This is a genomic window from Flavobacterium sp. C3NV, from assembly GCF_046825355.2.
Classification (GTDB): Bacteria; Bacteroidota; Bacteroidia; order Flavobacteriales; family Flavobacteriaceae; genus Flavobacterium.
In genome coordinates, this window is the sequence record NZ_JBKQBJ020000015.1 from 57672 (window position 1) to 115342 (window position 57671).

Genomic DNA, 57671 nt, shown 5'->3' on the forward strand with positions numbered 1-57671 from the left:
CCAAATTTTACTTATGCTACAAATAAACGGAATTTCATTATTAAAAACCGATATCATTCGATTATCACGTGCGATAAGATTTATAATATCTAAAGGTTGAATCGAGATACTTTCCCAAACTTCTGGATTCAAAGTTTCGGTGCCTGCTTTTAAGTAGAACTCTACAAATTCATCAATATTTATTTTATTATCTTTTAGGGCTTTTACAAGTCTTTCACCTATATCCTGACTTGCTGCCACATCAGAATTTGAAATAAGATAATTCAATATTTCTCTTTCCGCAAAACTAAACAATGTTCCAACATTGTATATCTCTTTTTTAATTAAAGCTCCTTCATCTTTATCAAAAACATTTGATAGTAAAGTACTAACTAAAGAGAATGATAAATTTTCAATACCAGAAAACTTAAATAACTCAAGTAACGGCTGATAGTTTTTTCTCAAACCTTTTACATCTGATCCATAGAACCACAGAAACTTACGAAGACTATTCTTTGATGATTCAGGAAATAGCTTACTCCAATTATTACTCTGTTCGAATTCGTCACTATAAATATAGCTATTAATACTTTGTTTTTCAATTGAACCGATATTGCGGACAGGCACTACTTGAAAATCAAATTCCTGCCCATCTATAACTTTTAAATTCAATGCTCCTGTGCAAAATGAGAAATTTCTTCGGAGTCTTGGCCATTGATTACTCCATATTTGAACAACTATTTTTTCATATTCCAATGTATTAAAAGCAGGCAAAATGATAGTTTTGTCATAATTGCTATAAATTGCGTTTAATAACGGCAAAGCTTTTGTTAAGTCATCAAAATAGTAATTTGAATTTCTTAAATTTTCCTTATCAATCAATATCGGAAAAGAATAGTCCGCATATTCATCCTTTACAGGTCTTTTGAAATATTGCAATAATTGATCTAAATCCGGTATTTTTCCTAAATCTGAAAATTGAATTAATAAAGTCTGCGTCCAAACGCAACCCGGTCTTTTCATCTCGTCGGCATACCATGTTTTACTGAATGCAAAATGAGTTGCCAAAGGATAACCTGTAATATAAATTTTAAATCCTTCGTCAATATTTGATCCAGATAAATCAGATTGCACAAGTAGTGTCTTCTTCGCATCGTTAGAGAGTGAAGAAGATGACATTAATAGTTGATGGCCATTTTGGTAGCCATGTAGTGTTTGCTCAATCTGTATTTTCATCGGTTATCCAAAGTATTGGACTTAAAATATTATTAGAATTTTTGATACCATCATTAACTTTTATCCTTTGTAGTGGCTCCGAGGAAATAAGAGCATTTCTAATATCGTGGATTTCGTAGTCACCGCCTTGTGAACTCACTCCAAAATACCTAACATTAAAAATTTCATCATTAGCAGTTAAATATTGATGAAGCAAAGGTAGTTCATTTTTACACCAAATTTCGGGTTTCAAATCAACTTTTATCAAGTCCCAACAAGAAACAACAACTGAGATTTTCCTCAAAACTTGAGGTTTTTTAAAGTCGATCATCTGCAAAAAGTCAACTAATTTTACTTGGCTTGGTACTAAATCTTCCGTCCAAGGTCTCTCTTCTACTGTTTTAATCATCGCCTGACCAAAATATCTATAATTTTGAAATTCGTGATAAATTAATCGTGGCTTATTTTTAACATCCCGTGGATCAATGAAAAGAATTATTCCATCTACAGTATCTAAAATACTTTCAAATTCCTCGTCCCATTCCCTATCGGCAAATTGCGTCTTGAAAGTTTCACCGGAAATATCGGGGATATTTAACACTATTGATTTTCCAGTAATTTTGTGGATAAGTTTAATCTTAACATTCTCAATCTTATTTTGATTTGTTCGTATAACTTCATTACATCCAGCCCAATTACGGCTAATTAAATTAAGATATTCAAGCTCACCATTTTCCAAACTTCCATATTCAAATTCTCCTTCTTCAACATTATTAAACACATAATACCATAGAGCCGCAAGATATGTTGTCTTACCTGATTCGGGAAGTCCAGAAAACAATATTCCTTTATTTTCCATTTTCATTTACCTTATAATTATTAATAAATCGATCCGATGGCTGTACACGTATAGGAATTTTTTTTTGCGATTTATTTTCTGTCATAAAATCAGTAATTAAATCTTGTAATCCAAATCCAAGATCTACAGCTGTAGAATTTTCTTCCTCAGGTCGAGAAGCTATCCTTCTATACTTTATTTCTTTTAGTTTAGTTAAAAAACGACCATTTATTTTACTCTCAACAATATCATACAAATTAAAGTTAGTCAACTCCTGAAGTAAATCCCATTTAGATACGAGTACATTTAAAACTGTTTTATCATCAAATATTTTATTGTCAATTGCAACTTGTATGAAAACAAGAGCATCTTGTATGGCAGCTGCCCTTTCTGATCCTGCTAATTTCTCACCATCAATAATGTAAATAAGGTGATTTGCCAATTTAACAACTCCCAATTGTTCTTTCATGGCAGCACCTGAACCTCGTGCGAGCTGTATTGTTTCACCTGAAATGTCCGACAAAAGAAAATGCTTTTTTAAAGATGTCTCTAAATCTTTTATTGAAATATGCAAAATCCTAAAATCCAAAGCCTTAGTCCTTTCAGTATCTGCTTTTGTAACACCTGAAGCCGAACGGGATAGATGACTCCTAATTTCAAATCCTTTTTGAGTTAAAGAACCCGCAAATAGATATTTTTTAAATTGTCCAATTTGAAACAAATCAAAAATTGTGGCTAGTAAAGTCGTTTTGCCACAATCTAAATCTCCTAATATAATAACTGAATCACATTCATATCTTTGCGTTACAGAGGAAATTTCGTCTAGTCCTAATTCAGAGCCCTTGAATACATTGATTTTATTAGTAACCTTATTTATTATGGAAGCTTCTTCACTTTTTACTGAAATATCCTCTTCATCTTCATTATCGTCGTCCCAGTAAAAATGTGGACACTCAGAATCTAATCCTTCTAAGCATTTTCCATCCTTCCTAATTTCACATCCCTCTTGCGAACAAGCTTTTACTTCGCTCATAAATACAAATGTTTAAAATGATTTTATAAAACTAATCTCCGTATAAAACTGAAATGCTAGTTCTTCTGCATTATAACTTTTATCAATGAGTCCTTTACCAAGCTTTTTATTAAATGCACCCTTCCATAAGTCAACATCTCCCAAAGTTTGTTCTAGATGAAGCGAATACAAGAAAGGCGTCAGTTCTTCTTGATGTCCCAACTTAATAACTTTTTCCTTAATGTCGTTCGACATAGCTGAAATTGAATCAAAAAGCGAATAATTTTTAAGTTTTGGTTTATTACCATTACAAATAATTAAGACTTTATGCAAAAGATGCTTTGCAGAAGCTACGTATGCAGAATGTTCGCTAATTTGCAGCAATTCGTACGCGCAAGCAAATATCATCTTTGGCAATGCAACTTCGCTAAAGTATGCCTTATTTGAAGTGCTGTACTGACCAAACAACCACCACAAAATATTAGTTTCTTCTTTTAATTTTTTATTTTCAGAATTTAAATAGTTTACTATTTTTATTAAATTGACATTGTCTTCATATTCCAAAACTTCTTCTTCCTCCTCATCATCTTCGAATGAATTTTCTTTTTCTTTCAGACTATTTGCGACTTCATCCAAATCGGCAAAATTAGAAAAATGTTCCTTTTCAATGTGTTTGCGAGCCATTATGTAAAATGGAACGGAAGTTGAAGGATGTTGTTCAAAAAAATTGGTATTTATTACTGCTAAGCCTATTTTATAACCTACAGAGCTTTCAGATTCAAACAAAAAACATAAGCTAATTTGGGCTAGTACTTTTACAATATTGTCATTTGATTGAATGGGAAATGTTAGATCTTTTTCTTTAAATATATCAACAAAGTCACTTCTGTTTGATACACTTTTAATGTCCATACCATACGCTAATCTAACCACATCAAGCCAAAATTCTATATCCTCAAATTCAATTAAATCTTCAATAGAACTTAATCTTTTTTCTAAAATGTCTTTTGTTAGTGCTAACTCAATTGATTTATACCAGGTTGGAAAGTGGTCTTTACTCGTGTAATTTTGACTCATAAAAATGGATTTATATTGTTACTAAAGGGTTTAATTTCATTTATAGAATCCCATAAATTAGGCAAAAGATTTCTTTCGCGAACTATTCGAAAAACTTCCTTATCCATTTCATGACCACTTAGATTTATAAAATTTGAAAGTGGAAGACCAAGTAAACCAATTACATTAGCCTTTTGGTAAGAACTTAACTCTAGAAATGCTGCTACTGTTAACTGAATTGCGGAGTGCATAACTTCCTTTTTACTGTTTATTTCAACTATTGACACGACCTCACTTTCAAAAAGTTCCGATATTAAAACACCTTCATTATTTTTTGGCAATACATCCCTACCTATAGGCTTTAAACCAATATCCAAAAAACCTTTTTTTGAATTAAAAACCTCCAAAGATATGCTAGTAGCGCTTTGAGCTGCTAAATGTTGCCTTTTTTCCTTATCTACATTTTTATTTCCATCTCCATAGTCGCAGATTCCTTTAACCAAAACCCACTCATTTATATTTTTTGTTTTACATGCAGCATAAATACCAGCTCCCTCCATCTCTGCTCCAGAAGCTTGGGGAAAGGCCTTTAATATTTTATTTCTTTCTTTTAAATTATCAATAAGTTTTTCTCCTGAGAGAATTTGTCCTGCAAGTAAGCGGGCGTATTTATCTTCTCCAAGTGAGCAATTCCAGCTTGTCGCATTTTTAAATCTATTTAATAAAATCATTCCAGCGTCAACTATTGGACCACGCTGTACAATTTTTTGCTTACTTAATCTTTGACTCTCATAGGAAATAATTGTCTCCGAAAGTAAAACATCTCCAATTCTTTGTTTTTCATCATCTACTCCCATAGCAACACCGATCATTACTACTGCTTTTGGATTCCATGCGTCAATGGCTTGAGCTGCAGTTAATATAGCACCACCGTAGCTTATTGACCCCATTTTATCTAATTGTACATGGACAGCAAGATATTGACCAAAGACACCTATAAAATATGTGTGATGAAGATATGGCACTTTAAAAACATCACTCTCATTATTCATCGGAAATAAAGCCTGCCTTACATGAAATGTTTCAATTTCATTTGCAGTAATTAGTAGTAAATTGATATCAGGAATTAAGCTCTTGATTTCATCATAAGATTTTTCTATTTCCAAATTAAATATTTTATTAATTATAAATTTCACCAAAATGTACTTACAAATATAACATAAATACATTAACTCTTTTAGAGCATTTTATTAAGATTATTTACGTATTTGTTTAATCGTAAAGAATATTTCTTTCTATGAAAGTACTTAATTGACAGAAATCAATTTATTTTATGTTGAAATTATTGAAACTCCCAACTAGAAATATGCCAATCTCAACTTTGCCGTAAATTCTTATGTTTTTATATAATGTTTAAGTCTTTCGACTTATAACATTTGTAGAATTAATTGCTTCAGAGTGTACCATCTTTTTAATTCTTTATATTTTAAATAATGCGAAATTTTATAACACTGAAAACAGATCAAAGAAATACAGATTGAAAGGGACATTAATACAACAGTTTTTCGTATCAGAATTGAACGTTATTTTAAATGGCTTTAAAATCTGCAGTAGTTACCTCCCACTCGTCACTCGACTCGAAATATACGTTATGCTGGTCAGTAAAACGATCCTTATGAACCGCCAGACATACAAAATGTGTTGCTCGTGACATTGCTACATATGCAAGGGGAAGCCTGCTTTTAAATGCCGCATTTTTCCTGTATTTTGTCTGCTGTTTTTCCTCAGCAATAATAAATTCCAATACTTTGCTTCCTATATCAAAAATTCGATTATATGTCTCTAGATAAAGTGTTGCTGTATGTGTTTCACCTTTCACACCATGTATGGTATCAAAATGCAGATTGAGCTCCTCGCCATTGGAACTGAACTTATAAACCTTATTCTCTGTCCTTTCAGTTAAGGATTCAATTTCGGGCTTGGTAAAAAATTCATTGAGCTCCTCGTTTAAGGTGCCTCCAAAGAAATTTATCAAATCTAAAATACACTGCTGCATTTCGGCTTGGAAACTTTCAGTCTTATAAAGGGCAGAAATCCACGTCAGCAAATCCTCATTTAACTTTTTGGAATGGCTTTGATCATCTAAAGAATTTAGAAACTGGCACAAAGTGAACGGAGTAAAATAAAAATTGGTAGCCGGACTTTTCACTTTGCAGATTCGAAGACCTTTGCAGAGCACCGATAAAAGTGTTTTACGCACCTCTTTCACATTGCTGCTTTTCACAGCCAAATGGCTGGCATTTGCCAAAAAGGAAGCAATGTTGGAAAAATCCTTTTTATTGTATCCGCGGTTGAAATCCGACCAGTAGGAATTGATATTGAGCCTGGACTCACTTAATCGCGCACCGATAACTTTGCACGGTCTTCCTTTATAAAGATTATGGCCTATAACCAGCTCCGCAAATCTGTCTTTTACCATTGGAATTGAGGCATCATCAAAAAGAATTATTGTAGGCTTGAGAGGTGACGTGTTTGTCCATCCTGTCATCTCCTGCGGCGATACGCAGATATTTTTTACTGCCTGCACAATATTGTCGGAAATCCTGGTGGTCTCAGTCAATTGCAGCTCAAGATTGAGTTTCGGCTCCCATTCAATATTGTCCTCCGAGGAGGAATAATTGTAGATGGACTGGTTTTTATCTCCAATCTTCTGCACAATTGCAGGGGTTCCATTGCACAACATGCTGATAAGCTCTGTCTGATGCGTTTCCATGTCCTGCATTTCATCAATAAATACCAAAGGAAACCTTTTGCTAAATAACCCCCCCACAGAAGTATTATCTCTTAGATACTTGAATGCGATTGAATAGGCTTCATCATACTTTATATATCCGTCCCTAAGGAGCAGGTCTTTGACCGTTTTTATTTTCTGATAATGCACGTCCATCTTTAAAGTGTTAATTCCATTAACGCTGTACCGTTCGCTGTGGTTGATAGTTTTCGAAATTTCAAAATTGCGTTTATTGTACGAAAGATAGCCGACTTCGTCAAGTCCTTTCACACTTAGAAAAGTGGAGGTCCCGTTTAAAAGGCTGAACTTATTTACTTCTTTGCAGTAGGAATCTGTATCAACAATTGACGGGGAAAACTTATGCTCGTTTTTAAAAGCGGGTATGGTAAAAAATTTATCTACAACCGATTGGATTGTTCCCAGATGGTTGGGGTAATTCTCATAAAAACTGGAATAGCTTCCCAGTTTATCTTTTATCTCTTCCACTGCAACGTTGGTATGGGTAATAATGCAGATTCCCTGTTTGAACGATTTTGGAAGCTTATTTGCCAAAATAATCAACTTGGCGGCAAGGGTTGTGGTCTTTCCGCTTCCCGGACAGGCCTGGATATCAGTGTTGTCCCAAAAACGGATAATCTTCTTCTGCCCCTCATTGAACTCAAAACCAAAGATACCTTCTACAAAGGCTATATCTTCGTCCGTAACTTGTAGTTTTCTAAGATCAAACATATGCCGCGTATTTAATTGCATCGACCATGTATTTTAAATTATCATCATCCAGAATATCCTGGACAGGTACCTTGGACTTGGACAACAAACGGGCAAATATCTGTGCCGTTACCGCCTTGGATGCCAGTTTTCGCTCAAGAGGGGCATAAATCTCCACTGCTATTTCAGAATCGTCTTTTGCTCCATCTTCCCATTTAGCAAAGTCCGCTTCTACCTTCTTTGCCACATCTGCCAAAATTTCTTTTGTGATTTCTTTTTCCAGATCATCGGTTTTCAGCGCAATCTGTATGGCTCTGTGCAGGTAATTTCGAAGACAGCTTTTTGCAATCTCGAATTCCAATGTCCATACTTTTGGAAGATATACCTTTACATCCCCGCCTTCAAATTTTGCTTTTTTCTGATCAACGATGTCCTTAATCTGCGCAGCTGTGTAATCCTCCTCCGTTTTTCGGCTGTCGGTCAGTAGGCCCACCTGCTCAATCGCGCCTGTTTTGCGCCTTCTGACTTCATAGGTATATTCACCTGCTTCTTTTGGCGGTATATCTCGGTCCGTAATGCACGATACCCTTATTCCTATGCCGGTTCCATCAGTTCTCTGGAAAATCTTTGCATATCTTAAAAGTGCAGTGTTGCCCACATTTACAATCGAAATTCCGTATTTATGCAAAGGATAGCCAATGTATTCGGCAAATGTAGGGATGAGCAGGTTTTCGGCGTCGCCCTCGACAATTATTACCGCATGGGCAAAAAATAAATTTGCTTTGGTGTCGTCCAGAAACCTTCTCAGAAAAAAATAATCAGTATCCGCCAATCTGGTCTCTCCCTTTCTAAGCGAATACACTTCACCACCTTTACATAACAGCAGATTATTAAGATCTGCTTTAGATGCAAGGGAATTGCTGTGTGTAGAGATAATAGTCTGAAATCCTAAATTAACAGACTGTTTGCTCAGAAAGTCTATTAGGTTCAATTGCGACTGTGGGTGCAGATGCGCTTCGATTTCTTCAATCAAGGAAAGCTTGAGCCCTAAATACCCGCTGTCCTTTTTCAGCAGGAGCAGCTCGGCGGCTACAAAAAGCAGGTTGTTTGAACCCAATCCCAGATTTGATCCGTTTTTTATTGAAAAGCCAAGTAATTCAAGCTTTTCGAGAATCCTGCCCAAATCATTGGGGGCAATTCCAAATTTAGACGAAAGAGGGTTATTTAATAACGAGAATTCCTTCAGGTAATTCACGTTGATTGTGTCGGCTATTTCCTTTCCTTCCCCATTCTCAAAATAATTCTTAACTTCAACATTTGCCTTATCCATGGTCTCCACCAAAGGATGCTCTTTGTTTTCATTATCCTGAAAAATTTCATGGGCGCCAAGTATCTGTGAAAGCCGTGACCCCCTTCGGGATGCCAGTTCATATTCGGCATCACGAAGAGCCTTAAGGTAAGTGACCTTTAATTTATTTTTAGCCTCGCCGCTGATCATGCCGCTTTCTTCATCCTCCCCGGCCTTGACATCAAAATATACATCAGACAATGAGTTGCTTTTTTCTTTTCTTCTTCCTATCAGTGTAAGTTTTAGATAATACTTGCCCTCACTGATTGACAGCCATTCCAGAAACGCCGATGCCTCTTCAGGCGAGAGCTCATTAAAAGTGCAGACTATTTTAAGTTCTGTGGCCCTGGATGTCCCATCGCTATGGAAATCATCTTTCGTAAGGCGGTTCCAGTCATTGCTGTGCGTACCGGTGACAAGCTTAATAGCATCAATAATTGTCGATTTTCCCGAATCGTTCTCACCTACAAGCAAGTTCAAGCCCTGTTGGAAATCTACACCAACTGATTTGTACCTTCTAAAATTTTCAATGTGAATTTTTCCTAAATACATCCTAAATATTTTGTTTTGTCAATAATAGCGCAAAATTGTTCTGCATTTTTATTTCAGCAGGAGATTCAGACCGTCTTTATATGGTTCTCCAACTTTACTAAAACCGAACTTGTCGAGGATATGAATCATAGAATCCTTCCTTGTTGTTGCAAACAAATTAATGTCACTAATTTGTGGAACGAATACACCAAGAAGTTTTTGACAGAGTTTCTGGCCTTCAAATTCTGGATGAGTTACAATGTAGCCTAATTCTTTTTCAAATTGGGATGCTATATCACCTTGCTTTGCACTTTCGAAAACTGCTTTTTTATAATTGGGGTCAGGTTTTTTTAAGCAGGCTGTCGAAAGAACCTTATCACTATCTACGATCAGTGCTATTAGGTCCGCCTTGATCAACCGTTTTTCAATACCTTTTATAGAAATCTGGTTGCCCTGATCAAGCAATTCCACAATCTGTCGTATAAAATCAGCGGAAAATTCTTTTGGTTTTCTAATAATAGTTTCCATGTTTTAATTTAATCGTGTTAAAGCGTTAAACAAATTATGATAAATCAAATGAATTTAGCAACATTCTAAGACTCTAAATAAAATATTACATAAAAAACAGGTATAAATACCTGTTTTGACTTGCTTTTTTACATCGAAACTACCTATCAAATTGCTATTGTACTCTGGCGAAAAATTGGTTTATTTCTCCATGGAGTTGCCTTCAAATTTGACAAAAGAAACAAGGCGAATTTACCGATTTTTCCTAAATCTTGGTTTTGTTGCAAAAGCAGTTAACTAGTAAATCAAGTTCTGCAGATTTAAGGTTCAAATTGCGGAATATCCGTCTTAGAAAATAGAAAACATGTAAATTATTCAAAACAATAAGTAGATCCTTTTATTACTAAACTACTAAGTAATCTGCTGTTCTACTGTCAAAAAAAATGATTTATTTCTTTGGGTGCAGAATCGGTGCATAATTTTCAGGAACCAAATTAAAGCTCTCTGAAACAAATACTTAAAAGCGTAAGTTCGAAACATTACTAAATTAGATCTAGTTTCAAAATTTGATTTCTATACAAGATTTTCTTAATTAAAATTTAAGATTATTATATTCTCTCTAAATCTCTAGTTTTTGTTTGCACATGAAATTCTGACAAGAGAAGTTTCAAATGAATCAATAAAGTAATCTATCTTAACCAAAATATATTCAGAATTACATTCATGAAGGAATTTGTAAAAAAAAGATCCTAATATAAAAAAACCGATTAACTTCGAAAGTTATTTAAGGTCTCTATCTAAAATCTTAATGGTATTGTTTATTTTGTCTTTGTTTAATAAATCAAATTGTTCTATTTTTTCAGAACTTAAATAATCTTTGATATTTACTGATTTATTAGTTACAGATTTTATACCAAGCTCTTCTAATTCTTTATTTGTCTTACTTGTAAGTCTAGTCAAATCGCGTGTTTTTCCATCTAAGTGTTCTTGTAAATAGGCTTTCTGAATAATATTTTCTATAGTATTTTTTACTGAAAGAGTAACATCATTAGTTAGTGAGATATATGCTATAGTCGATCCTCTTGAATCAGAAAAATCTTTATTTTCTGTTCTTTTATACGAACCATTCAAAGTGACAACACTAGAAACCGAACCGTCTGAAGTTCCAGTTAATTTTTCATATTTGCTTGTTGTAAGAATTAATGATTCATAAAAAAAAGCATACTCAACAGTATATACTCTACAAGTTAAACAATTAGTAAGTTTCCCTTTTATATCAATTGCATAACTTACTTGCGAATCTAAATCATTTATTGCCCCTAGGCTAGCAACATAACCTTTAACACTAGGATTTTCAAGAGGTATCCAACCAGCTTCTTTTACTTGAATTTTAGTCTTATAATAATTTGCATTTGAAAAACCAAAATTAAGACTACCTGCCAATGGAAAACTTGAGCTAGCTCCGACCACTATATCATTTTCATAATCAAATTCCTCAACTATTGTTCTCCCTTGTGGATCAATTTTAACTGGAGTTGTTTTTAAAGCATAAGACGGCAAAATATATTCAATATCTCCAATTTTAAATTCTTTATTTGCATTAAGCTTTGCCATATCTACCACAACTAATCCACCGCAAATTGTACTCATTCCTTTTGATAAAGGAATATTTACCTGCGCCCGTAATCTACCACCATCGCTAATTTCGGTAGATCCAAACTTTTGCAAAAAACTTTCTAAACCAGATTGAGAAGTCATTGGACTATCCGAATTCTTAATCTGTGGTAAATGTATATCAAAACGTAATACTTTTGGTGGTGTGCTCTCCGCGCGATAATTTGCAACTGAAATAAAACTCCCATTAATGTTGATAACTATAAAAATTGTTTCTCCTTTCTCAAGTTCAATACCCTTATCTTTAAATAACTTAACTTCTCCAGAATTAATATCTCCAATGTAATAGTTATTTCCGTTAGATGTGTTTAGAACAAAACCTTTTTGATAACTTACTGAAATTTTAGTGTTAGATGAATTTTTTAATTCCAAATCAACATTCTTAGCAAATATTCCATTCGAAAATCCTAATAATACAAAAAGTAAAAATTGTTTCATAGCGTTTTTTGTTTAAACTTATACATTTACATTAGTCTTGTCTTTCAGAAGTATTAAAAAAAAATATTAATTTAAATAAATTTAATATTTTCACTTTCTATAACTATCTGCTAATCACAAAATTATTTAATTTTAATCAATCTGAAACACGTATAATTACCTGTTTTTTATAAAATATTTAAATGAACAATCGAAATATTTTTCCATTTATTATAACTTTAATAAAATTGGAGTTGCCTTCTATTTTGCAACAAAAAGCTGTGACAAGATCGTGGTACATGCATTTTGGCTTGGATACCTTTTCTGCCACGAAAAGTTAAGGCGCTTTTTAAGATATTGCACGCGTCTAAGTTTTATGGCAGAATCGTGGCGCATGGAGTTTTTAAAAAGTATAATCTCAACAAAATAAAGCCCTAAGAAGATTAGGTTCGAAACTTTTAGACTCCGTCAGATGAAATTTAGAAAGAAATTTTCAAGTAACAAAAACCTTTAGATCTCGCGATTTGAAGTTTTTTTGCTTTTGGTCCTAAGTGTACCTATCGATGTACCTGATCTTAAAAATGATCAATAATGTCCGTATTTAAAGGGATTGGAATAAAGTCTGCTGAGCCTCTTCCTCCGTCACATAAGTCTGAAAAGTGACTTTTAAAAATAAAAAAACCTTAAACTAAAGTGTTTAAAGGCTTTTTTATTTGGGTTATCTAATCGGTACCTTTAAAACCATAATTAGAAGATATTCATTTGAATAAACTGCTATAAAATTTCTAAAAGTTGGCAGCCATTTTAATCATTCTTTTCCTTTACTATTATTTTTTCAAATCCTTCATTTATTGCATTTTCCATAATTTTGTCCGTATCGGTACCACTCTGATTGCTAATAATTACTGCACCCATATCATATTTTGGAATTATATAAATATAACATTGAGAACGTGGCACTGCTCCATGATAACATAAAAGGTTCTCTTTTTTTTTTATCATCTGTACCAATATTCCAAAAATAACCGATGTTAAACTTATTGTCAAATTTGACAATTGATTTATGTGACTCAGAAACAATTTTACTATTTTTCAATTGAAATTTAATCTGGTTTACCATATAAGGTATCGTCGATTTCATACTCCAAGTACTACAAAACAATAAAATTAATTAAATTAACTTCATTTCTTATGTTGGGAAAATAGTGATCTTAAAACAACTCTCCAGCAAAGTTAATAATCTAAACCACTTTTACCAACAATTGGAATATAGTTCGTGCACAAATTACACATTGTATTGTTAAGTATATGGATTATTATAAAGTTAAAAAAAATAGAAAAACTATTAGTCAAACAGTCTTTGATTGTAATGATCCAAATCGATTGTGGAATAAAATAGGACAAAACAAAAAACTGCCATGTATAATCAATATTAGTGATTGCTAAATTGTATTCAGCAGATTATTGACAACTGGATTAGGAAAGCTGCAGGACAAAACAACGGCAAACAAAAATATAAATAAACGAGTTAAAAACTTACAATTAGATTTTAACTCGTTTATTTATATTTTAGTTATGCAATTTTATGTCAATTAAGATAGTAATAATTATAATTCATGAATTATCACTATTTTAGGCCCAACAATCATTGTATCTATTTTATCTTTGAAAGCCAAATGACATTTGTATTTTTCATCTAAAAAAATTTCTTTCAGAAAAAAAAAATCATCATTTATTTTTGTACTTAGATTAGCAATTTCAAAAGATTTTAGAGGAATAGAAAGACCTTTTCCATTTGCTTTAATAACAGCTTCTTTTTGTGTCCAATAATCAAAAAAGGCTTTTTTTTCATCCTCAGCGATCCTGATATTTCCCCATTCACTTTTTGTCATTTGCGACTCAAAATCCTGAATATTTATTTTATCAATTATTTCAACATCTATCCCAACATCGTTCGTGTCTGATAAAACACAAACTACTATTTCACCAGAATGTGAGATATTAAATTTAGTATTGATATCATCTAAAAACGGTTTATTATAAAATGTGTAGTTAAGATTTTTTTTGTTCTTTATCCCCATTCTTTGTAAACCATAGTTCAAAAGCAATCTTCCTAATAAGGATAATTGACTATCTTGCCATTTTCTATAAGCTAATATTTTTTCTTTAAAATCATAAGGGAACTCATTTAGGTATTTTTCTATAAGATAATCATGGTTTTCTTCGGAAATATATGCGTATAAAATTTGAGTCATTTTTTATAAGTATTTTCGCTTTCGCATTAATTAGCAATCTCAAAAACTATTGCCTCAACAGCACCTGTTGCAGAGTTTATAACACCTACATCCGTTTTTACTTCTGACATTCTTACCCAAACACCTCCATAGCAGTCACCAAAACCAAATGCACCCCAAATAAGTTTATGCGGTGTCCATTCGTTTTGCTCATTAGGAGCTGAGAATCCTAATGAATCACTAAATTCCTGTGCAATAAAAGCGCAGCTTTTTAACGCTGTTTCCAATGCTTCATTCCACTCACTGTCATTTAAAAATTTACCAATAAAAACATCTTTGCCCTGGTAACCTCTTGATGCTTTTATCACAAATTGTTCTTTATTGGTTTTAAGAAATTCCGGAAGATCAATTTCTTTGTTTTTGAAAATTGTTTTTTTATTTTCGACAAACGAAGTCCATGGAATACTTTTAAGGATTAATGCATTTTCTTCAGGTGAAAATTTTCCTTTCTGTGCCAATTCTAATAATAAAGACAAATTACGCTTATCTCCAAGCATACTCAACCCAATATGATCCGGCAAATAGACCTTGTCCATCATAAAAGCTCTGAATACTACAGGAGTAACATTGACATCCATAGTTAAAACTATTATCCCGTGAATAATTTTATCACCCAGGCGTAAATTCCCATCGATTAACTCCATCGAATCCATATTACCTGTAAAAACCTCGCCTTTTAAACCACGTTTATCGAGTTCCTGTTTGAAAAAAATATCAAGAAAATCAAGGCTTTGCTTCTTTTCTAATTCATCCTGAATGTCTCTCATGTCAACAAACAAATTAAGTGTCTTATTTTTGTTGCCAACAAACTTAATAATGTGTTCAACAAGAAATTTAATATAAAGCTGCATGGTGTTTCTTGTTCTGTAATTCTCTTTTTTATTCTCATCTGCTAATTCCGGGTGATTTCTTCTAATTAAAGTTTCAAAATTTTGTATCTGCCATCCTCCTAGCGATGATCCAATGTTGGCTTCTAAAATTTTAAATCCGTCTTGCGTATAAGTAAGGTCTAACCGACATCCAATTTCAAGATTTTTTGCATGACACATCATGGCGAATTCTGCCAGTATCTCATTTCCTTCAAAATAAAAATCAGCTATTTTTTTAATATCATCCTCAAAATATAATGCTGGTATTTTTTGCATTAATCCTGGTATTTTTAATGACATCTCTTTTAACTCGTCCGTCATATCTTTATTGATGAGTACCGGCCATGCAGTTACCGGATATTTATAAATTTTAAACGCATCCGGAACTGATGCATCATTAGTATCTATTCTTGATGGAAAGCTGCTATTTGTTCTGAATTCCTGAAATTTGTCTGAAAGAATTGTGTATTCTTCTGTTAAGTGTGCAATCATAAGAACTGTTTTAATATATTAATTTGATATTTTTTTGATTGAAGTAAGAAAGCATAATAGCGTTATTGGTTTTATAGTATTCCCCAATAAAATAAGTAAACCGCTAAAAGAAAGTTGGAGAAAATAACTGAAAAAATGATGCTTCTTTCGTTAGTTTTCCTAATAGTGAGAATATAACACAATAATGTTAAAACTAAGCATACCGAAAAAACGGAAGCCAATAAAAGTACATATCTGAAATCCTCAGGAAGACCAAACGCCAAAATATAGTAGTTTTGCTGTGAAACAGCCAATATTGCCATAAGTAAGCTTACAAAAAACACCAACCCTGTAATTGAAGTAATGATTACAAGAATCCTAATTATTTTATCCTGCAACACCGTGTAATTGCTTTTTATCAACTTTATTAGGTATATAAAAATAAAGGCAAGCATAATTCCTAAAGCAATTACTAAAGGGAATAAAAAAATAGGATCCGGATTATTGATGCTTTTCCCTGTATTGGCTATCCCTTTATTATTAATAATGTCTGTAACAAGCTTTATTTTTTTTGCTTCGCTAAAAGCATTAACATCCAATTTCTCAGTAGGATTATTGATGAATTTCTCTACTACTCCATATCCAATTTTTGTAAAACTAGGCACGTGTCCGTATGTGTTTGCATCAATATTAGTCGCTTTGAGTTTTTCTGCAAGTTTTTTTCCGTTGTTTTGAGGTGTAATTGGGTCAAATTCACCTGAGAAAATCAAAGTTTTATATTTGGCAGAAGAAAGATTGGAAAGATCATAATGTACTTTTGAAGCTGCAGGTCTATCAGCATTCCACGCATTACATACTTCAAAATCAGACTTGTAAAATGAAATCCCTCCATTTAATCCTTCAAACTGGGATGCATTTTGCTGGTATTGAGAAAAATCATTGTTAGGAAGTGCCTCGTTACAGCTCACGCAATAATAAACACCATAATCCATACTTAGCAAACTCGAAAATGCGCTTACCAGATTTCCTAATGGTTCTTTTTTTCTTTCATAAAACTGATAAATCAGCATCGGAATAACTTCGACTAACTGCTTGTTGTAAAGCGCCTGCTGGACAGCCACCTTAAAATCTTCGGCGTTGTATGTAAAACTGCCTGAAGGAATAAGGGATTTATCTACCGATACTTTGAGCGGATTTTTCTCCAAATCAGCAATAACTTTATAGTACACTTTTTCTAAATCCGGATATTCTTCATTGGTTTTTTTATCCTTTTTACAGATTTCAAATACTTTCTGCAAGCTATTTATGTAATTTGAGGTATTATCAACATAATAGGTCGAAATATCATAAACCGCAGAATCCAGTATCAGTGATTTAATGTCATCCGGATAATTACTGGCATATACCTGTGCAATGTAAGTTCCATAAGAAACCCCATATACATTCCAGTTTTTATAATTTAAAATTGTTTTTAAGGCGTGAAGATCTTTTGCGATATTGAAACTATTATAAGCGTCAATATTTACACCTCTACTGATAAGATCTTGTTTAGAAGTCATGATAACATTCGTTTTTTGCTTCTCATCTTCTTCTGCGGGTTGGTTTTTAGCCAAAATCTCCAGCATTTTCTGTCCAAGATTTTCAGACAGCCTGGGCTGCGAGTATCCGGTTCCTCTAACATCAAATACAATAATATCATTGTTTTTTCTAAGCGGATGATCAAGCCATGTCCAAATATTATCTATACCGCTTGCTCCAGGTCCGCCTTGTACAAACACAACCGCATTATCGTTTTTTGCAGGTGTTGACTTCTTTAATATTGCTACTGCAATTTTTATTGTTTTTCCATTTTTTGAATTCCATGTTTCCGGGACATTTAGATATCCCCAAACGATATCACCTGCATAAGGCTGCTGAATCTGCATAAAAGCAGGGCTCTTTTTAAAACTAACATTTTGAGCTTTCATGCTGCCTTGAAAGAGCACCATTAAAAAAGTGATAATTGTAATTTTTAATTTTAATTTCATAATATTTTAAATATTCAAGTTTTAAAAATTGAACCCTATTTCAATGGTTCTTTCGCTTTCGATGGCCAATTCTATATTTAACTCGTTTAAAGTTCTGTTTGAGTTCTTTAGAATTTCTGATAATAGTTTTTCATACTTTAACTGAAGCAGCTCAATCGTTTCTTTTTCATAATTTGCCGTATTATAATTTATGATTCCTGAAACCGCTTTTTCATTTACAGCAAAAGTGATTAATAAAGGCAGTCTGCTGTAAGATTCATTTATAGGAAATAATTGAAGCTGCAAATCTTCATTTACTGAAATGTTCGTATAATCAAAAGAAGGATTTTGTAATACCAATAAGGCATCCAATCTTAATTGATTCTGTATCGATTCTGGAATATCCTGATGTGCATCAATCAGCAGTAAATTCTCATGTACTGCCTGAAGCACTTCCAGAATGGTCTGTTCTGGATTTGAAGTGGTTCTCAGCGGCAATGTCTTTACAAACATTCCTAATTGATTGTGCCATTCTGAACGGGTTCTGCCCGAATTAACCGTTCCTATACAAAAATCATCATTGCCATACATTTTGTATATCAATATGTTGAATACTCCCACCAGCAAAGTATGAAGTGACAAATCATGTTCAAGCGCGAAAGTATTCAGCTGAAGTCCGTTTAGGGATTCATATATAAAGCTATTTTGTGCTCCTGAACGGCTTTCTTCAAAAGATTTTTTGTCAAAAGTCACCTTGTTTTTCCATAAGTAACCTTTCAGATAATCATTCCAGAAATTTAGATTTTTTTCATTTGTACTTTCAATCTGTTTGTTATGCCATACCGCATAATCCTTAAATTGAAACTTTAGCGGCGGCTGTTCTTTCGGGTGGTCTATTGTTTGATATTTACTGACAAACTCACTAATTAAAATCTCCAGTGACCATCCGTCCATTACAATATGATGCGTAACAAAAACCAAATAAGAATCTCCATTGTTCTGATGAAATAATGCAACTCTCAAAAGAGGTTCTTTTTCTAAATCAAAGACTTTATCAGCATATCTTTCCAGAGCTTTTGCTATTTTATCTTCTTCCACAAAAAATTCATGAGCTGCAATAGCTTCTTCTTCCTTTGTGAAAATTTTCTGAAACGGAATTCCTTCTACTTCAATAAAATTCGTTCTTAATGTTTCGTGTTTCTTTTGTATTTCTACAAACACCCTGTCTAGAACAGTTTTATCGATTTCTCCTTTAATTTTAAACACCGCAGACATATTATAGGCGATTGATTTTTCGTCTTGCTGCGAAGCCAACCAAATATGGTATTGCGACGGAGTTATTGGATAATAAAGACTTTCAGCTGCAGGCATTATAGTAATGTCCTGATCTGTTTCTTTTTTCTCCAGATATTCTGAAAGGGATTCTATATCAGGATAATTAAAAACATCTTTCAGGGTTATTTTATAATGCAATTGATCATGCACACGATTGATTAATTTTACGGCATTTAAGGAATGTCCGCCGAGTGCAAAAAAATTATCTGTTATGCTTAATCCGCTTTCTATCCATAAAATTTCCTTATAATACTCGTGAAGTTTAATTTGAATTTCTGTACTAGGTTCCACATAAGAATCTATGTTGTTTGCAACCACAATCTCACGCAGTGAAAGTGCTTTCCTGTCTATCTTTTTATTAGGCGTAAGCGGAAATTCATCTACACACAGTATAGTATGCGGAATCATATATTCCGGCAATTCTTCTCTTAGGGAATGAATAATAAGACGAGGATCAAAATCCTTTACATCTGCAATTACATAAGCAATTAAAAGCGCTTCCTGATTGCTATTTTTCTGAGCCACAACTACAGAACCTTTAAGGTTTTCTATCTGATTCAGTTTGGTTTCGATTTCGCCAAGTTCTATACGGTATCCTCTTATTTTTACCTGATTATCATTACGTCCCAGAAATTCGATTTCTCCTTTTGCATTCCATTTTCCTAAATCGCCGGTATTGTATATTTTCTTATTTGGATTAAATGGGCTGTGAATGAATTTTTCATTCGTCAGTTCTTGATTTTTAAAGTATCCCTGAGCCAATCCATCGCCTCCAATATAAATACTTCCAACGCTTCCTATAGGCAGGATCTGCATATAATCATCCAGAATGTAAAATTCAGTATTATGAATAGGCTTGCCAATGTTTGATGCTTCACTAGTTTGCGTTATTTTTTTACAGCTGGACCAAATTGTTGTTTCGGTTGGGCCATACATATTCCACAATTCTGAGTTCGTTTCAATTAGTTTATCGGCTAATGTTTCGCTTAACAAATCACCTCCGCATAAAACTTTAACCGCTTTATTTCCTTTCCATCCTGCATTGTAAAGCATTTGATAGAAACTTGGAGTCGCCTGGATAATAGTAGGCTTTAGTTCATCTAATTTTGCCACCGTCAGCAAAGGATCAGATAAAAGTTCCTGACTTGCAATGTATAATGACGCTCCAGAAATTAAGGGCGCAAAAAACTCCAGTATAGAAATATCAAAAGATTGTGTTGTTACTGAAAACAAGTAATCTTCTTTTTCTATTTTTGGTTTGTGCTGCATGCTTATTAAAAAGTTGAGCAATGATTTATGACTTATCGCCACGCCTTTAGGATTTCCCGTTGATCCTGACGTATAAATAATATAAGCCGTGTTTGCAGCCGGCACTTCTCTTAATTTGATCTCCGAAGCAGCTTCATTGTTCAGTATATCCTCAACCTCAACCATTACTCTGTTAAAGCTCCAGTTAGAACTTAAATCTCGGGTTGTAATAATTTGCTGTACTTCACTGTGGGCAATGATATATTCAAGGCGGTCTTCCGGGAATGATGGATCCAGCGGAATATAGGCACTTCCTGACTTTAGAACGCCTAATAAAACAGCCGCCAGATAAGCCGAACGATCCATTAGTACCGCTACTGGCAAAGGATCAATTTCGTTTGTGTTTTTTTGCAGGTAACGTGCTATTTTATCTGAATATAGATCCAGCTCACGGTAGGTGAATTCTTTTTCCTCATCTTTAAGAACAATTTTATCCGGAGTATTACTTAACTGCTCGTTGAAAGCATCTATCAACGTAGTTTCCTCACGATAAGAAAATTGTGTTTGATTAAAGCCTTCTAGTAATTGTCCTTTTTCAGTTTCTGTAATATATTTATATTCAAAAAGCGATTGTACAGGATTATTAATTACATCCAAAAGCAATGTTTCGAAATGAACCACAACCCTCGAAATGTCTTCCTGGCTGAAATAATTGACATTGTAATCAAAATCAATTTTCACATCTTCTAATTGGTCAAATTCACGGATGTAAATGGCCAAAGCCACACGTTCTGAATGATGGGATAACGGAATTACTTTAGTTTCGGTATTTATAAAATGGTCTGCATAATTCTGTTTTTCGTATGACAAGGTGATATTAAAAAGTCTGTCATTTTCCTGAAACAATCCCAGTTCTTTAATCAATTTCCCTAAAGGAAATCTTTGATGGCGATAATCCTGACGCAGTTGCAGCTTGATGTTTTTTATCAGTTCCTCAAAATTATGATCCTGTTGAAATTGTATACGCAAAGGAGAAACTCCCATAAACAACCCTACCGTTTTTTTGAAGGAAGATTTTCCTCTGTTCAGTACAGGAAGCCCAATTGTAAAATCAGCATTTTGATGTTTTCTTCCAAAATAAAGATATAAAACTCCTAATATGACGTGAAATGTTGTACATCCCAGACTTTTGCTCAATTGCTCCAGTTCATTGTAAACTGCACGTTTTATAATGATTTCTTTGCGTTTGCTTTCATTGGGTTTGTCACTGTTTCCTTTTTTTTCTAGTAACTGTTCCGGCAGGTGTTCAAATTTCTGTTTCCAGTAGTTCTTATCCTTTTCATATTCTTGGGATAAAAAATAGGTTTGATCGTCTTGAACAAAATCCTTATAGGTAAAAGGATATTCTGATGTGACATTTCCAAAAAGTACAATCTCATTATAGTTTTTCACTAATCTCTGGAACATTAAAGAAGTTCCCCATCCGTCTGTAATGATGTGATGGTATACTGAAAATAAATAATGTTGGGATTCACTTACTTTTATCAGAATAAATTTGTGCAGCAACTCCTTATCTTCCAATTTAATGGAGATTTCAAACCTTTTCTGCATGAATTCATTCGCTTCTTCATCAGCATTTTGACTGAATGAAAAATCCAGATATTCTAAAACCGAATCATGATTTTCAGCAATTTGAATTGTTACTTCTTCTTCAGATTGGTTTAGGATACTCCTGTAGGAATCATGCTGATCGATTAATTTTATATAAGCCTGGTTTAAAATTTCGTAAACAATATTTCCCTCAATACTGATTTTCGCCCCTATGTTATAGATGGGATCATCCGGAAACATCAACTGCTCAAAATAAACATCTTGTTGTGGAAGTGTAAGTTTCATTTTTTTTTAATTTTATAAATCGGGTGTTTATATTTACTAAAAACCATCAATTAATAGAGATTGTTTGTTTTTTTCAACAAAAGCTCGTGATGCTGATTGAGATTCAGCAGCCAGCTGTTTGTAAAGCTCATCCGAAGACAATAATTTTTCAAGAGCATCAATCCATGGCTTAATATCTTCTTGTACAGGAACTAAACTGTTAAAGCTCTTATACGGATTTACAGGTAACAGAAAGTCTACTCCAAGCTTAGCTTCTGAGAGTCCGCCAACATCACTGCCTAAAACCGGTATTCCTCTTAACATCGCTTCTACGATTACCATCCCAAAAGCTTCATCCCACAAAGATGGAGTCAATAATATATGAGTCATCTCATAAATAGGGTCTACTGGCGTCATTGGCTCAATTATTTTTATATTGGGCAAACTCTCCATTTCTTTTAACTGACTTGGGTATAAATCACCCCAGGTAGTTACAGTTAAAAAACTAACATCTGGAAATTGCTTTGCAAGCTTTATAAAAATTGGAAGACCTTTAAAATTTGAGGCATTAATTAAGGTCACATATTTGTTTTTGTTCTCTGGTATTTGGTAGCTCAAATATTTATTATCATTTTCTATTAAAGGATAAACTACCTGACAATTTAAATCTAAACCAGACCATTTTAAAAGATACTCTTTCATATAATTACTTGGTAAAAGAAAACCATCCATAATTTTATGAATTTTCTTTATTCTACTTTCTTTAAAAATAGTCTCCTTTGAAGAAAACATTGCCATTGGTCCAAAACAAGACATTATACTAGTAGAGATTACTGGTATTAATTTAGGTTTTTTAAGCTCTGTTACTGCGGAGAAATCTGCGGCAATTTCCATTCGTTCCACCCATCCATCCATTAAAATATAATCTGGATTTATTTCCTTATTTATAGATTTATAATATTGAATTACGGCTTGGAAATAAGGTTCTGTATAAAAGTTATATTTCCATTTATTAAAAATTGCCAGCTTACGCCATAGCCCTTTTCCATGGCTTAAAGCAGAAAATAATATGTGAATTAAGTTTTTTCTGTTTCGTAAAATATTAGATCCTGTTCTGTACAAAAAAATGCTTTTAAGTCTTATGAAAAATAATTTGTTCTTTTTGCTAATTTCTTTTTTCGATTTATATGTAAATGTTATTACTTCAAAAGGTTCTCCTATAATTTTATCAATATATAGTAAAGGGTGCTCTTCAGATTCTACAGAATATCCTTTTTCCTTGTATTCATTAATGGCTTTATTTCTATCTGTACTTTCTTCAACCAGATTACAATACAACGTACATTTGTGTCCGTGTGAAGCAAGTTTAGCTAAGTGTTGTTGATTATACTTACTGGATCCTGTTGGTTTTTTATTGGCAAATGGCTCAATTGAGTAAAATAATATATTCATTTGGTTTATGTTTATATGCGGTTTATTAATGTATTAATAGCTTATTTTAAAAAGTATAATGGATATCAATTAGTTAAACCCAAAAGTTTTCTTCCAGTTTTTCTTCTTTTTTGAATTTTATATCCTTAACAATTTTTCCTGCATCAAATTTTATAATTCTATCTGCCTGATTAAAATAGGCATCATCATGAGTTACAGCTATTATAGTTTTTCCTTCTTCTCTAAATTTTGGAATTAATTCTTCATAAAAAAACTTTCTAAAATGCGGGTCCTGATCTGCTGCCCATTCGTCTAAAACCAGTATCGATTTAGATTCTAAAAGAGAAAAGATTAAGGATACTCTTTTACTTTGTCCTTTTGAAAAATTCCTTCTAACCGATTCTTCATTGTCATTAAGAATCGTTTTGTCTAATTTCATTAGTTTAACCAATTGATCATATTTCTTGTTTCCTTTAATATTATAATCATCATAATTGTTGGAAAAAATATGATTATCAGTAAATACGGCAGACATACAATCTTGAAGTTTACTTTTTTCGGCAGCTATTATTTTCTCATTATTAAGAAAAATACCGCCGCTCATAGGCTCGTAAAGATTTGTAAGTAAATTAATGAAAGTACTTTTACCGCTTCCATTTCCTCCTACAATGAAAATAGTTTCCCCCTGATTTATTTCAAGATTAATTGGGCCTAGAGTAAATGAGTAATCTTCTGATTCGTTTTTGTAATTATAAACTACATCTCTAAATTCCAATTTCTCAAATGTTGTATCTGCTATTTCTTTAAAAGCTGGAGCTGTATTATTTGTGGTTATTTTAAAGTCTTCCAAAAATTTGACAATTCTTTTATTTGCCACCACGAATCGTGTATACATTTGCTGCAGGTTAATCAAGTTGTTGATTGGTCCTGATATAAATAATAGAATTACAACATAAGAAATCATTTCTTCATGATTTAATAATCCTAAGGCTGGCAAGACAAACAATATTACCCCAATGAGCACGTACAATCCGTATTGGCTGATTAAATTTATGGACAGGAAAATATAATTGATTTTAAAATCCAGTTCTTTAGCCTGATCCCTGTTTGGATTTAAGAAATTATTCATCAATTTTTCCCTTCTGAAAAAATTGATTTTCAACTCTTTAAAACCATTCATAACATCATCTACATATTTATAATAATCTTCATTGTAAGTTCTCAGCTTATCTACTTGTTTCGACATGGAATTCATTACAAAAAAATAGGATCCAGCCACAATAATTATCAGACAAATGACAATAAAAGCAGAAACAAAGGAAATCGTAAACATGTAAGCAAGACACAAAATGAGCATTAATACCGAATTTACAGTATGGGTAATGGTATACGGTAAAAGAGAAAATGTTCTTAAATCCTCGACAGCAGTAAAGAAACGCTGCGGCCCAAACTTCTCTAGTTTTATTAATGGAGCTTTTAAGATTTGAGAGAAAACTTTTTTCTCATTCTCATATAGCAAATCAAAAGAAAATTTATTCAACCTCTTTTGAAAAACAATATTCAATAAATAAGTGTATACAATCATGGAGAAAAAAACGATGCCAATATAGCTGTTGACTACACTCATTTTTCCTGATAACACATTATTTATTATGTAGATGATACCAAAACTTAAAAGCGTGTTTGGCAGAGCATATAATAATAAATAAAAAACATTTTTGGCCTTTAATTTTAACATTTTAAATAGTTTTTAAGTATAATATACTGGTTAGTATGCTTTTATCAAATCATCTGCTTTAGTGTAATCAATAATGGTCTGCATTAATTCCGAAGGGTACGAATGGATAAAAAAATGGTTGCCTTCAAAAATCCTATGTGAAAACAGTTCAGATGTAAAATTTTTCCAGTTTTCTATTTGACCTGCTTTCTTTTCAGAATCTCCCATCATGGCATGAATGGGTATTTTAATTTCAATTTCTCTAAGTGAGAGATCTTCTTTTTCGAGTACTTCAAAATCTGCTCTTATAATGGGCGAAAAGAAATCATACATTTCTTCAGATTCCAATATTGCTTCAGGAATACCGCCCAGTTCTCTCAGTTCCTTTTTAAAATCTTCATCATTCATTAAATATCTTTTGGGCTGGATAACTTCTTTACCCTGAGCATCTATTTCTTTTGCTCCGGGCCCGGCATTTCCAGAAACGATGAGGAATTCTGGAGGATCAAGTAAATCCTCCATTATTTTTGCCGTAAATAATCCTATAGTGGCTCCCATACTATGACCGTATATCAGATATTTATCATTATTTCTAAGACTCTTTATCTGGTCTGCATAATCTGCTGCTGCTGAATCAATATCGAAAACAAAAGGTTCTCCAAATCTTTGTCCTCTTCCGGGCAATTCCAGCGGAAACAATTGAATGTTGGATTTCAAGTATCTTTTTAAAAAATCAAAAGAGTATTTGTTACCTCCCGCAAAGTGTAATAAAAAAATCTGCATCTGTTCTGTATGTTTAAGTTATATTCCCGCTCTTTTTCTCTCTTCCTCATTTCCTGAATCTCTTGCACCGCCTTTAATCTTTTTATTTCCAAACTTATATGACAAAGACATTCTGAAATATCTATTGGTGTCATACATTTGATAGGTTTGTTCTATATTATTAATGTATGATGTAAGTTTTGCAGGTCCTGTATTGAATATATCATAAACACCGGCAGCAATTTGAAGATTATCTTTCATCATACTATAGCGCATAATCAAGTCTACGCTAAAAGCTTCGCTGTTTTTAAACAGCATACTTTTAGATGGCGAACTGTACCAATAATTCAGCTGACCTTTAAGTGTTTTAGATTTATTAAGGAGGAAAGTATTGAATGTACTAAAATAAAAAGCTGCTCCATTTTGCTCTTGTGCAATTACATTTTTATTGTAAAAATCTGATTTTGAATAACTCAAACTCAGGGTATTTTGACTTTCTAACCATGGAATTTCATTAAACGAATACGTTTCGGTAAGACCATAATTGTAAAGGTTAAAGAAATTTTCTCTGGTAATTATCTGCTCATTTGTCTGCTCATTAACCAGAAACAAAGGGCCAAAACCGTCAGTTGTAATACTCAAAAACAAATTGGTGGTTAAATTCTTTTTATAAGTATGGCTTAACTCTATATTGTCTGTAAAAGAAGGCTGCAGAAAAGGATTTCCAACAGAATAAATGTTACTGTTTACATAAAATCTAAAAGGATTTAGAAATGCATAATTGGGTCTGTTAATTCTTTTTCCATAATTAAGTGAGAAATCATTGTTATCATTCATTGCGTATGAAAGATAAAATGTAGGAAATATTTTCCAGTAAGAATTTTTCGTTGTTTGATCTAAAGATTTAGATACCCCTTTTGTACTGGTGTTTTCATACCTGAACCCCAGCTGGGTTTTCCATTTAGCAGTTATATCCTTAGAACCACTAATATATAATGCACCTGTATTCTCCTTATATTCAAATATATCTGTTAATTGTTCATTTAATACCGGGGAACCAGTTATTGTATTATAGTACTCGGGATTATTATTATTATCACTAAAACTTATTCTTCCTCCATAAGAAAGGTTGAAGCCATTAATAGGATGTTCCATATCAATTCTGGCACTATAATTGGAAATTTCCTGACCTATTTTATTATTAGCGGAAGTGATAAGATTTAAAAAATCATATGAACTGGTATAGCTATTTGTTTTAAAATCTCTATCCTGAGAGGAATTAAAATCAAAGTAGTCCAAGTCGATTGTTAATTTTCTTCCAATAGTATCCATTTCAGTGGCAAAATGCAGGTTAAGTGAATTATTGTACACTTTAACATCTGTTAATCCGTTTGTAACCAATAAGGAATCTACAGTCTGGTTATTATTATAGATTTTAGTCACAGATCCATCACGCATATCTGGTCTTTGGCCTGTTCTCATATATTGGAATCCCACGGTTGTTCTTTTGCTTAAGTCATAATCGAACTCAATTCTTCCGGATAAATTTCTCTGCTCTTCTACCCTTTTCAGTTTTGTTTTCCATAATCCGTCTGGGTAAAAAACCTCAAGATGCTCTATTTCCTGATAATCCCCATAACGCCCGTTTATGTTGAATAAAAATTTCACTTTATTTTTATTATAGTTAAAGTTATTCCCTAATGAGGAGTACCCATAATCAGCCTGAACATGAGAATAATTAATAGCATTACTCCAGGAATTTCTGCGTCCTTTTTTAAACACGATATTTATAAGACCACTATTGCCCGCAGCAACGTATTTTGCAGGAGGGTTTGTGATAATTTCTATTGTTTTAATGTCATCAGCAGAAATTGTTGCCAAAAAATTACTCAATTCTTCTCCTGTTAATTCCATTATTTTTCCATCAATCAGCACTTTCATTTCACTTTTTCCAATCATCACGATTTCATTATTCTGAATCCTGATTCCGGGAGCCACTTTTAATGCATCGAGTGCATCGCCGCCACTTGCAGATATATTGTTTTCTACATTAAAAACAATCCTGTCAATTTTTCTTTCTATTACTTTTTTTCTTGAAACAACTTCAACTTCTTTTAAAGTGTTTGCTTTTTGCTCCAATACGATATCATTAAAAACCTGTTTACTTTCAAGATTAATTTGTTTTGTCCATTCATTGTATCCTATATAATTAACTATAAGAGTATAAATGCCTTCTTTAGCAGAAAGCACAAAGTTTCCCTGCTCATCAGTAACAACTCCTGCTACAATACTGCCATCTGGATTTGTCAGGACTACATTTGCAAAAGGAAGAACCTCTTTTTTATCCTGCACTTTCCCAGAAATCTCAATTTGAGAAAAAGCCATATAAGGCATGATAAATAATAAGAAGAATTTGATATTTAAAAATTTCATTATTTGTGTGGTTTATTTAATTATTTAATATTGTTTTATTTAGTCCCAGAAAATCTTTCTTTAGCAAAAACTCCAATGATACTGACGGAAAGCGGTTATAGTATTCTAATTTGCTTACAAGTGTTAATTCTATTGTATTGTTGTAAACAACACAGGTTAAATCAACCCCTTTTGTGTAATCATTTTTATTGAATGTTGTTGAAATGACCGGCTCATTATTTTCTTCATTTTTAAAATGATCCAGCACCTGATAGTTAAAAATGCCTATTGTTGCTTTTTCCAAATCAATTTTTCTTTCATTATAAAGATCTTCCCTGATTTGTTCGTTTGGCACAGCCTGATGACCCAGCATTTCTAAATAATCGAAATAGACACTTTTAACATCAGAATCAGCAGAAAACGGTAAAATTGACATTGGCAGAAAATTGCTTATCATTCCTAAAGTCTGATCTATTTCGGGATTGTTATACGCTTCATTCCTGCAGCTGGCAATTATATTCATTACTGCCTGGTCAAGATTCATTTGCTGTAAAAGATTATAATAGCTTGTCAAGAACATGGCATTTAAAGGCAGATTCATTTCATTGGCTTTTCTTTTCAGGTTCTCCAATGATTTACCGCTTAAAGCCGCTTTTTGCACAATACAATCCGAATATTCTGTTTCTACAACTTTAGAATAGGAAACCTTTTTTAATTTGTCCTGCCAGTATGCACGGCTTTTGAGTGCTGCTTTTGTTTGTAGAAAATCTCTTTGATACGCCGAAAAATCAAAATTTGAATAGGTATTAAGAATAACTTCTTCTCCGTTAAAATAATCCTGCAGCTTTTGTTCTATAATCGCATTCGTATACATATCTGTAATACCGTGATGAATGGCAGCGAGCAAATAAGTCGGCTGATTTTTTGATGTGATGACAAAGAGTCTTATGTATTCTTTATGGAATATATCGTAAGGCTCATGGAAAAAATCGCGAACAATATTTTCAACACCAACTGAATCTGCCATTAATTGTTCAAGATCTTCATAACGGATATCCAATTTGACTTTATCAGTATCCAGCATGGTTTGAAAAACAGCATTATCTTCTTTTTCAAAACCAACAGAAAGAAAATGTGCCTGTTTTAAAAATTGTCTGAATTGATTTTCAAATATTTCTCTTGAAAAATCATTTATCTGGATTGGATTCAAAATACCATGATTTTGTTTTGATCGTATAAATGCCATTTGATTTTTAGAAACCTCAACCTTATCTCCTATTTTCCACTTTTTAGCAAGTGAAATAGATTCATCTATATAATTCGGTATTTCACCAGATTCTTCATCCGAAAGCATAGAAATCAAGTTTTTTAGATGAATTTCATAACTTTGGGCTAATTTTTTTACTGTTTCTTCCAGATAAGTTTTTTTAGAATATCTAATAGAAAAATGCAGTTCTTTAGAAGACATCATTCCTAAAACGCTTAACAATTGTAAATTCCCGTTAAGATGAGATGTACTGTTTCCTATGGAATCTGAAGAATATTCGAAGAAAGATTCTTTATCATTCCCTACTTCGCTTCCAAAATCTCCCAGATAATTAAACTCAATTGAAGGAACAGTTTCACTGAAAGTCCTGCCGCTTAAATACTTCAGTATTCCATAGCCAATTCCTTTGTTTGGTATTTGATTGAGTTTCTTCTTAACATGCATCAAATTAGCTATATAATTGTTGTTTTCGGGAATTTCCAAAAGGAAAGGAAAAACTGTGGTAAACCACCCTATAGTTCTTGTTATATCAATGTCTTCAAAAATATCCTCCCTGCCATGTCCTTCGAGTTTCAGGAGCATTTTAGAGCTATTAAATGTTTCATTAACAGCCATTCCCAATGCTGTAAGAAGGATATCGTTTATTTCTGTTTTATCTGAAATCCCGCTTTTTTTCGATTGCAGCAATGCAGTAAAATTACTTTGAATAACAATAGATTCTGAAGCATCATATTCCAACACGCTTTCCTTACACGGCAGATCTTTAGGTAATGCTGGAATCTCAGATTCGCAGACCGTTATCCAATACTTTTCTTCCTCTAATAGCGCTGCTGTTTCTGCATGTTCTTTTAATGACAATGACCATTCCTTGAACGAATTTGTTTTTAATGGCAAAGTCAATGGTAAATTCTGCTGGCTCTGCTGAAATAAAAGCGATAAATCTTCTAATATAACACGCCACGAAACTCCATCTACAACTAAATGGTGTACAATCAATGCCAAACGGTCTCCATCTGATAATTTAAAATGCACCGCTTTAAATAAAGACCCTGACTCTAAAATGAATCCTGCCTGAAGCTCTGTTCCAAGGGTTTCCATTTTCTCCAATTGATTTGAAAAATGAGTCAAATCGTAAGTGTGCACAGAAAAAGATCCGGAATAGTCTTCATTATATTGGTTCCAATTACCGGCCCCATTTTTATAAACCATTCTTAAGGCATCATGATGGTTTACCAGTTTTTCAAGGCAATGGTTGAGGATTTGTGAGTCGATAGCATTTTTGCTTTTTAAAACCACTGACTGGTTGAAGTGATGGTGCACTTTAAAACCTGAATCATTAAAGAAGAAATGCTGAATAGGCGTTAAAGGTACTTCTCCAATAACTTTTTCCTGATTTATTGTTCCTTCGTTTATGGTTATGGCTTTACTCAACTCCATGAAATTTCTGGAAATCAATATATCCTTGGCGCTGATTTTATAGCCTTTCTGCTTTAACTTCGAGATAAGCTGAATGGATTTTATAGAATCTCCGCCAACATTGTAAAAGTTATCCAAAAGTCCCAATTTCTCAATGTTTAAAACCGTTGCCGCTGTTTCTACCAATAATTTTTCTAATGCGTTTTCTGGAGCCAGATATTCCGTTACTTCAATCGTGGCATTCAGCAGTGACAGTGCATTTTTATCTACTTTACCATTAGTAGTTAATGGCATTTCATCTACAATAATGATATGTTTTGGAAGCATGTATTCCGGCAAAAACGCTCGTAAGTTATCTCGTAATTCATTAACATCAATATCTTTACCAACAACATAAGCAACAATAAACTTATCATTTTCCTGCTCCTTTATTAAACTAATGGCATGTGAAATATTCTTTTGAGAAATGAGGGCATTTTCAATTTCTCCCAGTTCTATTCTATAGCCTCTTATTTTTACTTGATCATCTTTTCTTCCTAAAAATTCAATATTGCCATCTGGAAGCCATCTTGCTATATCTCCTGTTCTGTATAAGCGTTCATCTTGTTTGAATGGATTGACAATGAATTTTTCTTCTGTAAGGTCTGGACGATTTACGTAGCCTCGCGCTAACTGTTTACCGGCTATACAAAGCTCTCCTTCAACTCCTTTTGGGGTTAACTGTAAATATTCGCTAAGAATATAAATTTGTGTATTCCCTATCGGTTTTCCTATTGTAACAATTCCTCCATCCAAAATAGAATGTTCGGTCATGGTCGCACATACGCTGTTTTCTGTAGGGCCGTAAGCATTAACAACCCTAACACCTTTGTCTTGTAGAAATCTAACTGCGTCTATATTTAAACTTTCGCCAGCCGAAACTACCGTTTTCATTTCTACCAATTCATCCAGAATTATTGCCTGATATGAAGGTGGTAACGTTGCTAGTTTAACATCGTGCTTTTTTAATAACGCTGTCATTTTATTGGTATCTAATATCTCCTCTTTAGATGGGATGATAAGTACAGCACCAGCTAATAAGCTTGTAAAAATTTCTGAACAAGAAGCATCAAAACCAATTGAGGCAAATTGAAGCGTTTTTAATTTTGGTGTAACTTCAAAAAAATCTATTTGATTTTTAACTAAATTGTAAAATCCTCCATGTTCTATTATTACGCCTTTTGGCTTTCCTGTAGTACCAGAAGTATATATTACATATACAATATCATTAAGAGATATACTAACAGCTAAAGGTTTTTCTGAAAATGCTGAATAGAAATGTTCATCTAAATTGGCAATAGAAAAATCTTTTTCATCGCTAAATTTATCTTTTAAACTAGATTGCGAAAGAATCAGTTTTGCTTGAGTATCGTCTAAAATGTATTTTATTCTGTCTTTTGGTAAGCTTGGATCTATTGGCACATAAGCTGCTCCTGATTTTAATATCCCCAAAATTCCAATTATCATTTCCAGTGATCTTTCTACACATATAGGTACAAATTGTCCGGTTTTAACTCCTTGGCTTCTTAGAAAATTAGCAACTTTGTTTGATTTGGTATCTAAGTCCGTATAAGATATTTGTTCGTTCTTAAATATACATGCTGTTTCATCCGGGTTTTTTAGAACTTCTTGGTTAAACAAATCAAGAATATTTTCATTTTCAGAATAATCTTTATAGGTATCATTAAACTTTACCAACAACTCATATTCTTCTTCGTTTGATAAATAATTTACGTTATCTATTCTCTGATTAGGATTATCTAATAAACTTTTTGTCAATTGTTTGAAATGCTTCATCAGTCCCTCAATCGTTGACTGATTATATATATCAGTATTGAATACGATATCTAACTTCAAATATTTCCCTTCCTCTCTAAACGTTAAATCAAGATCGGATACTGTTCCTTTTGTTCCATTTGATTTAATACTATCTATTTGATATTCTTCTAAATGAAAATCATTAGCATTATTATCAATGGCATTTTGAAACAAGAACATAACATCAAATAGAATTCCTCTGCTGTGATCTCTCTTTAGCTGCAATTTATTTACCAATTGATCAAACGGATAAGATTGATGATCGTAAGCCGTCAATGTCTCTTCTTTAGTTTTTTGGCAGAAGGAAATAAAATCATCCTCAGGATTTATAGCATTTCTTAAGATTATGGTATTGATAAAACACCCTACTAAATACTTTAAATCTAAATGATCCCTTCCGGCAACTGCCGTTCCTATGATAATGTCTTTAGAACCTGTGTATTTGTATAACAAAACATTCCATAAGCTAAGTAATCCCATGAATAAACTAAGTCCGTTTTCTTCACAATACAACTTAAATCTTTTGGTTACCTCTTCAGATAAATAGGTTTCCAGACTAATTCCGTTATATGTTTTAACAGGCGGACGCGAAGTATACGAAGGCAGATCCAGTACCGGTAACTCTCCGGAAAGTTTATTTGTCCAATATTTTTCCTGAGTCTCATTTTGTTCTCCCTCTTGTTTTTCCTTCCATACCGTATAATCTTTATACTGAATACGGAGCGGAGGCAAATTGGGTTCGGTATTTTCTTTATGAGCTTTATAAAATGCTAAAATATCGTTGACCAAAACTTCCAGAGACCAAGTATCACTGATTATATGATGAATATTGAAATACAGAACAAAACAATCCTCGTCTGTTTGAAAAATACTGGCTCTCAATAAAGATTCCTGATCGAGTAAAAAAGGAGTTACAACATCTTCTTTAATAACGTTTTGCAGTACTTTTTCTTGATCTGGATTGTTTTTATAATCGTAATAGTTTACTTGGAACCCTGCTTTCTCTCTTGATAAAATCCATTGTTTTATGTTCCCTTGCTGATCTTCCTTGAAAATAGTGCGCAATGTCTCGTGTCTGTCAACAGCGGCATTAATCGCTTTTATTAAAGCTGCAACATCATAATCTCCTTTTAGCGTAAAATAATTAGGAACGTTATAAGTAACTGAGATTTCATCTGAACTACAGGATAGCCAAATACGATACTGGCTTGAGGATAGAGGATAACATTCTCTCTGATCCGTCAATGGAATCTCCTTATAAGATTGAGTATTTGAATATTTCTTTAAAAATGAAATTATTTCAATTTTATTACTGCGAATCTTATCCAATAAACCGGCATCAGGTGTATCGCCCTGATAGCTTAGTTTTAGTTCTTCCTGATCTAAAAAGAGTGAGACATTTTTCTCTTCAAGTTCATTTAAAAGCTCAATCATATTTTTTTATATTTTAATGATATTTTCTTTATTAACTTCCTTATCCTTTTCTTTAGTCATTTTCATGATTTTCAAAACCACAGAGATTTCATGTGCCAGTTCTTTTATCGTAGTTTTGGTATAAAAGTCTTTTATTGTAATTTCAATATCAAAAGCTTTTGCGACCAGCTTAACCATAGTAAGCGCTTTCAGCGAATTTCCTCCAATACTGAAAAAGTCATCTACTATTCCTATTTTTTGTATTCCAAAAAAGTCTTCCCAGATTTTTACAAGCTCATATTCGATTTCGTTAGATGGAGCGACATAATTCAGGCTCATTTCTCCTTTTTTATCTGCAATTTCTTCTTCGTCTTTTTCATCATTTACAAAAAAATCATTCTCAAGAGTGAAGGCAAGAGGATCATTTTGCTGCTGCAGTTTTTCGAACAGATTTACTCTTGCGGGCAGTTTGGTTTTCTCAAATACATATCCCGGAAGAGAGGCTTTATTGACCTTATTATTTTCATGATATTCCTCCCAATTGATATCTATTCCGTTAAGCCATAATTCTCCTAATTTTGACAACAGGAATTTTTGATCGTCAATTTCATTTTTAGGATGTCTGATTACATTTATAGCTATGTTGCCATACGTATTAAGTTTTTGATGTTGCTGGAACATTGTTGTTAAAGCATTTGAGGGCCCAACTTCAATAAAAACAGTATCTGGTTCTTTCAATAAATGAGCGATACCATCTGAAAAGCGTACGGTATGTCTTAAATGATCGATCCAATACTTTACAGAACAAGCTTCTGCTGCTGTTATAAATCTGCCCGTTAAGTTTGAAATGAAAGGGATTTTAGGTTCCGAAAAATCAACTGTTTTTAGTGCTTCTGCATAATCATCCAATACAGTGTCCATTAAAAAAGAATGAGCTCCCAGAGAAATTCTTAATCTTGAATTTGGAATACCTTTTTCTACCAAATCTGCCTGTAATTCATTTATAGCTTTTACTGTTCCTGATACTACACATGAGTTTGGCGAATTAATAGCAGCTATGGCTATTTCCTCGGTTAAATATTGCTGCAGTTCCAATTCGCTGAGTTCGATGCTCAACATAGTTCCTTCAGGAGATAGGCTCATGATTTTTGCGCGCTTCACTACAAGCGGCAATCCTTGCTCATACGAGAAAACACCGGAAAGACAAGCCGCAACATATTCTCCTGTACTATGGCCTATCATATAATCTGGAGATACACCCCATTTTATCAATAATTTTGCAACTGCATATTCAAAAATAAAAACCAAAGGCTGGGTATATTCATTTTGATTGATGGTATGCAGAAAATCTTCTGTGATGGTATCTGGATAAACGATTTTAGAAAAATCAATACCCGTTATTTCTTTTAATTGCTGAAAACCTGTGTCTATCAACTGCTTAAAATAAGGAATCCTGTTGTACAGACCTTTACACATATCTGTATACTGCACTCCGGATCCTGAACACATGAAAACAGTTTTTTTATTTAGCTTCAGTTTTCCTGTAAAAAGAGAATCGTGTACGTTTTCAGTTAATGCTGTTAGGATTTCTTCTTTGGTTTTCGCAACCAGAAATCTATTGTAACCAAATTGTTTTCTTCCTGTCTGCAGCGTATACGCCAGATCGCTTATTTTTAAATCGTCTTTTTCTTCTAATCTGTTTTTTAATTCTATTTGATATTGCTCCAAAGATTTCACCGACTTTGCAGAAAAACGTATTAGATGGAAATTTTGATCTTCTTCGGTTTGCACATCAGCTATAAATTCTTCTAAAACAGCATGCGCATTTGTTCCTCCAATTCCAAAACTGCTGACACCTGCTATACGGTTATTTTGATTGTCAATTGTCCAATCTGACAGTTTCTGGTTTACATAAAATGGTCCTGATTTAAAGTTTATTTCAGGATTTGCTTCTTTAAAATGCAGAGAAGCAGGTATTTTTTTATTCTTTAAAACTAATGCTGTTTTTATCAATCCAGATATTCCCGCTGTTGTATCCAAATGTCCCATACTGGCTTTGACACTTCCTATAGCACATTTGTGATTTGTATTATAATTGAACGCTTTATTTAATGCTTCAATCTCGATAGGATCACCCAGTTTCGTTCCGGTTCCATGTGTTTCTATATAGGTTACTGCTTCGGGTTCAATATTTGCGATTTGATGTGCCAGTCTTATACACTCTGCCTGCCCAGCTATACTTGGAGCAGTATAACCTACTTTTCTGTCACCGTCATTATTAACAGCAGTCGAACGTATTACAACATAAATATGGTCTTTATCTCTTACAGCATCTTCCATTCTTTTAAGAATGACAATTCCAACACCTTCTCCTGTTATAGTTCCAGAAGAATCTTTATCAAAAGCTCTGCAATGACCGTCTTTAGAATTTATCATTCCTTCCTGGTGCATATAGCCTTTTGTATCTGTCGATTCAATTCTGGCTCCTCCCGCAATGGCTATAGAACATTCTCTAAGCAATAAACTTCTTGCTGCCACATGTGTACAAACTAAAGAACTCGAACAAGCAGTATCAGTAAAATAGCTTGGCCCTCTTAAATTTAAGTTGTACGAAATTAGGGTACTGGCAAAATTTTTATCGGAAATTTGATTTAGGAAAAAAGGATTGACCATTTCATTTTTTGACAATAAAGAATACGCTCTCCAATTGATGTTATCAGATGCCGTAAGGAATACTCCTATTTTCTCTTTGTATTGATATGGATTACAACCGGCATCTTCTAAAGCCAGCCATACCTGCTCGTGTAAGGCACGAATTTGAGGATCCATTGCCGCAGCTTCGGCTTTAGTGTATCCAAAGAAATTATAATCAAAACTTTCTACATTTTCAAGTGCTGAGTCTGCCTTTACATAATTGGGATTTTGGATATACTCTTCACTTACTCCGGCTTCCCTTAATTCTGTATCATTATAAAAAGTTATTAATTCTTCTCCTCCTGTCAAATTGCTCCAAAACTCTTTTAAGTCTTTGGATTTAGGGAATTTGCCCGACATTCCTATTATAGCAATATCTTTTTTTCTTATTTCTTGTTTCATTGATAACGATTCCTGTAGGGCAGCACAAAACTGCCCGGTTAATAATTTGATGGTTTGTTTGGTTTTATAAAAGATCTAAGATTTCATCTATTTCATTCGAGATATTTGAATTCTCTACAAGGCTGGAGTCTTCTTCTTTACTGGTTTTAAGATACTGAGCCAATTCGTAAACATTAGGATATTCAAATAATGTCACCACTTTCAGCTCAACATTCATTTCCTGATTGATGATATGCAGCAGTTTGATTATTTTTAATGAATTAGCACCTAAATCGAAGAAATTATCGTGGATACTTATTTTATCCTGATCCTTATCCAGATTTTGAGAAAGGATTTCTATCAATTTTTGTTCTTGGGAATCTCTCGGCGCTAAGTAGTCGACACCACTAGAGATTTGGTTTTCGTGCATCGACAACAATAATTTTCTTTCTACTTTCCCGCTGGATGATAAAGGGAATTTTTCTAACTGTACATATATAGAAGGGATCATATAGTTTGGAAGTACCGTAACCAGAAAAGACTTAATATCATTTGATTTCAGCTCTTTATCAGAAATCATAAAGACAACAATTTCTTTTTCTGTAGTTTCATTTTCTTTTACTAATACTACAGCTTCCTTGACATCTTCATAACTCAATATGGCATTTTCAATTTCTCCAAGCTCAATTCTATGTCCTCTTATTTTGACTTGATTGTCTTTTCTGCCAATAAATTCAATTGTTCCGTCAGCAAGCCATCTTGCCATATCGCCTGTCTTGTATAATTTACCGTCGTCGTAAGGATTTGTAATAAACTTTTCCTCGGTAAGTGAAGCCTGATTTTTATAGCCAATTGCTACGCCATAGCCTCCAATACATAATTCACCTACCACGCCAACAGGAAGCAGTTTATTATTTGAATTCAATATATAAATGCTTTCGTTTAATAATGGTTTTCCAATACTAAGGTGTGTACTTTTCTTTATTTCCAAGCTCGTACTCCAGATTGTAGTTTCTGTAGGCCCATAAACATTAAATGTGTCAAAATGTTCCTTTTTTAATGTTTCATACATCGATTGGTGCATGGCCTCACCTCCTACTAACAAGACTTTCATACTTGCCGGAAAAGTAATATTGGCTGCAAATAATTGCGACAATCTTGATGGAGTAAGCTGCAATATCTCCAGTTTTTCTTCTGTAAGATATTGTATGAAACTATCCAGGTCTATTAATCTGTTTTCTGAAAACAAATGCAGTTCTTTACCTGTACACAAACCTCCTAAAATTTCAAGTATCGAAATATCGAACGTAAAATTTGTAGTTAATCCAAGTCTTTGGTATCTGAAAAAATTAAATCTTTCGTTGAAATTTTCAATAAAAGAAACCAAATTTCTATTCGAAACCATAACTCCTTTAGGATTGCCTGTAGTTCCTGATGTATATATCGTATATAATAAACTTTCCGGTGTTGTTTTTGGGCGTTTCTTTCCTTGAAATTGCTCTGGACCAGCGTTATTGAATTCTTCTATTACATTTTGATCTATACAGATTGTACAACCGCTGTCTTCTTTTATATATATTTTTCTTCCTTCAGGGAAAGACGGAGATACTGGAACATAAGCACATCCCATTTTCAAAACGGCAATCATGGCAATTATCAGCCATTCTGTTCTTTCTAATTCTATGGCAATTACATCTCCTTCGCTGTTGTTATAATTGACAGTCAAATACTCCGATAACTGGTCTGATAGTTTATCCAGTTCCTTATAGGTTATGCTTTTTCCATCAAACACAATGGCTTTTGCATCTGACTGTGAGAAAACCTGATTTCTGAACAAATCCAAAAGAGAAGGCTTTTTATTATAATCCCATGAAGTATTATTGAATTCTTTTAATAATATATGCTGCTCATTAGATGAAATGTATGGTACTTCTTTAATATCCAGCTCAGGAGATTTCAATAAATTGGCTGCCAGATAATTGAAATTTCGTATTAGATTTTCTATTAAAAAGGGATCATAAACATCGGTATTATAATTTATGCTTACCGAAAGTGTATCGCCAAGATCAAAAACAGATATATCAAGGTCAAATTTAGTATAGGTGTATCCATTATTTGCAATCTCATCTGTTTCTACAATCTGAAAATTATTGGCTTTTAAATCCTGTAATGTAAACATGACATCAAAAACAGCATTTCGGCTTATGTCCTGTTTTAGGTTTAAATCTTCCACTAAAAGATCATAAGGATAGGCCTGATTTTTAAATACCTCCAAAGTCGTCGCTTTTACCTTATCGAAAAACGTTTCAAACGAATCTTCAGCCTGTATTTTATTTCTTAAAACCAATGTATTCAGATAAAACCCTATCTGGTTTTCTAAATCTTTATGATCTCTGCAAGATACCGGACTTCCGATAATAATATCATCTCCCGAAGTATATTTGGAAAGAAGGACATTCCATATCGATAATAATCCCATAAATAAACTTCCTCCTTTTTCATCGCAGAATTTCTTCAAATCAGCAGATAAATCCTTTGCCAGGTACATCGATAAAGTCTGTCCGTTATACGTTTTACGTTTAGGACGGTTGGAGATATTTGTCAAATCAATTTTAGGAAGTTCTCCTGATAAACTTTCCAGCCAGAAATTCTTTTGGTTTATCAGCGAATCTGTTGTAAGCTGCTTGGTTTTCCATTCTGAATAGTCTTTATACTGGATTTTTAATTCCGGTAATTTTGGTTCTTCTCCTTTTTGATAGGCTTCATAAGCATCAAAAACTTCTTTTTCCAAAATTTTCATCGACCAGGCATCTCCAACAATATGATGCAGGTTATAATAAAACACATATTTGTCTTCTGCCAGACAAAACAAAGCTCCTCTTAACAAAGGTCCATTGGTTAAATCGAATGGTTTTCTGGTATCGTCTTCAATGTATTTCGCAACGCTTAGTTGTTGTTCTGCATTTGATGTAAAATCATGATATTCTAAATGAAATTGTATTTGATCTACAGGCAGTATTTGCTGGTATAAAAATCCATTTTCATTTAAATGATATACGGTTCTTAAGATTTCATGTCTTTTTATACAATTTTGTATTGCCTTTTCTAAAAATGCTTCGTTATAAGTGCCGTATAAGGTTAAATATTCCGGCATATTATAGGCAATCGAACTTTCTTCAAACTGGCTCAGCATCCAAATCCTTCTCTGTCCGTCTGAGGCTAAATGCTCCTGACCCACTGCTTTTTCTATAGGCTGATAAGCTGACTTTACAGCGTTTTCTATAAGTTTTGCATGAGATTCTAAAGTCGTATTATTAAAAAGCTCTTTTAGGGAAAGTTTTACCCCAAACTTTTTGTGATACTCATTTATTAATCGAATGGCTTTTAAACTTTGTCCGCCCAGAATAAAGAAATCATCATAAACTCCAATTTCATCCTTTTTTAATATTTCAGACCAAATCGCTGCTAAATTCAATTCTACCTCATTTCTTGGAGCAAGGAATTCTGATCCATAATTTGCTTCCTCGAGATTAAGCTGGATTAATTGTTTTTTATCCACTTTACCATTATTGGTTAATGGAATTTCTTTTAGTTGAAAAAAATGATTCGGAACCATATATTCCGGTAACTGATCAGACAAGTAATTTCTCAGGTCTAAAGCGTCTAATGGTTGTTCGCTGACAACGAAAGCCAATATCTGCTTGTCATTTTCATCTTTATCCGCAACAAGAACTGCTGCCTGCTGTACATGGGCATGAGTCAGGATCTTTCTTTCTATTTCATCCAATTCAATCCTGTAACCTCTTATTTTTACCTGATTGTCTTTTCTGCCAGAATATTCCAGATTCCCGTTAGGAAGCCATCTTCCTAAATCCCCAGTTTTATAAGCCCGTTTTCCGGTATTCAGATAATTATCTATGAATTTTTCGGCATTCAATTCTGGTCTGTTATTATACCCAATAGATATACTTTCGCCCAGAATTATCATTTCTCCCAGGACACCAATAGAACAATAATTATCGTCATTGTCAACAATTAATATCTGTGTATTTGCAATAGGCTTACCAATAAGTACGCTGGTTTCTTCTGCCGTAACTTCTTTAACCACACATCCTACAGTAGCTTCTGTTGGTCCGTACTCATTGTAAATTTTAATCTCACTATTGATGTCTTTCAGAATTTTAATCTGATTTTTGGTAAGATGTTCCCCGCCACAGATTACTATTTTAATGGGAGTTGCTTTTATGTCCAGTTCTTTTAAAAGAGAAACATGCGATGGCGTAATTTTTAAAGTATCGATTTCAGGATTATGGAAACTTTCTTTTAATAAGGCTGCGATATCTTTTTTGGCGCTTCCAATCCATATTTTCTTTCCTCTGGTAAGGCTGGTAAAAATAGAGGTAACGGTCAAGTCAAAAGATACAGAAGTGATTAATGCCCAATTTCCAACATTCTCATCCTCAAAATAATATTCGTTTGCCCATGAAATATAATTGAGTATATTTTTTTGTGTAATGAAACATCCTTTTGGATTTCCAGTAGAACCTGATGTATAGATACAATACACAATATCATCCGGGTTTGATTCCAAAGTTATTGGACTTGCATCTCCGGTATAAATTTCTTCTGATGAAGGATTACATAAAGCTACGTCCTGAAAATCAGAGCTGTTATATTCTTTATCTGTTATTAAAAGTTTTGTTTTACTGTCTTTTAATATAAACTGCATTCTTTCTTCAGGGTAGTTATGATCAATTGGAACATAAAAAGCTCCTGCTTTAAGAATCCCTAGTACACTTACTATAAAATTTTCAGAAGGTTCTGTTAGTATACATATCGCGTCCCCTTTCGTGACACCATACGTATCTATAAGATAATGAGCAAACTGAGTTGCTTTAGTGTCAAGTTCTTTATAATTTATTCTATATTCTCCTTCTATCAAGGCAATATTTTCAGGCGATTGCAAAGCCTGATTTTCAAATAATTTTATAAGACTTTCTGACTTTAAAAACGTTTGATTTGTCTCATTTAATTTGTTGATAAAGGCAATCTCCTCGTAACTCGGTATGGATTTATTTTCATCGATAACAATTGTTTCTCCAAAGAAGGCATTCAATTGTGAAGAAATAATATATACGGTTTCCGATGAAAATTTTGCAGCATCATAATACAATTCAACCGAAAGTCTGTCTCCATAATCAATACAGCTTAGTTTGATTTCGAATTGGTCCTGTACCGAATAAGCGTTGGAAATTTTAAGATCTTTTCCGCAAAAAACTTCCTGAATGTCGATAAATTCGAAGCAGGCATGAAAAACCTGCTCCGATTGTTTATCATTTTGTTCTGTATTCAACAAGAAATAATCCGACCAAAGATTTACTCTTTCCAGTTCACTTTTTAAGTAATTCACTTTTTCCTCGACTGATTCACCCAAAAATTGTCTGCTGTTTAATGGAATCAATTTGTTGATTGCACCCAGCGTATAATCTAAATCAGCATAATTTCTTTTTAGTGGATAATAGCCAATAGTGATCTCATTTTCTGTAAATAACTGCAGATAGGTTACAAAATTAAGCAGCAGCATGTCCGATAAGGAAATTCCCTTTTTTTCGCATAAAGCTTTAGCTGTTTTATAATTATCATTTGTAATAGCCGCAATGCTTTTGCGTTCCGGCTTAAAACCATTTTGTGATGGTTCGCTAAAAGGAACTATTTTATTGTTGATTTGCGGATGATACGAATTCCAGAAATTTACTGCCTCCTCATCTGATTCTGAAACTAAAGAACTGTTCCATTCACAGTAATCAGAATACACGATTCTTTCCTGCTGGTTTGATTCGTATTCCTCCATGTTTTCAATTGCTTTTCCCAGTTCTTCACAAAACAACAAACTACTGTACGTGTCGCCCCATATCGCATAATATCTGACAAGGAGCGATTTGATTTTTCCTGATTTTTTCAAAGCATGAAAACGGATAGGCGCATCGATCGAAGCATCATAGTTATGGTTCACTGGATTTTCGGCATTCTCTTTCCAGTCAGATTCATCCAATACTAAAGTATCAGCGTTTACCGAAATCTGGAGAGAGTACTCTTCATTTCCCTCTTTGTTTAATCTTAAAGACAGTACTTCATGCTTTTTTATTACTGCCTTAATTGCCAAAAGCAATTCCTCAGAAGATAAATCTTTATCAAAATCAATTGTTAATTGGCTGTAGAAATTATTTAAGTGAACGTTAGCTGCCTTTAGTATTTTCTTTTGATTATAAGAAATAGGTATTGAAAGAGCGCTTTCTATAATATTTGAACTCATAATTTAGATGCTTGATTATTATTTATTGAGATATGTTGCTGCTGTTTAAGCAGTAATTAAGGTGAGGTCTTCTCTTAAGATATCGATACGATTATTTTTCTGTCTCCTTTATATGGATTACGTCCGTGTGACATTAACATATTGTCCAGAAAAAGAACATCGCCTTTTTCCCAAGGAAATTCTACGATTGCCTTTTGATACGCTTCTTTTATATTTTCAATTTCTTCCTTAGAAATTTCGCTTCCGTCTCCATAATAAGTATTGTTTGGAAGCTCATCATCAGAGCTTATAAAATCAAGCAGGTCTTCGCTGAAAGAATATTTATTGAAAAACATCGCATGGTTAAACCATACCAATTCGCCTGTTACAGGATGTTCCCAAATTGCTTTTTTCTTCCAGCTTAATTCTAAATGTGTATCGCTGATCCATTTAAAATCCATTCCGTTTTTGATACAATCTTCTTCTACTTCGTTTTTATCAGAAGTCTGGAAAACCTCTTCCCATGACATTCCTAAAAGACCTGTTAGATTTCTTTTGTAAATCACTCCTGTAGTCTTGAATTTTTCTAAAATGTCCTGTCTGATGTTTTTAAGGATCAATCTGTTATCTGCAATAGGCGTTTCTCCTCTGTATGCAGCAGGAATAACACAGCAAAAAATTATTTTTGAAGGATGACTCGGCGCATACGAACTCTCACTGTGCATGTTGATGCTTTCGTCTTCCGGATAAGTTGTAGAAACATACACATTTTCGGTTATCTCATAACGCGGAGATGATCTCAGCGTATAGGCAAGAGATTCTTTTTGAAATCCTTGTGTTACTTCTTTGAATTTTTCTACAGAATCAATATTAAAACCTCTGGCTAAGATGGCTCCGTATTTTCTTAAGTCTTCGTCGTATTGCTCGCGATTTTCACTTATCCATTCAGATAATTCAATAGATTCATCCTTTCTCTTAATTACTTTCGGAAATCCCAATTTATCGTTTAAAATAAAAGTTTCAGTTGTTCCATTAGAATGATCTTTCTCTAACGTGTTTTCAAAATTTTGCAATTTGTTTTCCATGGTTTCAATTTTTTAAGTATCGCTATTAGATTTTAATGTGTTGCTACGTAAACCGCTTATTAAATTTGTTTTAAAAGCTTAAGTTTCTGAAGATTTTTAAGGTTTTTCTCTTTTGCCATTTCTGATTTATAATCAAGGCCGGCAATACTTTCTGCTGGGTTTTCTAAAAGTTTATTGAGTATTATTTTATAGCTGCCCATTACTTCTTCTATTGCCTTTTTGGTGTAGATATCTGTATTGAAATTAATATCAAAATACAGCAGCTCTCCGTACTCATAGAAGTTAATCAGGATGTCCAGTTTTGATTTGGCTGCTCCATAATCTATAATCTTGTCTGTATATTTTATGCCTTCCCACTTTTGGTTTTCATCAGCGATGTGGAAAGAGAACATGACATCAAAAATTTGGTTTCTTCCTAAATCATTTTTTAACTGTAAATCCTCAACAATTCTATAAAAAGGATATAATTGATGTTCGTAATTGCTGATGGTTGATTGTCTTACTTCTTTAAACAGAGAGATAAAATCAGTATCAGACTCTATCTGCTGCCTTAATGCTATATTGTTTATATAACATCCTATCTGGTCTTTAAGATCAAAATGCTCTCTTCCTGCCACCGGAGTCCCCATAATAATGTCGTTTGAGTTCGTGTATTTGTGAAACAGGATGTACCAGGCTGTTAAAGCTCCCATAAACAAACTTCCTCCTTGATTATTACAGAACTCTTTAAGTTTAGCACTGGTTTCGGCAGAAATGTAAGTTCCGAGATTATATCCGTTATAGGTTTTTACAGCAGGTCTGGTATTTTGCGACGGCAGATTCAGTAATGGTAAATTGCCCGAAAGTTTGTTTTTCCAATAATTTTTATCTTCTGTGAACTTGGCACCGTTTTCGGACTTCAATTGCCAAACTGCATAATCTTTATACTGAATGTTGAGAACAGGCAAATCAGGTGTTGTATTTTCTGTATAAGAAGTGTAAAAAGCCAGCACATCTCTTTTTAATACATCCATAGAAACCTCATCACTAATTATATGGAACATGTTGTAGTAAAACAGGTAATGTTCTTCTTCGATTTGAAATAAAGCGGCTCTCAATAAAGGTCCGTTTTCTATATCAAAAGGATTAAAGGAATCTTCTGCGATATACTGTAATGCTTTGTTCGTTTTATCCGTTTCGTTTCTATAGTCAAAGTAAGAAACAGGAACGTTAATCTCATTCGCAGGTATAATCCATTGTCTGCCTTCTCCCGATTCATTTTCTTTAAAAACAGTTCTCAGGATTTCATGACGTTCTACGACTGTATTAATGACTTTTATAAATTTGTCTGCATCATAACTGCCTTTTAATTCTACTGTAACAGGAATATTGTAAGCAACTGATCTTTCTTTTACCTGACTGATATACCACAACGTTTTTTGTGCTTCTGACAGTGGATAATTTTCTGCCGGGCTGGCTTTTTCTATTTCAAGGTAATCTGCATGAACAGAAGATCTTATAATTTTTGCCTGATCCTGAAGTACCGGATTTGCAAACAAATCCTTCATTTTTAGCTTTACATTAAATTCATTGTGATATTCGTTTATAAGACGGATCAATTTTAAACTGTTTCCTCCTAACAAATAGAAATCATCGTGAACTACTATATTTTCTCTTTTAAGAACTTTTTGCCATATATCAATGACTTTTTGTTCGGTTTCATTTGCAGGAGACTCGTTAACAGGTGCTGTGTCTCTCTTAGAAACTAACGGGTTATCTGCCAATTGTTTTTTATCGATTTTACCATTAGACGTTAATGGAAATTCATCTAATTGGATAAAGCTGGCCGGAACCATATACTCTGGCTGAAGCCCTTTAAAGTGATTTCGTAATGCTGCCTCATCTTCTTGTTTTGAAGAAGTGAAATAAGCAACCAATTCTTTTTCTTTAAAATCATTTTCAATGGCCAATACTACTACTTCTTTTATAGTTTCATTTTGAAGTAAAGTATGTTCAACTTCTCCTAATTCTATACGATATCCCTGAACTTTTACCTGATTGTCTTTTCTTCCTAAAAATTTCAGATTTCCATCGGCTGTCCAAAATGCAAGATCTCCGGTTGTATAAACTTTCTCACCTTGTTTAAAAGGATGAGGAATAAATTTTTCGGCTGTCAAAATCGGATTATTTAGGTATCCTTGAGCTAAACCTTCGCCTGCAAGAAATAATTCTCCCGTAACTCCTATAGGAGCAAGACCCAGTTTTTTATCAAGAACATAAGCTTCCATATTGGCTATTGGTTTTCCAATAAGCACATTTTCCTCGTCTAAAGCCACTTCATGAACGATACATCCCACGGTAGCCTCAGTTGGTCCGTATTCGTTGTATATTTTAATATTAGGATTTAATTTCTTTAAGATTTTTACATGAGTTGTATGCAGTATATCTCCTCCCACAATAGCTTTTTCGATAGCAATGCTATCTATTCCCAAACTTCCAATTATTGTAATATGAGCCGGTGTCAGCTTTATTGCTTTTACATCGGCTTTTACATATTGGGTTAACAGTTCTGAAATATCTTCATCTGAATCGAAAATATGCAGGCTGTCTCCTTTTATTAGAGGCAGGAACAAACTGGTTACTGTTAAATCGAATGACAGAGAAGTAAAAAGCCCGAAACTTGCCTCATCGCCTTCATTGAAATAATGAGAAGCTCCCCAAGTGATATAATTGGCTAATGGGAAATGCGTGATCGAAACCCCTTTAGGAGAACCCGTAGATCCCGAAGTATAAATAACATACGCCAATGTATCAGGAGTAACAGCAACAGTAGTATTAGCATCCGAAAAAGTATCTTTTTGTGCTAAAAACTGTTCTATTACAGCGGCATCAATACATAATTTAAGAGAGCTGTCTTTCTCTATATAGGCTATTTTCTCATCTGGATAAGTTGGATCGATTGGCAGATAAGCGCCTCCGGATTTCAGAATTCCTAAAATGGTTACTGCCAGCCATTCGCTTCGGTGTAATTTTATTCCAACCAAATCATTTTTTTCCAGACCGTAATTCGCCTGTAAGAAATTAGAAAATTGATTTGAAAGCTCATTTAATTCTTTATAGGAAATCTTTTTGTCTTTATAAATAAGAGCTGTTTTGTTTCCTGAATTCTGCACTTGTTTATTAAACAAGTCCAATACCGTTTCTGTTCTGTTTCTATCCGTATGCGTATGGTTGAACTCATACAAAAGTTTATTGGTTTCCTGAGCTGTAAGGTAATTAGACGAAGCTATTGTTTCTTCGGGATTATTTGTAAAAAGAGCCAGCAATTGTTTGTAATGCTTCATCATGGCCTCAATCATATCTCTTTGATAAACATCAGTATTATAATTGATTTCCATGTGCAGACATGTTCCAATTTCTTTTAGGCTTATTTCTAAATCAAATCTTGAAAAAATGCTTCCCTTATCTGTAAAAGAGGTGGTCTGTTCTTCGCTTATCTGATAACTTTCAATTCGCTCACTTGCATTTTGAAGTACAAACAAAACATCGATCAGGACATTTCTGCTAAGATCATTTTTTAGCTGTAAATCATCAATTAATAAGTCAAAAGGGTACGTTCTGTGTGTAAAAGAATTAATGGTAGACTCTTTAATCTTATCATAGAATTTAATAAAAGAGGCATCAGCGTCTATTTGATTTCGCAATGCTAAGGCGTTTACATAAAATCCAATTTGGTTTTCCAAATCAACATGATCACGTCCTGCCAATAATGTTCCAATTACAATGTCTTCCTGTGCTGTGTATTTATAAATCAGCACTTTAAAAACAGATATAAGTCCCATAAATAAGCTGCCTCCTTTTTTCTGCACAAACTCTTTTATGTTTTTTGTTGTTGCTGCATCAAGATATGTTTCAAGGCTATGACCATTACTTGTTTTAACCTTTGGTCTTATGGTATTATTTGGGAGATTTATCGTTGGAATTTCCCCAGACAACTTCTCCATCCAAAAAGATCTGTTTTTTAGGAAACTATCTTCTTCCAGTCTGTTTTGCTGCCAAGACGAATAATCTTTATATTGAATTCTAAGCGGCGATAATGCTGCTGTCGTATTGTTTTTAAAAGCGTTGTAATAGGCAAAAACGTCATTGGCCAATACTTGTAAAGACCAGGCATCGCTGATAATATGGTGCATGTTATAATAGAAAACATAATCGGCTTCGCCTACCTGAAGTAATGTTGCTCTTAAAAGCGGTCCTTTTTCCAAATCAAAAAGCTTGAAAGAATCTTCGTTGATATAATGCTCAACTGCGCTTTTAATGTTTGCTTCTAATCTATAATCTCTATAATCAATACTAAAATTGATGTCTTCTGCAGGTACTATTTTTTGCCATACTTCATTGTTTTTGTCTGTTATAAAAACAGTACGCAATGATTCATGTCTTTCTATTACTGCCATTACCGCTTTTTTGAAACTGTCTACATCATAATTTCCTTTTAATTCAACATGAAAAGGCATGTTATACGATTTAGAAGAATCTTCATGCTGGCTTAAAATCCATAATCTTTTTTGGGAAGAAGAAAGACGATAACAATTATCCTCTTTTTCTACTACCGGAATCTGATCGAATTTTGAAGCAGCAGCCGTATTTTTTAAGTAACTCTTTAAGTCTTCTTTTTTAGCTTTTAGTTCCTCTAAAATACCATCCGGCAATTTTTCTCCGTTGAAATTAATTTTTAGGTTTTCTCCCTCCAGAGAGATATAAACTTTTTCAGTTCTTAATTTTTCTAATAACTTTTCCACTATATTATATTTAAAGAGAATGAATACTTATTGCTTATTTAAATTAAAATCTCATTACTTGTTGTCTCATTTTTTTCTATCGAATCAAGCTTATCTAGAAATGAGGCCAATGCTCTTGCCGAGCAGTTATTGAAGAAATCCACAAGAGAAATCTCAGCTTTTAAGATTCTGTTCAATTGATTTATAAATGACATTGCTTTTAGAGAATCTCCTCCCAATTCGAAGAAGTCATCATCTAAACCAATTCCCGAATGACCAAAGAAGCTGCTAAACAATTCTAAAACCTTTCTTTCTGTCTGGGTAGCTGACTCGTCAAGATCCAATAAACTTTCTATTGCTGCGGTTGCATCGGTTTCTATTTCATTGCTGAAATTCAGGTAATTGTTAAAGTCAAAACTGAACATTTCTATATTTCTGGTAGAAACAATAAAGTCTGAAACCGTTTGTCTTAATGCAGTATTGGCAATTAATCTGTGGAAAACTTCTAATCCTTCCTCCGTGCTGATTCCGTGATTTAAGCTTTGTTCTTTTTCAATAGCCGACATGTTTTTTACAGCCTCTAATGCCATACCTGTATCAGACCAGGTATCCCATCCTATACTAATGACTTCTTTTGCGGTATTGCTAAAATGCTGCGCAAATTTATTTTGGAATATACAGGCAGAAGTATAACCAACTTCTCCAAACGGAGCCGCATAAGACGAAATAGAAGAGCATAAAATCATGAAATCAAGATTTTTATCTTTAAAGATTTCATGCAAAGCCAAAGTACCGTATACTTTTGGTGCAAATACTTTCTCGTTTTCTTCAATAAGTCTGTTTTGGATAATTCCGGCATAATCAATAACTCCGGCAGCGTGAATTACTCCCTGAACATTTCCAAGAATGGCTTCGGCTTGAGTTATTTTGAATCTTAAATCTTCTGTTTCAGAGATATCAGCAGAAATATAAAGTACTTCGCCTCCAAATTCTTTTAGTTTTGATGTTACTTCGGGAGTTTCTTCTTTTCTACCTACAAGAATTAATTTTGCATTGAAGTTTTCTATCAGATACTTACCAAACACAAGCCCCATGCCTCCAATACCTCCGGTGATTAAATAAACCGAGTCTTTTTTGATTGAAACAGGCTCTTTTTTTACAGGATTGTATTTTACTGCTTCGTAAAATTCTACCCATCTGTCACGGCCCCTCAGCGCTATTGATTTAACTGTCTTGTCCTCAAAAAACTCATGATACAGATTTGTAATAAGATGATTATCTAAACCAGATTTAATGTCAATATCTACGTGTTTGCAATTTACATTCAGGTATTCTTTTGGTATTGTAGCAACAACTCCAATTATGGCACCTTTAACAGGGTTTATCACTTCTGAGGCAGTAACAGCCGAAACGCTGCTAGATACCACCAGTAGATCTATTGATTTTGAAGGGAAAAATTCACCTATGCTTTTTGCTATATGCAGTAAGCTGTAATAACCTTCTTTGAATGCAGTCGATGCATATTCCTTAGTAAGAATATTGATTTCTTCGGAAGCTGATACGTTCCATAAATGACCAATTTTATTAGGTACAAATCCTTGTTCTTTCAGAGTACGAAATAATAATGCATAATCATTATACGATTCTGGGTTTATAATGTATTCCTGATCAGATACTTTTGTAAACTGTGTTCCTTTAGAAACCTTTATTCCGTTTTGACTGCCTTGGATTTTCTTAATTACTTCTGAAGTTACATTAGAAGAATCTGCAAAGAACAAGTACTTGAAATGATCTTCGATAACTGTTTCATCAGCCGTTAATCTAATTTTTTTCCAGGAAGGTTCATACGTCCATTCTGAGATGTTTTCCTTTTTCTCCATTTTTGGAATCATCGCATTATTGGATACAATTTCGTAGACATCCTCACCAATACTGTATTTTGTTTTCTCAAACGGATACGTTGGCAGAGAGATCTTTTGTCTTTTTACATCTGCGTGAAACTGATCCCAATCGATATTTACTCCATTTGTCCATAATTTTGCTATGCTGGATGCAAAATATTTTTTATCCTCTTCCTCTTCTTTTGGATGTCTCAAGACATTTATAGAAATACTTTTTTGCTGATGCTGACGAACAAAATTGCTTAATGTTTTTCCTGGCCCGACTTCTATAAAAATTAGATTATCCTGCTGCATCATATCTTGTAATGCTGCCGAGAAATTCACCGTTTTTAAAATATGATCTGACCAATATGCTGCATTTTCAAGATCAGAAGACGAGATAAGCTTACCGGTAAGATTAGAATAATATTGAACAGCAGGCGTTCCTATTGTAATTTCTGATACTTTTTGAGCGTACTCTTTTAAAACTGGAAGCATCATTTCGGAATGAAATGCATGTGATGTTTTCAGTTTCTGAGATTTGATTCCGTTCTGTTCAAAATAATCATACAATTCCGAAATTATATTATCCTCTCCTGATAACACACAGCTTTCCGGCGTATTTACAGCTGCAATGCTTACTCCTTTTTTTAGGTGTTCTGTTACTTTTGCTGCAGAAAGATCAACGCTTAACATAGAACCTTTTGGCAACCGCTGAATAATTTTCCCTCTATGGATAACCAATGAAAGTGCGTCTTCTAATGTTAAAACACCGCTTATACAAGCTGCCACATATTCACCAATACTATGTCCAATTAATATATCCGGTTTTACCCCATAATGGTTAAGCAAACGTGTTAAAGCATATTCAACTGAAAATAGTAAGGGCTGTGCATATTGGGTCTGATTGATTACCTCTTTCCCTTCTTCCGAATCTGGGAATAATACATTCTTATAGGATTCTCCAGTTATTTTTTCCATCGTATCCAGACAGGAATCCATTTCTTTTCTAAAAATAAATTCATCTTCATAAAGACCTTTAGCCATGTTTATGTATTGCGTTCCCTGACCTGGGTACATAAACACCAATTTCTCAGAAGATTTGGCTTTAGCCTTATGAATGTTTTTCTTAATGGTACTTTGTATCTTATCCGCCAAGGTTTCACTTTCATCGCTTACTAAAGCAGCTCTGAAATCGAATTGGCTTCTTCCTTTTTGAAGCGTCCAGGACAAATCTTCAACAGAAACATCCTGATTTTTATTCAGAAAAGAAACCAGATTACTTAATTGATTGTCCAATGCTTTTTCTGTTTTTGCAGACAATACAATTATATCATTCTTGTTTTTCTTCTGGCTGTTATGAACCACTGGAGGTTCTTGTAAAATAACGTGAGCATTCGTTCCGCCAATACCAAATGAGCTGACACCGGCTTTTAAGACTGAAGATTCAGATTCCCATGATTTTAGCGCTGCACTGACATAAAAAGGAGTGTTTTCGAAATTGATATTCGGATTCAACTCATTAAAATGCAATGATGGAACCAGTTTTTTGTTTTTTAAACAAAGTGCCGTTTTTATAAACCCTGCAATTCCGGCCGCGGCATCAAGATGTCCAATATTACTTTTTACAGAACCTAATGCACAATATTTATTTTCACTGAAACCAAAAATCTGGCTTAATGCTTCTACCTCAATAGGATCACCTAATTTGGTTGCTGTACCATGTGCTTCTACATAACTAATTTCATCAGGCTGAACCCCGGCTCTTCTTTGAGCCATTTTGATTACTTCTATTTGCCCGTCTACACTTGGTGCTGTAAAACCTACTTTTCTGTTACCGTCGTTGTTGATGGCGCTTCCTTTAATTACCGATATAATATTATCGCCATCTTTAAGAGCATCACTCAATTTTTTCAAGACTACTACTCCAGCTCCTTCTCCATTCACTGTTCCGCTTGCGCTGCTGTCAAACGTTCTGTTATGTCCGTCCTGAGACATGATCATTCCATCCTGATATAAGTATCCTTCTTTTTTAATCGAGTTAATCGAAACTCCTCCGGCTAAGGCTACAGTACAATTTCCGGACAATAAACTTGTACACGCTTGATGAATGGCTACCAATGAGGTTGAACATGCCGTATTAATCGCATTAACTCCTCCTTTAAGATTAAGTTTATGGGCTATCAAAGACGAAGCAAAATCTTTATCTCTTAAATAAGCCGCCGTATATTCATCAATCTTATTATTGGTCAGCATGCTGAATGCCTGCCAATTAACATTGGTTCTTGCTCCGGTAAACAAGCCTATTAGTCCTTTATAACGGAACGGGTCACAAGCGGCATCTTCTAAAGCTGTCCAGACAACTTCATGCAGAATACGGGTTTGCGGATCCATTAATTTAGCTTCGTCTGGTAAATACCCGAAAAAGGAAGCGTCAAAAAATTCGCGGTTTTCCATATAAGAATTGGCGCGGACATAATTTTTATTCTTTAACAGCAGTTTTGAAACTCCTGTGGCTTTTAATTCTTCCTCGCTGAAATGACTTATGGATTCTGTTCCGTTTTGAAGGTTTTCCCAAAAATCAGCAATGTTATTTGCTCCAGGAATCTTTACAGCCATACCAATTACAGCAATATCTGAATTCTGGTTACTGTCTTGATTGAAATCTAAGGTGTTTATTTCTTCATCTGAAATCACGTTCTTTTGTTTTTCTTCTAAGATGAATTCCACCTGCAATCGAATTGTTGGATTTTGAAACAAAGCAGCTACCGAAACTTCTTTTTTAAATTCTTTTCTGATTTCATTTCTCAACTTCATTATCGTAATCGAATTACCTCCTAATTCAAAAAAGGCATTGTCTATCCCTATTTGACCAGCATTTAAATTCAGGATCGTTCCCCAAATCGTTACTAGTTTATTTTCGATATCATTTCGGGGAGCGGTATAATTTACTCCTGATACTATTGATTTTTCTTCCGGTAACGGAAGTTGTTTACGATCTACTTTTCCGCTAGTGGTTAATGGAAATGCATCCATTTGTATAATATGCAGAGGAATCATGTGTTCAGACAAGTATTCTCTTAAAAACAGTTTTAATTCCTTGACCTGAATTTCTTTTTGAGAAATTACATAGGCCGCCAATTCCAGCTCTTTTCCTTCTGCTTTAATGGCACGCACTAAAGCTGATGTTACACCAGCATATTTTTGTAATGCATTTTCTATTTCTCCAAGTTCTATTCTGTATCCTCTAATCTTTATCTGATCGTCTTTTCTTCCCAGAAAGGCGATATTTCCGTTTGAAAGTCTTTTTCCTAAATCTCCGGTTTTGTATAACTTCTCTCCTTTCTTAAATGGATTATCGATAAATTTCTCAGCTGTTAAATCGTCTTTGTTAAGATATCCGTTAGAAACTCCAAGACCGCTTATGCATATTTCTCCAATTACGCCTTGAGGCTGCAGGTAATTACTGCTGTCTAATATGTAAATACTTTCGTCTACTAATGGTGAACCAATGCTTAGCCCTTCACTTTCTTTTACATTTAAGGAGCTTGACCAAATAGTGGTTTCTGTTGGTCCGTATACATTTATGGATTCAAAATGTTCTGCTTTTAATCGGTTATACATAGCTTCATCCATGGCTTCTCCGCCTACCAGTAATAATTTTAAATTATTTGGGAAAGGAATCCCGGTTTCATACAACTGCATTAATCTGGAAGGCGTCATTTGTATGATTTCAATTTCTCCAGAAGCAATGGTATTCATCAATAGGTCTGGATCTATTAATTCTTCACTTGAAAACAAAAACAATTCTTTGCCTGTTCCTAAACCACCTAAAATTTCAAGAATAGAAATATCAAAAGTGATATTGGTAGTTGCACCGATTCTTTTAAGACCAAAAAATGCAAATCTTGTTTCGAAATTATCCAGAAAAGAAACCAGATTAGCATGGGTTACTTTTACTCCTTTAGGATTACCTGTTGTTCCTGAAGTGTAAATGATATACAGCAAATTATCAGGACTTATTCTAGAAGATACATTTTGAGCTGTGTAATTGTTCTTTTGAGGAATAAACGCTTCAATATGCGTGTTCTCAATACATAATTTGTAATTACTGTCTTCTTTAATGTATTGTTTTCTGCTTTCCGGGAACTTTCCGTCAATTGGAATATAGGCTGCACCAAGTTTTATTACAGCCAGCATAGAAACAATCAGCCATTCGCTTCTTTCTACCATAATCCCTACAAGATCGTTTTCCTGTACGTTATGGTTTTCTTTTAGATAAGCGGCGAATTGGTTAGCAAGCTGATTCAGTTCCAGATAAGTAAATACTTTTCCTTTGAAAATCAGGGCTGTATCGGCTGGATTTTTTTGAACCTGATCGTTAAAAACTTCGACAAATGTTCCTGAATATGTAGTTCCTTCTGTTTTATTCGTTGTCTGAAGCAATAACGTTCTTTCTTCTTCAGTAAGGATAATGCTTGTATCCATTTTACGATCAGAAAAATCAAGATATTGATTTAATATATTTTCTACATAATTATGCAGTCTTTCCAGAGATACGTCAACCGTAAGTTTCTTTCTTAATCTGTAATCAAAGGACAATACACCGCCAGTAGCACTTAATGTTAAATCTAATGCTGTATTGGTTGCTTCGTAAGATTGATCACTCGAGAAACTATGTTCTGTATTTTGACTTGCAATGGCATCATAGACGTGAAAATCTATATAATCGAAAATCACATCAAAAAATGGATTTTTGTTATTCGAACGGTCGTCAGCATTTTTTGATATTTCAAACAATGTCAATCGTTCGTGTTCCTTCAGATTAATTTGTTCTTGTTCTAAAGCTGAGAAATATTGGTTCCATGAAGTGGTTTTATACTTTTCGAAATTAATTCGTATTGGAAGTGTGTTTAAGAAACATCCCAGGATTTTATCTCCGTCTTCAACGATTGGTCTGTTGTTGGATACCAGTCCCAATACAATATCGTCGTCGTAAGTAAGCATTTTTAGCGCAAGCGCATAAGCCCCAAACAGAACGGCCTTAAGCGTTAATCCGTCTTTTTTTGTTTTCTCTCTTAGGTCTTTTAAAAGTGCTTTATCATAGATTTTTCTGTAATGATCCGGTGAATGTACATCAGAAAAAATAGCCAGTCTTTTGTAATCTGACAATTCCTGGTTCCAGAAAGCGATAGATTTCTCATTATCCTTTTCTGCTATTTCTTGTATTACAGATTCTTTATAATCATAAGCCAGTTTTTCTGGTTTGTAATTGTTTTCTTTTTGAAGTTTGCCGTAAATCTCAAACAACTCTGTATTGAATGAAGCCACACTCCATCCATCCAAAATAGAATGATGAAACTGAAACAGGAATATATCTGTACTATTGTTCAGATTGAAAATTGTACATCTCCACAAAGGCGCTTTGGAAAAATCAAATGAACGGTTTCTTTCTTTTAAAATGTATTCTGTTATTTTGTTTTGCTGCGATTCATTGTGAACAGTTGTAATGTCCTGAACATCTATTTCAAAATCGATTGTTTTATAGACAATTTGAAATTGCTCTTCGAAAGTTTCCAAATCAAAAGCCGTTCTCAATATAGCATGTTTTTCTATCATGAGAGCCAGCGACTTGTTAAGGCGGTCAATATCTGCCTTTGGTATTTGGTATACAAACTGATCGTGGTAAATTGCTTTTTCCGGATTCATTACAGAAGAAAATACCATACCTTTCTGTATATCGCTCATCGGATATACTTCTTCTACTGCTTCCGGATTTGCAATTACTTCCAAAACAGTATCCCTAAGATTCTCAATGTGTTTTTTGGTTCTTAAATACCTTTCAATAGTGAAATTATTGTTTTGTTCTGCCTCAATTGCAACAGCCAAATCTGCAATAGACTGGTTTTTATACAATTGATCTACACGAAGGCTTGTATTCAATGCTTTGTTTATTGCACTGATTAATCGGATGGAAACTATGGAATCTCCTCCCATCTGGAAGAAATTATCATACACTCCTATTTTTTCGATTTTCAAGGTAGACTGCCAAACTGCAGTTAACGCTTCTTCAGTTTTGTTTCTTGGAGCAATATATTCCTGAGTCAAAATTTGTCCAAAATCAGGTTCC

Annotated in this window: 24 protein-coding genes (2 of these 24 cut by a window edge); all 24 read right to left on the bottom strand. The window is 33.7% G+C overall.

Annotated elements, in window-relative coordinates; genetic code table 11:
- On the bottom strand, window positions 1-1215 hold the 5' portion of the coding sequence (locus ACIDC4_RS19315; RefSeq protein ID WP_412043994.1) for a GAP1-N1 domain-containing protein. 864 nt of this gene lie to the left of the window's left edge; only the first 1215 of its 2079 coding nucleotides appear in the window; its start codon is at window positions 1213-1215; the stop codon falls past the left edge of the window.
- Window positions 1199-2053 (bottom strand): TRAFAC clade GTPase domain-containing protein, encoded by an 855-nt coding sequence (locus ACIDC4_RS19320; RefSeq protein WP_412043995.1) that lies wholly within the window; start codon window positions 2051-2053, stop codon window positions 1199-1201. Before ACIDC4_RS19320 ends, ACIDC4_RS19315 begins: the two co-directional genes overlap by 17 nt.
- Window positions 2043-3065, bottom strand: coding sequence for a TRAFAC clade GTPase domain-containing protein (locus ACIDC4_RS19325; protein ID WP_412043996.1), 1023 nt, complete (start codon window positions 3063-3065; stop codon window positions 2043-2045). The genes ACIDC4_RS19320 and ACIDC4_RS19325 overlap by 11 nt, the downstream gene beginning before the upstream one ends.
- Window positions 3066-3077: 12 nt before the next feature.
- A complete protein-coding gene (locus tag ACIDC4_RS19330) occupies window positions 3078-4121 on the bottom strand; it encodes a GTPase-associated system all-helical protein GASH (protein ID WP_412043997.1) in 1044 nt (347 codons plus the stop codon).
- On the bottom strand, window positions 4118-5266 hold the full coding sequence (locus tag ACIDC4_RS19335; protein ID WP_412043998.1) for a phosphorylase family protein: 1149 nt from the start codon (window positions 5264-5266) through the stop codon (window positions 4118-4120). Before ACIDC4_RS19335 ends, ACIDC4_RS19330 begins: the two co-directional genes overlap by 4 nt.
- 422 nt (window positions 5267-5688) lie before the next feature.
- Window positions 5689-7620 carry a UvrD-helicase domain-containing protein gene (locus tag ACIDC4_RS19340; RefSeq protein ID WP_412043999.1) on the bottom strand — a complete coding sequence of 644 codons (1932 nt, stop codon included), beginning with the start codon at window positions 7618-7620 and terminating at the stop codon, window positions 5689-5691.
- On the bottom strand, window positions 7613-9499 hold the full coding sequence (locus ACIDC4_RS19345) for an ATP-dependent nuclease (RefSeq protein ID WP_412044000.1): 1887 nt from the start codon (window positions 9497-9499) through the stop codon (window positions 7613-7615). The genes ACIDC4_RS19340 and ACIDC4_RS19345 overlap by 8 nt, the downstream gene beginning before the upstream one ends.
- Window positions 9500-9547: 48 nt before the next feature.
- Complete coding sequence (locus ACIDC4_RS19350; RefSeq protein WP_412044001.1) at window positions 9548-10006, bottom strand: hypothetical protein; 459 nt, start codon at window positions 10004-10006, stop codon at window positions 9548-9550.
- Window positions 10007-10765: 759 nt separating this feature from the next.
- Entirely contained in the window at window positions 10766-12097 is a 1332-nt protein-coding gene (locus tag ACIDC4_RS19355; RefSeq protein WP_412044002.1) for a hypothetical protein, read from the bottom strand.
- Window positions 12098-12880: 783 nt separating this feature from the next.
- Window positions 12881-13078 carry a hypothetical protein gene (locus ACIDC4_RS19360; RefSeq protein WP_412044003.1) on the bottom strand — a complete coding sequence of 66 codons (198 nt, stop codon included), beginning with the start codon at window positions 13076-13078 and terminating at the stop codon, window positions 12881-12883.
- 605 nt (window positions 13079-13683) lie between these two features.
- Window positions 13684-14331: a 4'-phosphopantetheinyl transferase family protein gene (locus ACIDC4_RS19365; RefSeq protein WP_412044004.1), complete on the bottom strand. Its 648-nt coding sequence runs from the start codon at window positions 14329-14331 to the stop codon at window positions 13684-13686.
- Between the two features lie 26 nt (window positions 14332-14357).
- On the bottom strand, window positions 14358-15731 hold the full coding sequence (locus ACIDC4_RS19370) for an ATP-grasp domain-containing protein (protein WP_412044005.1): 1374 nt from the start codon (window positions 15729-15731) through the stop codon (window positions 14358-14360).
- Window positions 15732-15802: 71 nt separating this feature from the next.
- Window positions 15803-17737, bottom strand: coding sequence for an alpha/beta fold hydrolase (locus ACIDC4_RS19375; RefSeq protein WP_412044006.1), 1935 nt, complete (start codon window positions 17735-17737; stop codon window positions 15803-15805).
- Between the two features lie 21 nt (window positions 17738-17758).
- Entirely contained in the window at window positions 17759-22195 is a 4437-nt protein-coding gene (locus ACIDC4_RS19380; RefSeq protein WP_412044007.1) for an amino acid adenylation domain-containing protein, read from the bottom strand.
- A gap of 36 nt (window positions 22196-22231) precedes the next feature.
- On the bottom strand, window positions 22232-23626 hold the full coding sequence (locus ACIDC4_RS19385) for a glycosyltransferase family 4 protein (protein ID WP_412044008.1): 1395 nt from the start codon (window positions 23624-23626) through the stop codon (window positions 22232-22234).
- 73 nt (window positions 23627-23699) lie between these two features.
- Window positions 23700-25343 (bottom strand): cyclic peptide export ABC transporter, encoded by a 1644-nt coding sequence (locus ACIDC4_RS19390; RefSeq protein ID WP_412044009.1) that lies wholly within the window; start codon window positions 25341-25343, stop codon window positions 23700-23702.
- A gap of 30 nt (window positions 25344-25373) precedes the next feature.
- A complete protein-coding gene (locus ACIDC4_RS19395; RefSeq protein WP_412044010.1) occupies window positions 25374-26105 on the bottom strand; it encodes a thioesterase II family protein in 732 nt (243 codons plus the stop codon).
- Between the two features lie 18 nt (window positions 26106-26123).
- Window positions 26124-28517: a TonB-dependent receptor domain-containing protein gene (locus tag ACIDC4_RS19400; RefSeq protein WP_412044011.1), complete on the bottom strand. Its 2394-nt coding sequence runs from the start codon at window positions 28515-28517 to the stop codon at window positions 26124-26126.
- A 16-nt stretch (window positions 28518-28533) separates the two neighbouring features.
- Entirely contained in the window at window positions 28534-34470 is a 5937-nt protein-coding gene (locus ACIDC4_RS19405) for an amino acid adenylation domain-containing protein (RefSeq protein ID WP_412044012.1), read from the bottom strand.
- Window positions 34471-34476: 6 nt separating this feature from the next.
- Window positions 34477-37545 (bottom strand): type I polyketide synthase, encoded by a 3069-nt coding sequence (locus ACIDC4_RS19410; RefSeq protein ID WP_412044013.1) that lies wholly within the window; start codon window positions 37543-37545, stop codon window positions 34477-34479.
- A gap of 64 nt (window positions 37546-37609) precedes the next feature.
- A complete protein-coding gene (locus ACIDC4_RS19415; RefSeq protein ID WP_412044014.1) occupies window positions 37610-43837 on the bottom strand; it encodes an amino acid adenylation domain-containing protein in 6228 nt (2075 codons plus the stop codon).
- A gap of 74 nt (window positions 43838-43911) precedes the next feature.
- A complete protein-coding gene (locus ACIDC4_RS19420; RefSeq protein ID WP_412044015.1) occupies window positions 43912-44901 on the bottom strand; it encodes a TauD/TfdA family dioxygenase in 990 nt (329 codons plus the stop codon).
- A 59-nt stretch (window positions 44902-44960) separates the two neighbouring features.
- Window positions 44961-49682, bottom strand: coding sequence for an amino acid adenylation domain-containing protein (locus ACIDC4_RS19425; protein WP_412044016.1), 4722 nt, complete (start codon window positions 49680-49682; stop codon window positions 44961-44963).
- 38 nt (window positions 49683-49720) lie between these two features.
- Window positions 49721-57671, bottom strand: the 3' portion of a protein-coding gene (locus ACIDC4_RS19430) for a hybrid non-ribosomal peptide synthetase/type I polyketide synthase (protein ID WP_412044017.1). It continues 3035 nt past the right edge of the window; the window shows 7951 of its 10986 coding nt (coding positions 3036-10986); the start codon falls outside the window, past its right edge; it ends in the stop codon at window positions 49721-49723.

Excerpts from the sequence above, each read along its gene's own strand:
- ACIDC4_RS19320 (WP_412043995.1), bottom strand. The coding sequence starts at position 2,053 with ATGGAAAATAAAGGAATATTGTTTTCTGGACTTCCCGAATCAGGTAAG.
- ACIDC4_RS19325 (WP_412043996.1), bottom strand. The coding sequence starts at position 3,065 with ATGAGCGAAGTAAAAGCTTGTTCGCAAGAGGGATGTGAAATTAGGAAG.
- ACIDC4_RS19330 (WP_412043997.1), bottom strand. The coding sequence starts at position 4,121 with ATGAGTCAAAATTACACGAGTAAAGACCACTTTCCAACCTGGTATAAA.
- ACIDC4_RS19340 (WP_412043999.1), bottom strand. The coding sequence starts at position 7,620 with ATGTTTGATCTTAGAAAACTACAAGTTACGGACGAAGATATAGCCTTT.
- ACIDC4_RS19345 (WP_412044000.1), bottom strand. The coding sequence starts at position 9,499 with ATGTATTTAGGAAAAATTCACATTGAAAATTTTAGAAGGTACAAATCA.
- ACIDC4_RS19350 (WP_412044001.1), bottom strand. The coding sequence starts at position 10,006 with ATGGAAACTATTATTAGAAAACCAAAAGAATTTTCCGCTGATTTTATA.
- ACIDC4_RS19355 (WP_412044002.1), bottom strand. The coding sequence starts at position 12,097 with ATGAAACAATTTTTACTTTTTGTATTATTAGGATTTTCGAATGGAATA.
- ACIDC4_RS19360 (WP_412044003.1), bottom strand. The coding sequence starts at position 13,078 with ATGATAAAAAAAAAAGAGAACCTTTTATGTTATCATGGAGCAGTGCCA.
- ACIDC4_RS19365 (WP_412044004.1), bottom strand. The coding sequence starts at position 14,331 with ATGACTCAAATTTTATACGCATATATTTCCGAAGAAAACCATGATTAT.
- ACIDC4_RS19370 (WP_412044005.1), bottom strand. The coding sequence starts at position 15,731 with ATGATTGCACACTTAACAGAAGAATACACAATTCTTTCAGACAAATTT.
- ACIDC4_RS19375 (WP_412044006.1), bottom strand. The coding sequence starts at position 17,737 with ATGAAATTAAAATTAAAAATTACAATTATCACTTTTTTAATGGTGCTC.
- ACIDC4_RS19380 (WP_412044007.1), bottom strand. The coding sequence starts at position 22,195 with ATGAAACTTACACTTCCACAACAAGATGTTTATTTTGAGCAGTTGATG.
- ACIDC4_RS19385 (WP_412044008.1), bottom strand. The coding sequence starts at position 23,626 with ATGAATATATTATTTTACTCAATTGAGCCATTTGCCAATAAAAAACCA.
- ACIDC4_RS19390 (WP_412044009.1), bottom strand. The coding sequence starts at position 25,343 with ATGTTAAAATTAAAGGCCAAAAATGTTTTTTATTTATTATTATATGCT.
- ACIDC4_RS19395 (WP_412044010.1), bottom strand. The coding sequence starts at position 26,105 with ATGCAGATTTTTTTATTACACTTTGCGGGAGGTAACAAATACTCTTTT.
- ACIDC4_RS19400 (WP_412044011.1), bottom strand. The coding sequence starts at position 28,517 with ATGAAATTTTTAAATATCAAATTCTTCTTATTATTTATCATGCCTTAT.
- ACIDC4_RS19405 (WP_412044012.1), bottom strand. The coding sequence starts at position 34,470 with ATGATTGAGCTTTTAAATGAACTTGAAGAGAAAAATGTCTCACTCTTT.
- ACIDC4_RS19410 (WP_412044013.1), bottom strand. The coding sequence starts at position 37,545 with ATGAAACAAGAAATAAGAAAAAAAGATATTGCTATAATAGGAATGTCG.
- ACIDC4_RS19415 (WP_412044014.1), bottom strand. The coding sequence starts at position 43,837 with ATGAGTTCAAATATTATAGAAAGCGCTCTTTCAATACCTATTTCTTAT.
- ACIDC4_RS19420 (WP_412044015.1), bottom strand. The coding sequence starts at position 44,901 with ATGGAAAACAAATTGCAAAATTTTGAAAACACGTTAGAGAAAGATCAT.